The organism is Escherichia whittamii, assembly GCF_014836715.1.
GTDB classification, from domain to species: domain Bacteria; phylum Pseudomonadota; class Gammaproteobacteria; order Enterobacterales; family Enterobacteriaceae; genus Escherichia; species Escherichia whittamii.
This window is the reverse complement of sequence record NZ_JACSQI010000002.1, coordinates 344,813-402,483: the sequence shown is the minus strand read 5'-3', so window position 1 is coordinate 402,483 and position 57,671 is coordinate 344,813. Positions and strand designations below refer to the sequence as shown.

At 49.9% G+C, this 57,671-nt stretch carries 58 protein-coding genes and 1 tRNA gene (2 of these 59 running past the window's edge); 42 read left to right on the top strand and 17 right to left on the bottom strand.

The annotated features are described in order from the left end of the window. From H9644_RS04735 to yecA, 4 genes are all read left to right on the top strand, one after another. Positions 1–695, top strand: the 3' portion of a protein-coding gene (locus H9644_RS04735; protein ID WP_191773486.1) for a late control protein. 349 nt of this gene lie to the left of the window's left edge; 695 of the gene's 1,044 nt are visible here — the last part of the coding sequence; its start codon lies beyond the left edge, outside the window; it ends in the stop codon at positions 693–695. A gap of 166 nt (positions 696–861) precedes the next feature. Further along, positions 862–1,281 (top strand): hypothetical protein, encoded by a 420-nt coding sequence (locus H9644_RS04730; protein ID WP_088170490.1) that lies wholly within the window; start codon positions 862–864, stop codon positions 1,279–1,281. A gap of 172 nt (positions 1,282–1,453) precedes the next feature. Beyond that, positions 1,454–1,558, top strand: a tRNA-OTHER gene (locus H9644_RS04725). Positions 1,559–1,753: 195 nt separating this feature from the next. Then, positions 1,754–2,419 (top strand): UPF0149 family protein YecA, encoded by a 666-nt coding sequence (yecA, locus tag H9644_RS04720; protein WP_064529314.1) that lies wholly within the window; start codon positions 1,754–1,756, stop codon positions 2,417–2,419. Between the two features lie 60 nt (positions 2,420–2,479). Here the strand turns inward: yecA and tyrP are convergent, their stop codons facing one another. Continuing rightward, positions 2,480–3,691 (bottom strand): tyrosine transporter TyrP, encoded by a 1,212-nt coding sequence (tyrP, locus tag H9644_RS04715; protein ID WP_064529313.1) that lies wholly within the window; start codon positions 3,689–3,691, stop codon positions 2,480–2,482. 189 nt (positions 3,692–3,880) lie between these two features. Between tyrP and H9644_RS04710 the strand changes: the two genes are divergently transcribed. Next, on the top strand, positions 3,881–4,120 hold the full coding sequence (locus H9644_RS04710) for a YecH family metal-binding protein (protein WP_064529312.1): 240 nt from the start codon (positions 3,881–3,883) through the stop codon (positions 4,118–4,120). 37 nt (positions 4,121–4,157) lie between these two features. Here H9644_RS04710 and ftnA read toward each other — a convergent pair whose 3' ends face one another. Together ftnA and yecR are read right to left on the bottom strand one after the other, a co-directional pair. Beyond that, entirely contained in the window at positions 4,158–4,655 is a 498-nt protein-coding gene (gene ftnA / locus H9644_RS04705; protein ID WP_000917207.1) for a non-heme ferritin, read from the bottom strand. Between the two features lie 178 nt (positions 4,656–4,833). Beyond that, entirely contained in the window at positions 4,834–5,157 is a 324-nt protein-coding gene (gene yecR / locus H9644_RS04700; protein WP_105289034.1) for a YecR family lipoprotein, read from the bottom strand. Positions 5,158–5,410: 253 nt separating this feature from the next. On the opposite strand from yecR, the gene azuC reads away from it, so the two are divergent. Together azuC and yecJ are read left to right on the top strand one after the other, a co-directional pair. After that, positions 5,411–5,497, top strand: a complete 87-nt coding sequence (azuC, locus tag H9644_RS04695; RefSeq protein WP_010723106.1) for a stress response protein AzuC — start codon at positions 5,411–5,413, stop codon at positions 5,495–5,497. Positions 5,498–5,602: 105 nt separating this feature from the next. After that, positions 5,603–5,854 (top strand): DUF2766 family protein YecJ, encoded by a 252-nt coding sequence (gene yecJ, locus H9644_RS04690; RefSeq protein ID WP_064529310.1) that lies wholly within the window; start codon positions 5,603–5,605, stop codon positions 5,852–5,854. Positions 5,855–5,935: 81 nt separating this feature from the next. On the opposite strand, the gene H9644_RS04685 is transcribed toward yecJ, so the two are convergent. Next, a complete protein-coding gene (locus H9644_RS04685; RefSeq protein WP_064529309.1) occupies positions 5,936–6,439 on the bottom strand; it encodes a non-heme ferritin-like protein in 504 nt (167 codons plus the stop codon). A 792-nt stretch (positions 6,440–7,231) separates the two neighbouring features. On the opposite strand from H9644_RS04685, the gene araF reads away from it, so the two are divergent. The 5 genes from araF to otsA all read left to right on the top strand — a co-directional run bounded on the left by araF (position 7,232) and on the right by otsA (position 13,172). After that, the gene (gene araF / locus H9644_RS04680) at positions 7,232–8,221 is read left to right on the top strand and encodes an arabinose ABC transporter substrate-binding protein AraF (protein ID WP_191773484.1); all 990 of its coding nucleotides are present in this window, start codon (positions 7,232–7,234) and stop codon (positions 8,219–8,221) included. Positions 8,222–8,291: 70 nt separating this feature from the next. Then, positions 8,292–9,806, top strand: a complete 1,515-nt coding sequence (araG, locus tag H9644_RS04675) for an arabinose ABC transporter ATP-binding protein AraG (protein ID WP_191773482.1) — start codon at positions 8,292–8,294, stop codon at positions 9,804–9,806. 14 nt (positions 9,807–9,820) lie between these two features. Next, entirely contained in the window at positions 9,821–10,807 is a 987-nt protein-coding gene (gene araH / locus H9644_RS04670; RefSeq protein ID WP_064529306.1) for an arabinose ABC transporter permease AraH, read from the top strand. 162 nt (positions 10,808–10,969) lie between these two features. Then, entirely contained in the window at positions 10,970–11,773 is an 804-nt protein-coding gene (gene otsB / locus H9644_RS04665; protein ID WP_191773480.1) for a trehalose-phosphatase, read from the top strand. Further along, positions 11,748–13,172, top strand: a complete 1,425-nt coding sequence (otsA, locus tag H9644_RS04660; protein ID WP_191773478.1) for an alpha,alpha-trehalose-phosphate synthase — start codon at positions 11,748–11,750, stop codon at positions 13,170–13,172. Before otsB ends, otsA begins: the two co-directional genes overlap by 26 nt. A gap of 6 nt (positions 13,173–13,178) precedes the next feature. Here the strand turns inward: otsA and uspC are convergent, their stop codons facing one another. Continuing rightward, complete coding sequence (gene uspC, locus H9644_RS04655) at positions 13,179–13,607, bottom strand: universal stress protein UspC (RefSeq protein WP_191773476.1); 429 nt, start codon at positions 13,605–13,607, stop codon at positions 13,179–13,181. 777 nt (positions 13,608–14,384) lie between these two features. Here uspC and flhD point away from each other — a divergent pair. The 14 genes from flhD to flhE all read left to right on the top strand — a co-directional run bounded on the left by flhD (position 14,385) and on the right by flhE (position 28,500). Next, positions 14,385–14,735, top strand: a complete 351-nt coding sequence (flhD, locus tag H9644_RS04650) for a flagellar transcriptional regulator FlhD (RefSeq protein WP_064529302.1) — start codon at positions 14,385–14,387, stop codon at positions 14,733–14,735. Positions 14,736–14,737: 2 nt separating this feature from the next. Next, entirely contained in the window at positions 14,738–15,316 is a 579-nt protein-coding gene (gene flhC / locus H9644_RS04645; RefSeq protein WP_064529301.1) for a flagellar transcriptional regulator FlhC, read from the top strand. A gap of 125 nt (positions 15,317–15,441) precedes the next feature. Then, complete coding sequence (motA, locus tag H9644_RS04640; RefSeq protein ID WP_191773474.1) at positions 15,442–16,329, top strand: flagellar motor stator protein MotA; 888 nt, start codon at positions 15,442–15,444, stop codon at positions 16,327–16,329. Further along, positions 16,326–17,252: a flagellar motor protein MotB gene (gene motB / locus H9644_RS04635; RefSeq protein ID WP_064529299.1), complete on the top strand. Its 927-nt coding sequence runs from the start codon at positions 16,326–16,328 to the stop codon at positions 17,250–17,252. The genes motA and motB overlap by 4 nt, the downstream gene beginning before the upstream one ends. A gap of 4 nt (positions 17,253–17,256) precedes the next feature. Then, the gene (gene cheA, locus H9644_RS04630) at positions 17,257–19,221 is read left to right on the top strand and encodes a chemotaxis protein CheA (RefSeq protein WP_191773471.1); all 1,965 of its coding nucleotides are present in this window, start codon (positions 17,257–17,259) and stop codon (positions 19,219–19,221) included. A gap of 21 nt (positions 19,222–19,242) precedes the next feature. Next, a complete protein-coding gene (gene cheW / locus H9644_RS04625; RefSeq protein ID WP_064529297.1) occupies positions 19,243–19,746 on the top strand; it encodes a chemotaxis protein CheW in 504 nt (167 codons plus the stop codon). 145 nt (positions 19,747–19,891) lie between these two features. Continuing rightward, complete coding sequence (gene tar / locus H9644_RS04620) at positions 19,892–21,547, top strand: methyl-accepting chemotaxis protein II (protein WP_191773469.1); 1,656 nt, start codon at positions 19,892–19,894, stop codon at positions 21,545–21,547. Positions 21,548–21,708: 161 nt separating this feature from the next. Then, positions 21,709–22,569, top strand: coding sequence for a protein-glutamate O-methyltransferase CheR (cheR, locus tag H9644_RS04615; RefSeq protein ID WP_191773467.1), 861 nt, complete (start codon positions 21,709–21,711; stop codon positions 22,567–22,569). Between the two features lie 2 nt (positions 22,570–22,571). Then, positions 22,572–23,621, top strand: a complete 1,050-nt coding sequence (cheB, locus tag H9644_RS04610) for a protein-glutamate methylesterase/protein glutamine deamidase (RefSeq protein WP_064529294.1) — start codon at positions 22,572–22,574, stop codon at positions 23,619–23,621. 14 nt (positions 23,622–23,635) lie between these two features. Continuing rightward, entirely contained in the window at positions 23,636–24,025 is a 390-nt protein-coding gene (gene cheY, locus H9644_RS04605) for a chemotaxis response regulator CheY (protein WP_064529293.1), read from the top strand. A 10-nt stretch (positions 24,026–24,035) separates the two neighbouring features. Then, positions 24,036–24,680: a protein phosphatase CheZ gene (gene cheZ / locus H9644_RS04600; protein WP_191773465.1), complete on the top strand. Its 645-nt coding sequence runs from the start codon at positions 24,036–24,038 to the stop codon at positions 24,678–24,680. A 208-nt stretch (positions 24,681–24,888) separates the two neighbouring features. After that, entirely contained in the window at positions 24,889–26,037 is a 1,149-nt protein-coding gene (gene flhB, locus H9644_RS04595) for a flagellar biosynthesis protein FlhB (RefSeq protein ID WP_105289036.1), read from the top strand. After that, positions 26,030–28,108, top strand: a complete 2,079-nt coding sequence (gene flhA / locus H9644_RS04590) for a flagellar biosynthesis protein FlhA (RefSeq protein WP_064529290.1) — start codon at positions 26,030–26,032, stop codon at positions 28,106–28,108. Before flhB ends, flhA begins: the two co-directional genes overlap by 8 nt. Then, positions 28,108–28,500 (top strand): flagellar protein FlhE, encoded by a 393-nt coding sequence (flhE, locus tag H9644_RS04585; RefSeq protein ID WP_064529367.1) that lies wholly within the window; start codon positions 28,108–28,110, stop codon positions 28,498–28,500. The genes flhA and flhE overlap by 1 nt, the downstream gene beginning before the upstream one ends. Before the next feature lie 106 nt (positions 28,501–28,606). Here the strand turns inward: flhE and H9644_RS04580 are convergent, their stop codons facing one another. After that, on the bottom strand, positions 28,607–29,095 hold the full coding sequence (locus H9644_RS04580) for a lysozyme inhibitor LprI family protein (RefSeq protein ID WP_191773462.1): 489 nt from the start codon (positions 29,093–29,095) through the stop codon (positions 28,607–28,609). Between the two features lie 90 nt (positions 29,096–29,185). Here H9644_RS04580 and H9644_RS21510 point away from each other — a divergent pair, with 90 nt between their 5' ends. After that, complete coding sequence (locus H9644_RS21510; RefSeq protein ID WP_214676922.1) at positions 29,186–29,230, top strand: hypothetical protein; 45 nt, start codon at positions 29,186–29,188, stop codon at positions 29,228–29,230. Between the two features lie 41 nt (positions 29,231–29,271). Here the strand turns inward: H9644_RS21510 and argS are convergent, their stop codons facing one another. Then, a complete protein-coding gene (gene argS / locus H9644_RS04575) occupies positions 29,272–31,005 on the bottom strand; it encodes an arginine--tRNA ligase (protein ID WP_191773460.1) in 1,734 nt (577 codons plus the stop codon). Between the two features lie 215 nt (positions 31,006–31,220). Here argS and H9644_RS04570 point away from each other — a divergent pair, with 215 nt between their 5' ends. The 4 genes from H9644_RS04570 (at position 31,221) to torZ (ending at position 36,475) form a co-directional block, all read left to right on the top strand. Next, a complete protein-coding gene (locus H9644_RS04570; protein WP_191773458.1) occupies positions 31,221–31,787 on the top strand; it encodes a VOC family protein in 567 nt (188 codons plus the stop codon). A gap of 13 nt (positions 31,788–31,800) precedes the next feature. Further along, positions 31,801–32,547, top strand: a complete 747-nt coding sequence (gene cutC, locus H9644_RS04565; protein ID WP_191773456.1) for a copper homeostasis protein CutC — start codon at positions 31,801–31,803, stop codon at positions 32,545–32,547. Positions 32,548–32,920: 373 nt separating this feature from the next. Next, positions 32,921–34,021 carry a NapC/NirT family cytochrome c gene (locus H9644_RS04560; protein ID WP_191773454.1) on the top strand — a complete coding sequence of 367 codons (1,101 nt, stop codon included), beginning with the start codon at positions 32,921–32,923 and terminating at the stop codon, positions 34,019–34,021. Positions 34,022–34,045: 24 nt separating this feature from the next. Further along, positions 34,046–36,475, top strand: coding sequence for a trimethylamine N-oxide reductase TorZ (torZ, locus tag H9644_RS04555; protein ID WP_191773452.1), 2,430 nt, complete (start codon positions 34,046–34,048; stop codon positions 36,473–36,475). A 206-nt stretch (positions 36,476–36,681) separates the two neighbouring features. On the opposite strand, the gene cmoB is transcribed toward torZ, so the two are convergent. Genes cmoB through H9644_RS04530 form a run of 5 tightly spaced genes read right to left on the bottom strand, consistent with a single transcriptional unit; the run spans position 36,682 to position 40,263 of the window. Next, positions 36,682–37,653 carry a tRNA 5-methoxyuridine(34)/uridine 5-oxyacetic acid(34) synthase CmoB gene (cmoB, locus tag H9644_RS04550; protein WP_064529283.1) on the bottom strand — a complete coding sequence of 324 codons (972 nt, stop codon included), beginning with the start codon at positions 37,651–37,653 and terminating at the stop codon, positions 36,682–36,684. Further along, entirely contained in the window at positions 37,650–38,393 is a 744-nt protein-coding gene (gene cmoA, locus H9644_RS04545; RefSeq protein ID WP_064529282.1) for a carboxy-S-adenosyl-L-methionine synthase CmoA, read from the bottom strand. Before cmoA ends, cmoB begins: the two co-directional genes overlap by 4 nt. A gap of 40 nt (positions 38,394–38,433) precedes the next feature. Beyond that, positions 38,434–38,829 carry an MAPEG family protein gene (locus H9644_RS04540; RefSeq protein WP_000252971.1) on the bottom strand — a complete coding sequence of 132 codons (396 nt, stop codon included), beginning with the start codon at positions 38,827–38,829 and terminating at the stop codon, positions 38,434–38,436. Positions 38,830–38,881: 52 nt separating this feature from the next. Continuing rightward, on the bottom strand, positions 38,882–39,700 hold the full coding sequence (locus H9644_RS04535) for a DUF72 domain-containing protein (protein WP_191773450.1): 819 nt from the start codon (positions 39,698–39,700) through the stop codon (positions 38,882–38,884). Continuing rightward, complete coding sequence (locus tag H9644_RS04530) at positions 39,697–40,263, bottom strand: hydrolase (protein ID WP_191773448.1); 567 nt, start codon at positions 40,261–40,263, stop codon at positions 39,697–39,699. The genes H9644_RS04535 and H9644_RS04530 overlap by 4 nt, the downstream gene beginning before the upstream one ends. 310 nt (positions 40,264–40,573) lie before the next feature. Here H9644_RS04530 and aspS point away from each other — a divergent pair, with 310 nt between their 5' ends. The 4 genes from aspS (at position 40,574) to ruvC (ending at position 44,241) form a co-directional block, all read left to right on the top strand. Further along, a complete protein-coding gene (aspS, locus tag H9644_RS04525) occupies positions 40,574–42,346 on the top strand; it encodes an aspartate--tRNA ligase (RefSeq protein ID WP_191773446.1) in 1,773 nt (590 codons plus the stop codon). A gap of 117 nt (positions 42,347–42,463) precedes the next feature. Beyond that, the gene (nudB, locus tag H9644_RS04520; RefSeq protein ID WP_191773682.1) at positions 42,464–42,916 is read left to right on the top strand and encodes a dihydroneopterin triphosphate diphosphatase; all 453 of its coding nucleotides are present in this window, start codon (positions 42,464–42,466) and stop codon (positions 42,914–42,916) included. A gap of 28 nt (positions 42,917–42,944) precedes the next feature. Then, the gene (locus H9644_RS04515) at positions 42,945–43,685 is read left to right on the top strand and encodes a YebC/PmpR family DNA-binding transcriptional regulator (RefSeq protein ID WP_000907234.1); all 741 of its coding nucleotides are present in this window, start codon (positions 42,945–42,947) and stop codon (positions 43,683–43,685) included. 34 nt (positions 43,686–43,719) lie between these two features. Next, positions 43,720–44,241 carry a crossover junction endodeoxyribonuclease RuvC gene (ruvC, locus tag H9644_RS04510; RefSeq protein WP_010350951.1) on the top strand — a complete coding sequence of 174 codons (522 nt, stop codon included), beginning with the start codon at positions 43,720–43,722 and terminating at the stop codon, positions 44,239–44,241. A gap of 1 nt (position 44,242) precedes the next feature. Here ruvC and H9644_RS04505 read toward each other — a convergent pair whose 3' ends face one another. Further along, positions 44,243–44,845 (bottom strand): YebB family permuted papain-like enzyme, encoded by a 603-nt coding sequence (locus H9644_RS04505; RefSeq protein ID WP_191773444.1) that lies wholly within the window; start codon positions 44,843–44,845, stop codon positions 44,243–44,245. A 253-nt stretch (positions 44,846–45,098) separates the two neighbouring features. Here H9644_RS04505 and ruvA point away from each other — a divergent pair, with 253 nt between their 5' ends. After that, positions 45,099–45,710, top strand: coding sequence for a Holliday junction branch migration protein RuvA (gene ruvA, locus H9644_RS04500; RefSeq protein ID WP_000580341.1), 612 nt, complete (start codon positions 45,099–45,101; stop codon positions 45,708–45,710). Positions 45,711–45,718: 8 nt separating this feature from the next. Next, positions 45,719–46,729 carry a Holliday junction branch migration DNA helicase RuvB gene (gene ruvB, locus H9644_RS04495; protein ID WP_000568522.1) on the top strand — a complete coding sequence of 337 codons (1,011 nt, stop codon included), beginning with the start codon at positions 45,719–45,721 and terminating at the stop codon, positions 46,727–46,729. Positions 46,730–46,874: 145 nt separating this feature from the next. On the opposite strand, the gene znuB is transcribed toward ruvB, so the two are convergent. Both znuB and znuC read right to left on the bottom strand, forming a co-directional pair. Continuing rightward, positions 46,875–47,660, bottom strand: coding sequence for a zinc ABC transporter permease subunit ZnuB (gene znuB / locus H9644_RS04490; RefSeq protein WP_191773442.1), 786 nt, complete (start codon positions 47,658–47,660; stop codon positions 46,875–46,877). Next, positions 47,657–48,412 (bottom strand): zinc ABC transporter ATP-binding protein ZnuC, encoded by a 756-nt coding sequence (gene znuC, locus H9644_RS04485; protein ID WP_191773440.1) that lies wholly within the window; start codon positions 48,410–48,412, stop codon positions 47,657–47,659. Before znuC ends, znuB begins: the two co-directional genes overlap by 4 nt. Positions 48,413–48,490: 78 nt before the next feature. Here znuC and znuA point away from each other — a divergent pair, with 78 nt between their 5' ends. The 3 genes from znuA to lpxM all read left to right on the top strand — a co-directional run bounded on the left by znuA (position 48,491) and on the right by lpxM (position 51,851). Next, positions 48,491–49,423 (top strand): zinc ABC transporter substrate-binding protein ZnuA, encoded by a 933-nt coding sequence (gene znuA / locus H9644_RS04480; RefSeq protein ID WP_191773680.1) that lies wholly within the window; start codon positions 48,491–48,493, stop codon positions 49,421–49,423. A 15-nt stretch (positions 49,424–49,438) separates the two neighbouring features. Continuing rightward, entirely contained in the window at positions 49,439–50,761 is a 1,323-nt protein-coding gene (gene mepM / locus H9644_RS04475; protein WP_191773437.1) for a murein DD-endopeptidase MepM, read from the top strand. Between the two features lie 118 nt (positions 50,762–50,879). Further along, complete coding sequence (gene lpxM, locus H9644_RS04470; protein WP_064529365.1) at positions 50,880–51,851, top strand: lauroyl-Kdo(2)-lipid IV(A) myristoyltransferase; 972 nt, start codon at positions 50,880–50,882, stop codon at positions 51,849–51,851. A gap of 154 nt (positions 51,852–52,005) precedes the next feature. Here lpxM and pyk read toward each other — a convergent pair whose 3' ends face one another. Together pyk and hexR are read right to left on the bottom strand one after the other, a co-directional pair. Continuing rightward, positions 52,006–53,448: a pyruvate kinase gene (gene pyk, locus H9644_RS04465; protein WP_000091159.1), complete on the bottom strand. Its 1,443-nt coding sequence runs from the start codon at positions 53,446–53,448 to the stop codon at positions 52,006–52,008. A 125-nt stretch (positions 53,449–53,573) separates the two neighbouring features. Further along, positions 53,574–54,443, bottom strand: coding sequence for a DNA-binding transcriptional regulator HexR (hexR, locus tag H9644_RS04460; RefSeq protein WP_105289041.1), 870 nt, complete (start codon positions 54,441–54,443; stop codon positions 53,574–53,576). 346 nt (positions 54,444–54,789) lie between these two features. Between hexR and zwf the strand changes: the two genes are divergently transcribed. Beyond that, entirely contained in the window at positions 54,790–56,265 is a 1,476-nt protein-coding gene (gene zwf, locus H9644_RS04455) for a glucose-6-phosphate dehydrogenase (RefSeq protein WP_064529271.1), read from the top strand. Between the two features lie 234 nt (positions 56,266–56,499). Further along, positions 56,500–57,671: the 5' portion of a phosphogluconate dehydratase gene (edd, locus tag H9644_RS04450; protein WP_064529270.1), read on the top strand. It continues 640 nt past the right edge of the window; only the first 1,172 of its 1,812 coding nucleotides appear in the window; it begins with the start codon at positions 56,500–56,502; its stop codon lies beyond the right edge, outside the window.

The window sequence follows — 57,671 nt, the reverse complement described above, 5'->3', positions numbered from 1 at the left end:
TTCAGAGCAAAAAGACGCGCTCCTGGAGCGACGTCACTGTCAGCGATATCGTTGCGACAATAGCGAGCGATAACGGGCTAAAACCACGCGTATCAAAGCGATTTGCAGACAACATTATCACGCAGCTCGATCAAGTCGGCGAGTCAGATATGCACTTGATGTCGAGGCTCGCAACGAGATTCGACGCGGTGAGTAAACCCGCGGGAGGGTACTGGATATTCCTCCCCCGGGGGCAGGGCGAATCAGTTAGCGGTGCTCCGCTTCAGCACTACACGCTCACGCGTCGTGATAACTCAAGCTGGGGTTATTCGAGAAACGGGCAAAATGGTGATAGTGGTGGCGGTGGCGAAAATCCGGAGCCGACGTATCTGATCAAATACCACGATACGGCAACAGGGCAGATCAAAGAATTGCGTACAGGCAGTGGGGGCGATCCTGTAATTGAATGGCCGGCAGTTGAGCCGTCGCTCGACGCAGCGAAAGAAGCTGCACCAGGGCTCAAGGGCGGTGCAGCTAAAAAAGAGTTCTCTATGACGTACACGACGCCAGCGACGCTAGATTTAGTGTCGCTGACTGCAGAATGCAAAGTCACAACTCAAGGATTCGGGACCGAGGAGGACCGGGACTGGACTATCAACACGCTGAGCCTGACGCTTGCTGAAAACGGCTTTTCGGTTCGGCTGTCTCTGGAGTAAATTGGCTCGGCGAGCCGGTGGCGGGTATTAATTTAGTATTAACGACTGTCGACTGCAAACGGCACCTGCGATATTTTTAGGCGTAAGCCGGAGAACGAAGAGTCTCTGGTGCTGAACGTTGTTATCGTTAGATGCTGACATTTTTTAATATTGGGAGTTTTCAAACATGGTCGTTAAAAATGCTCTTGCCTGTGGGATTATGCTTGCTCTTGTCGGTTGTGCTACAAAACCTGTCTCAAATGAACAAGCCACACCTGTTCCTGAAAAACAAATAATCAGTACCGCGTTACTCGAAAAACGAGACGGTACGGGAGAGGTGATCATCAAGCGTGACTCGGGGTTCTTTGGAAGCGCGTGCTTTTCCCGTGTTTATGTTGATGGTAAAGAGGTGGCAGATTTAGGTACAGCTCAGAAAGTCGTTGTATACCCAACGATTGGTGATCATGTCTTCAGCGCGTGGCCTAAAGGGGTATGTGGCGGTGGTATGAGTGAGCAGGCGGGCAAGGTGACAACAGATCGTACTTTGATGTATCGCATAGGGTATGGATCAAACGGTGAATATGGAATTCACCCAACCGCGTTTTAATTTGTGTTGGGGTATGTGAGTTTTTCTCATACCCCTTTACCTCGCTTTGCTCCTGACAGTTTGGTCACATAAAGGCGCAGAACATCACCATTTTTTGCCAAAAACCTTCAGAAGATGATGAGTAAGACGTGTCATAACTATATGATTATTTGATATTCACACACACCATTATGTCCGGATAATTTACCATAATTATTTGAAATAATTGCACAAAACGAACAATTTAAAATCCCTCGGCGTTCGCGCTGTGCGGGTTCAAGTCCCGCTCCGGGTACCATGGGAAAGATAAGAATAAAATCAAAGCAATAAGCAGTGTCGTGAAACCACCTTCGGGTGGTTTTTTTGTATGTGCAACTTGTCGTTACACCCTCTCTGATTTTTAATCTCTGGGTAATCCACTCGAAAAGTATCTCTATGCCAGACCGACATGTAAGATAGGCGCTGGCGAGTCGAGATCCACAAGGAAAAGCGTATGAAAACTGGACCGTTAAACGAAAGTGAGTTGGAATGGCTGGATGATATCTTGACCAAATACAACACAGAGCACGCCATCCTTGATGTGGCAGAGCTGGACGGTTTGTTGACGGCGGTGTTGAGTTCTCCGCAAGAAATTGAACCCGAACAGTGGCTGGTTGCTGTGTGGGGTGGGGCGGATTATGTGCCGCGCTGGGCGTCAGAGAAAGAGATGACGCGCTTTATGAACCTGGCGTTTCAGCATATGGCCGATACGGCAGAGCGCCTCAACGAGTTCCCGGAACAGTTTGAACCGTTGTTTGGTCTGCGAGAAGTTGACGGTAGCGAGCTGACAATTGTCGAAGAGTGGTGCTTTGGCTATATGCGTGGCGTTGCGCTTTCTGACTGGTCAGCATTGCCTGACTCATTAAAACCGGCGCTTGAAGCGATTGCGCTGCACGGTACTGAGGAAAACTTCGAGCGGGTAGAGAAGATGTCGCCAGAAGCGTTTGAAGAAAGCGTGGATGCCATTCGACTGGCGGCGCTTGATTTGCATGCTTACTGGATGACGCATCTTCAGGAAAAAGCGGTTCAGCAACCGATTAAAGCTGAAGAAAAACCAGGTCGTAACGATCCTTGCCCATGTGGTAGTGGCAAGAAATATAAGCAGTGCTGCCTGCATTAAGAGGTCACATTGGGGGCCAGAGTTAATTCTGGCCCCCAATAAGGATATGTGGGGCTATTTTCACCCCACTTCTGGCAACACCCCTGCCGCAATCAAAAATTGCACGCAAATCACGCTAATGCCACAGATAAATACCAACACCAGAGCTGGACGTCCACCTTTCACCCGATAACTTGCTTGTGGATTATGCTTCCTGCTCTGCCAGGTCAGCAATGAAGGAATTATCAACGCCAGTACTGCCAGCGCCACGCCAGCATACCCGAGCGCCATTACAAAACCACGTGGATAAAACAGCGCAAACGCCAGTGGTGGCAGAAAGGTAATTGCGCCGGTTTGCAGTCTTCCACTAACGGTATTGGAACGCTGAAACAAATCTGCCAGATAATCAAATAAGCCTAACGCTACGCCAAGGAAAGATGTGGCGAGGGCTAAATCAGCGAATAAATGCACAGCCAACTCGACATGCGGCGAGGCCACCACTTCGCGTAATGCCTGTAGCAATCCATTTAATCCAGCATGATTCGCCAGCAGTCCCATAAAGGTTGTTGAATTAATGCTGCCCAGCGTCGCCAGTTGCCAGAAAATATATGCCACCAGAGGGATCGCGCTACCGGTAATAAACACCCAGCGCAATTTACGAATGTTGCCATCCATATAGCTGACGATGCTCGGCACGCTACCGTGAAAACCAAACGAGGTAAAAATCACCGGAATTGCTGATAATGCCAGCCCCTGTTGCAGCGGCAGCGTTAGCAGATTGATTTTATGAATATGTGGTAGCAGCAATACGAGCATCAGCACCAGGAAAATAATCTTGGCGCTGAACAGAAAACGGTTAAACAAATCGACCAGCGACGTCCCAACACAAACCACACCACCGGCAACAAAAGTAAACAACAACACACCAGCGGTTGTAGTCATTGAAATGCCTGTCCAGTCGCTGATGCTGGAGGCCAGCAACTCACCGGCACCGCTGATATATGCTGCGGTCAGGGCGTACATTAAAAACATCATACTGAAACCGGTCAGCCACTGACCGTAGCGACCCAGATAGCGTTTTGCCAGCGTGCCTAAACCAGTATCCGCAGGGACATGCTGATACACTTCCAGCAGTAACAGTGCGGTGTAACACATCAGGGCCCACAGGCCAATTAACAATGTCAGAGTGACGGTAAAACCGACGCCAGCCGCTGCCAGCGGCATTGCCAGCATACCTGCGCCAATTGTGGTTCCCGCCACGATAAAAACACTTCCCAGAGTTCTGTTTTTCACGCTTTCTTCTGTCCTGACGATCTTTATGAGTGATATCTGCGGCGCAGGTTAAGGCATTATCCATACTTCGTCAAATCGGCGTTACATCTGGTGTAAACAAAAACATACAATAAATGCATTCAGAACTGCGCTGGCGCAAAGCCTTAAGACGCTGGGATCGTTACGCTATGCCTTTTTTGAGGAGGAACGATGGAATCTATTCACGGTCATGAAGTGTTAAATATGATGATTGAATCAGGTGAGCAATATACGCACGCCAGTCTGGAAGCGGCGATCAAAGCACGTTTTGGTGACCAGACACGTTTTCATACTTGCTCGGCTGAAGGGATGACTGCGGGAGAGTTGGTGGCTTTTCTGGCGGCAAAAGGCAAATTTATTCCCTGCGAAGAAGGGTTCTCAACCGATAAAAGTAAGATTTGCCGTCACTGATATGAAACGGCGGCAGAAAATCTGCCGCCGGAGAAGATTAGTTTTGTGCGTCGAGGGTAGAGAGTTCTTTATCGATGAAATAAAGTCCTTCGCCGCTTTTCCCCGCCAGACTCAATTTATCAATAATAGATTTGAACAATTTCTCTTCTTCGTGTTGCTCAGACACATACCATTGCAGGAAATTGAACGTTGGGTAGTCCTGATTAGTCATGGCAGCGTGAGCCAGTTCGTTAATTTTTTGCGTAATTAATTGTTCGTGTTTATAGGTTTCCTGGAATAATTCATCAAGTGAAGAATATTCAGCAAACGGTGATTCAACGGTATTAATTCGCGGTAAATTTCCGGTATCGGTCAGGTAATCAAACAGACGCTGCATATGCGTCATCTCTTCCTGGGCGTGGCGACGCAGAAACGCGGCAGCACCTTCGAAGGTGTGATAGCTGCACCATGCGCTCATTTGCTGATAAAGCAGTGAAGAGTAGAGTTCCAGGTTCATCTGCTCATTAAGTTTTTCAATCATTTCTGGTTTCAGCATGATAGTGCTCCACAAAGGTTATATTTGTTGCTGTGGCGCCACTATAATTTGTTATTTTATTATTTGCAAAAGGTAAAATATTAAAGTTAATTATTAAAAATGCGAATGTGAATAAAACGCATTAACGCTATTTGAGATGGTAATTAACCAGCGAAGTATTCCTCGCTGATTAAAATCTTTATTGATAAGCCGAGGGGGTTAAGTATGGGCACTGATACGACAGCGTAAATTGCGTATTCAGACATAATGATCCTGCAAACAAACTACAGTTACTTACAGGTTGCCCAAACGCAAAGGCGCGGGTAAATCCAACCTGCTGACATGCGCGGTTCGCTATTCCCTGATCGAGATAGTTGTCAGTGCGGGCGTGTTGTAAAAAAGCCTGATTATAAACGAGGCGTACAATGCCACTCGTGGCGTCAACATCGCTGAGGTGAGCCTGACGAGTTACGGTACAGCCCGCTACTGTTAAAAGTGAAAAAACAATTATCAGATGTTTCATGTCACAGCCTGAAGAGGGAGAAGAAACAGGTATTGTACTTGTGGACACAGCCAGGTTATGGACAGAAAAGACGACGGATTAGCGCTATTCCTTGCTTTCTTCAGAACGCACACATCTTATGGTTATCATTTACGTAACATTAAAGGAGTATTTATGTGATTTGCATCACATAAAGATTGATTTTTGTGATGAGTGTCATATTATAAGCAGCAAGAACAATAACACCTGCATAACAAATAATCGGAGTGGCGCGATGAAACTGCGTAAAATCCTGAAAAGCATGTTTAATAATTATTGCAAGACGTTCAAAGACGTACCGCCTGGCAATATGTTCAGATAATAAAAAAACCTGCTCCGGCAGGTTTTTTTGTACCCTGATGTGACTATCGTTGAGGAAGGGAAGCCGCTACTATAACGGCTTTCAAAATGCTATCAGGAGTTTAGGATGTCCCAGCCGCTGAATGCCGATCAGGAACTGGTTTCTGATGTTGTTGCTTGCCAGTTGGTGATCAAACAAATTCTCGATGTGCTCGATGTGATCGCGCCTGTTGAGGTTCGTGAAAAAATGTCCAGCCAGCTGAAGAATATTGATTTCACTCACCATCCGGCTGCTGCTGACCCAGTCACTATGCGGGCTATTCAAAAAGCCATCGCGTTGATTGAGCTAAAGTTTACCCCACAAAACGAATCCCATTAAAAAACCGCTGCTTCAGTGATGTGAGGCAGCGGTTTTCACCATTTTTTTGTATTCGGCGCATCTTTTTATGCGCCGATTTTATTAATGTATCTGATGAGATACGACATTCAGAACATGCTGGTCGGTCTGGACAGGACACATACCGGCCAGTTTCGCACTGCGCACTTCGTCAAGAATGGTTTGCAGCAGGAGGCCATCGTGCTGCTGTTCTTTTTCCAGATCGCGCAGGAAATCGACAGTAGAATCATCATTCAATTCTTTAGCTTCATTTGCTAATTGCGCCAGCGTGCTTGAACGCTGCTCATATTCTTCCAACGTTTTTTGGAAGAGTTCTTCCAGAGAGCTCAGTTTTTCGCCAGGTACATCAACGGCTTTAACGATGGGTGTCGCCCCGACGCTTTTCATGAAGTTAAACATGCGCATCATTTGAGTCACGTTACTTTGTGCCTGGGAGCGAAGAAAAGTCGCGGTGCCATTCAGACTTTGTTCAGAACACCAGTTGCTCAGGTGAAGGTAGAGATTGGATGCATAAAACTCGCGGTTCATTTGGGTGTTGAGTTTGAGAAGCATTCCAGTGGTTGCCATACCTAATATCCTTATATCCAGAAGACGAGAGGTGCAAGATAAATCAAAACACCGTAATTACTGTTTGCAGAATAATTCCTTTCTGCGGGTCCGAAATGTGATCCTGGAGTCAATTCTGACGATGATCTGAAATAAGCATAACGCCTGAAGGATTATAAGAAAATCCTTAAATCACAAAGTTTATATTTTTTTACATTTCATTGATTAGAGTTATTGATTTGCAATAATTATCAACGTTGCTTATCAATATATCTTATTGATATTAAACTGATTTATTAATATCATGATGATGTTATTATATTTTCTGGTATTTTTTCAGTTTTGCGATGGTGCTCGCATTATGGATTTAATTATTAATTAATGAAGGTGGTGATAATTAACAGCGAAAGGAATTTTGTGTGGAGTTTTGATACTTCTTACCTGATTCACCATTCACCTGTAATGAGCAGCTTCTGGCCCGATAAAATTAGATTAAAAAGAAGACACGCCAGAGCTATCAAATGATGCTACAAGGATTTCCAGGCTAATCTTATGGATTAATCTGCTAGGCCACTTCTCATTTGTCATACAATTAACGTCTTCTGTATGTCTTTTATTGCTAAATTTATGCACGTTCTCACTGTAATTCTGCGGTGTGATATTGCTCTCCTATGGAGAATTAATTTCTCGCTAAAACTATGCCAACACAGTCACTTATCTTTTCGCCAAAGGTAATGCTTTGTTTTCCGATTGAATTAACGAAAGTTCTTAGGTTTTGCCCTACACAAAATGATGCTAAAGCTGGAGATAACCATGCACAAATTTACTAAAGCTCTTGCAGCCATCGGTCTGGCTGCCGTTATGTCACAATCCGCTATGGCGGAAAATCTGAAACTCGGTTTCCTGGTGAAGCAACCAGAAGAACCGTGGTTTCAGACCGAATGGAAGTTTGCCGATAAAGCCGGGAAAGATTTAGGCTTTGAAGTTATTAAGATAGCCGTACCTGATGGCGAAAAAACACTGAACGCTATTGATAGCCTGGCAGCCAGTGGCGCGAAAGGCTTTGTTATCTGTACTCCGGACCCGAAACTGGGTGCAGCCATCGTGGCGAAAGCGCGTGGCTACGATATGAAAGTTATTGCCGTGGATGATCAGTTTGTTAATGCCAAAGGTAAGCCGGTTGATACCGTTCCGTTGGTGATGATGGCGGCGACGAAAATTGGCGAACGTCAGGGCCAGGAACTGTATAAAGAGATGCAGAAACGTGGTTGGGATGTGAAAGAAAGCGCCGTAATGGCGATTACTGCCAACGAACTGGATACCGCCCGTCGTCGTACTACCGGTTCTATGGACGCGCTGAAAGCCGCTGGATTCCCGGAAAAACAAATTTATCAGGTTCCTACCAAATCTAACGACATTCCGGGGGCGTTTGACGCCGCCAACTCCATGTTGGTTCAGCATCCTGAAGTTAAACACTGGTTGATCGTCGGTATGAACGACAGCACCGTGTTGGGTGGCGTACGCGCGACGGAAGGTCAGGGCTTTAAAGCAGCAGATATTATCGGTATCGGTATTAACGGTGTGGATGCGGTGAGCGAACTGTCAAAGGCACAGGCTACAGGTTTCTATGGTTCACTGCTGCCAAGCCCGGACGTTCATGGCTATAAATCGAGCGAAATGCTTTACAACTGGGTAGCAAAAGACATTGAACCGCCAAAATTCACCGAAGTTACCGACGTGGTGCTGATCACGCGTGACAACTTTAAACAAGAACTGGAGAAAAAAGGTTTAGGCGGTAAGTAATCTGCCAGAAAAATTCCCCTCTGCGTTATGCAGAGGGGGTGTAAAACGACCAGTGATTCACGGAGACGTTATGCAACAGTCTACCCCGTATCTCTCATTTCGCGGCATTGGTAAAACCTTTCCAGGCGTCAAGGCGCTTACGGATATCAGTTTTGACTGTTATGCCGGTCAGGTCCATGCGTTGATGGGTGAAAATGGCGCCGGAAAATCAACACTCTTAAAAATCCTTAGTGGAAACTATGCGCCAACCACGGGTTCTGTAGTGATTAATGGGCAGGAAATGTCCTTTTCCGACACGACCGCAGCACTGAGTGCGGGTGTCGCGATTATTTACCAGGAACTGCATCTCGTGCCGGAAATGACCGTCGCGGAAAATATCTATCTCGGCCAGCTTCCTCATAAAGGCGGTATCGTGAATCGTTCACTGCTGAATTATGAAGCTGGGATACAGCTCAAACATCTGGGTATGGATATTGACCCGGATACGCCGCTGAAATATCTCTCCATTGGGCAATGGCAGATGGTTGAAATTGCCAAAGCTCTGGCACGTAACGCTAAAATTATCGCTTTTGATGAACCAACCAGCTCCTTATCTGCGCGTGAAATAGACAACCTGTTTCGCGTTATTCGTGAACTGCGAAAAGAGGGACGGGTGATCTTATACGTTTCTCACCGTATGGAAGAAATTTTTGCCCTCAGCGATGCCATCACTGTCTTTAAAGATGGTCGTTACGTCAAAACCTTTACCGACATGCAGCAGGTAGATCATGACTCGCTGGTACAGGCAATGGTCGGCCGCGACATCGGCGATATCTACGGCTGGCAACCGCGCAGCTATGGCGAGGAGCGCTTGCGTCTGGATGCTGTAAAGGCACCTGGCGTGCGTACGCCAATAAGTCTGGCCGTTCGCAGTGGCGAAATCGTCGGTCTGTTTGGCCTGGTGGGGGCAGGGCGCAGCGAATTAATGAAAGGCATGTTTGGCGGGACGCAAATCACCGCCGGTCAGGTTTATATCGACCAACAGCCGATCGATATTCGTAAACCGGGCCACGCCATTGCCGCAGGCATGATGCTCTGTCCGGAAGATCGCAAAGCGGAAGGCATTATTCCAGTGCACTCCGTTCGCGACAATATCAACATCAGCGCTCGTCGCAAACATTTGCACGGCGGTTGCGTGATCAACAACGGCTGGGAAGCCAATAATGCCGATCACCATATTCGTTCTCTCAACATCAAAACGCCAGGGGCAGAGCAATTGATCATGAATCTCTCCGGGGGTAATCAGCAAAAAGCCATTTTGGGGCGCTGGTTATCCGAAGAGATGAAGGTCATTTTGCTGGATGAACCTACGCGCGGCATTGATGTGGGCGCCAAACATGAAATTTATAACGTGATTTATGCGCTGGCTGCGCAGGGTGTGGCGGTACTGTTTGCCTCCAGCGACTTACCCGAAGTCCTCGGCGTTGCCGACCGGATAGTGGTGATGCGGGAAGGCGAAATCGCCGGTGAATTGTTACATGAGCAGGCAGATGAGCGTCAGGCACTGAGCCTTGCGATGCCTAAAGTCAGCCAGGCAGTTGCCTGAGTAAGGAGAATAAGATGTCTTCTGTTTCTACATCGGGTTCTGGCGCACCTAAGTCGTCATTCAGCTTCGGGCGTATCTGGGATCAGTACGGGATGCTGGTGGTGTTTGCGGTGCTTTTTATCGCCTGTGCCATCTTCGTACCGAACTTTGCCACCTTCATTAATATGAAAGGGCTGGGCCTGGCAATCTCCATGTCGGGGATGGTGGCTTGCGGTATGTTGTTTTGCCTGGCCTCCGGTGACTTTGACCTTTCTGTCGCCTCGGTTATTGCCTGCGCAGGGGTAACCACTGCGGTGGTTATTAACCTGACCGAAAGTCTGTGGATTGGCGTGGCGGCAGGTTTACTGCTGGGCGTTCTCTGCGGCCTGGTGAACGGCTTTGTTATCGCTAAATTGAAAATCAACGCCCTGATTACCACGCTGGCGACGATGCAGATTGTCCGTGGTCTGGCGTATATTATCTCTGACGGTAAAGCGGTCGGCATCGAAGATGAAAGCTTCTTTGCACTCGGTTATGCCAACTGGTTTGGCCTGCCAGCGCCAATCTGGCTCACTGTGGCTTGCCTGGTCGTCTTTGGTTTGCTGCTGAACAAAACCACTTTTGGTCGTAATACGCTGGCAATTGGCGGTAACGAAGAGGCGGCGCGTCTCGCGGGTGTACCGGTGGTCCGTACCAAAATTATTATCTTCGTTCTCTCTGGCCTGGTATCGGCAATTGCCGGGATTATTCTGGCTTCTCGTATGACCAGTGGCCAGCCAATGACGTCTATTGGTTATGAGTTGATTGTTATCTCTGCCTGCGTTTTAGGTGGCGTTTCTCTGAAAGGCGGCATCGGAAAAATCTCATATGTAGTGGCGGGTATCTTAATTTTAGGCACCGTGGAAAACGCCATGAACCTGCTGAATATTTCTCCGTTTGCACAGTATGTTGTCCGTGGCTTAATCCTGCTGGCTGCGGTGATCTTCGACCGTTATAAGCAAAAAGCGAAACGCACTGTTTGATGCTTTATCCGATAATTATTTAGTTCAAAAATCCTCCACAGCCAACCGCCACAACGGTTGGCTGTTCTTTTTGCCAATGGCGAGCCTCGTCACACTGTCTATACTTACATGTCTGTACAGCGCGTTCTGCGCGAACAATAAAAAGATAAGGAGGAGTACCGGGTGACAGAACCGTTAACCGAACCCCCTGAACTATCCGCGAATTATGCCTGGTTTTTTGATCTCGATGGAACGCTGGCGGAAATCAAACCGCATCCCGATCAGGTCGTCGTACCTGAAAATATTCTGCAAGGACTTCAGCTGCTGGCAACCGCAAGTGATGGTGCATTGGCATTGATATCAGGGCGCTCAATGGTAGAGCTTGACGCGCTGGCGAAACCTTATCGCTTCCCGTTAGCGGGCGTGCATGGGGCAGAGCGCCGTGACATCAATGGTAAAACGCATATTGTTCATTTGCCGGAGGCGATTGCCCGGGATATTAGCGTTCAACTGCATACGGCTATCGCCAGGCTTCCCGGGGTGGAGGTTGAGGCTAAAGGGATGGCGTTTGCGTTGCATTATCGTCAGGCACCGCAGCATGAGGACGCCTTATTGACATTAGCGCAACGCATTACCCAGATTTGGCCGCAAATGGCGTTACAACAGGGAAAGTGTGTCGTTGAGATAAAACCGAGAGGCACCAGCAAAGGGGACGCGATTGCCGCATTTATGCAGGAAGTTCCCTTTATTGGCCGCAAGCCCGTTTTTCTGGGCGATGACTTAACCGATGAGTCTGGTTTCTCGGTCGTTAACAGGCAGGGCGGAATGTCAGTGAAAATTGGCACAGGCGCAACTCAGGCATCATGGCGGCTGGCGGGCGTGCCGGATGTCTGGAGCTGGCTTGAAATGATAACCAACGCATTACAACAACTAAAAAAAGACAATAACAGGAGTGATGACTATGAGTCGTTTAGTCGTAGTATCTAACCGGATTGCACCACCAGACGAGCACGCCGCCAGTGCCGGTGGCCTTGCTGTCGGCATACTGGGGGCGCTGAAAGCCGCAGGTGGACTGTGGTTTGGCTGGAGTGGCGAAACAGGGAATGAGGATCAGCCGCTAAAAAAGGTGAAAAAAGGAAATATCACCTGGGCCTCTTTTAACCTCAGTGAAAAGGATCTCGACGAATACTACAACCAATTCTCCAATGCCGTTCTCTGGCCCGCATTTCATTATCGACTCGATCTGGTGCAATTTCAGCGTTCCGCCTGGGAAGGCTATTTACGCGTGAATGCATTGTTGGCGGATAAATTACTGCCATTGCTGGAAGACGATGACATTATTTGGATCCACGATTATCACCTGTTGCCATTTGCGCATGAACTCCGTAAACGTGGCGTGAATAATCGCATTGGTTTCTTCCTGCATATTCCTTTTCCAACACCGGAAATCTTCAACGCGCTGCCGACTTATAACACGTTGCTTGAACAGCTTTGTGATTATGATTTGCTGGGGTTTCAGACAGAAAACGATCGCCTGGCGTTTCTGGATTGTCTTTCCAGCCTGACGCGCGTCACGACGCGTAGCTCGCGCAATCATACGGCCTTGGGCAAGGCATTTCGTACCGAAGTTTACCCCATTGGTATTGAACCGGATGAAATAGCCAAACAGGCTGCCGGACCGCTGCCGGCAAAACTGGCGCAATTAAAAGCAGAGCTGAAAAACGTACAAAACATCTTTTCTGTCGAACGGCTGGATTATTCCAAAGGTCTGCCTGAGCGTTTTCTCGCCTATGAAGCCTTGCTGGAAAAATATCCGCAACATCACGGCAAAATACGTTATACCCAGATAGCGCCAACCTCGCGTGGTGATGTGCAGGCGTATCAGGATATTCGTCATCAGTTGGAAAATGAAGCCGGGAGAATTAACGGAAAATATGGGCAATTAGGCTGGACACCGCTTTATTATCTGAACCAGCATTTCGATCGTAAATTACTGATGAAAATCTTCCGCTATTCTGATGTCGGATTAGTGACTCCGCTGCGTGACGGGATGAATCTGGTGGCGAAAGAATATGTCGCCGCTCAGGATTCTGCCAATCCCGGCGTACTGGTACTTTCACAATTTGCGGGGGCGGCGAATGAACTGACGTCAGCGTTAATCGTTAACCCATACGATCGTGATGAAGTCGCTGCAGCGTTGAATCGGGCATTGACCATGTCGCTGGCGGAACGTATTTCCCGTCATGCAGAAATGTTGGAAATTATCGTGAAAAACGATATTAACCACTGGCAGGAGTGCTTTATTAGCGACCTAAAGCTGATAGTTCCGCGCAGCGCGGAAAGCCAGCAGCGCGATAAAGTTGCGACCTTTCCAAAGCTGGCGTAATTGTGATTAATCTCCCATAAGCGGAACCAACAGCACATCTACCTCACTTGAGGCAATTACACTTTTCGCCGAGCAGGATGCTCGCGAAAAGAAACTGTGATTATGATTACCGCAAATCACCAAATCGAAATTATGTTTACGGCATACCGCCAGAATATGTTCGCTCAACTCACCATAAGCTATAAACGTTTCTTCTACGGGATATCCAGCATCCTGAATTAATTTGTCCAGAAAGTTTTGTGTTTCTTCATGCATCACACTGCGTAAATCCTCAAGCATCGGCGCGGCTAATTGATTGTACATTTCTGGATCGGAAGCGAGAGTGATTAAACTGATACGCCCATTAACGGGACGGGCGATAGATACCGCTTTTGCTAACAGTTGCTGGCTTTCTGGTGAGACAGCAACGGCAACAAGAATATTGGCATATCCCATAACCTGCTCCTTATTCTGTGAACTTCAGGTGAGAACAGCTTTACTCTGAAAGAGGTACAGATGCAATAACAACTTGGTCAAAAAGGCAAATATTAGCATGATTATTAATAAATATAATTAATTAATTACGTAGTGTTACTATATGGTCATGCGGGGGATGATGAGGAGGTCGGGAAAATTATTTTCCTTATCAAACAAATGGGTAATATTAATGAAACACATTATTAACATTACGGTTGTTGGCAGTCTTATTTTTCCTTTAATGGCGTTGTATTATTTAATTAACTGTTTTTAAATGATTTATAGAGATCAAAGATATTTATACCATGCCAGACATATGGTTATTCACGGTGATTTATATTAACGGTGCGCAATATCTCAATTTTATCCATCCACATCATTTTTGCTGACAGATAAGCTGAAAAACTTTTTAACAGAATGAAATATGCGCAAAACAAAAGTATGACTTATACATTAATGTTAAGTAATTGAGTGTTTTGTGTGACCTGCGTCACACATTGTCGAAAATCGCAGCTCCGCTCCGTTGTATGTCAGAGTGGTGACGAGTACAGTTGCGTCGAATTAGGAAAAATCTTAGATAAGTGTAAAAAGCATCACTCTGTGTAAGAAGTGTTTCACCTCTTATGATGTCTGTGTGTTTTTTCGTTGATCGCAACTATTCCATTTTTATTTACTTTTTACCGGGATTTCCCGGCGACATCACGGGGTGCGGTGATACCGCATAAAAAATAAAGTTAGTTATTCTGGGTGGGAATAATGCATACCTCCGAGTTGCTGAAACATATTTATGACATCAATTTGTCATATTTACTTCTTGCACAGCGTCTGATCGTTCAGGACAAAGCGTCCGCCATGTTTCGTCTCGGTATTAATGAAGAAATGGCAACAACGCTGGCGACGCTGACTCTTCAACAAATGGTTAAACTGGCCGAAACCAATCAACTGATTTGTCAATTCCGCTTTGACAGCCCCCAGACTATTAACCAACTGACGCAGGATTCCCGTGTTGACGATCTCCAGCAAATTCATACCGGTATTATGCTCTCCACGCGTTTGTTGAATGATGTTAATCAGCCCGAAGAAGTACAACGAAATAAAAGGGCCTGATCATGAGTGAAAAAAGCATTGTTCAGGAAGCCCGTGATATTCAACTTGCAATGGAGTTGATAACACTGGGCGCTCGTTTGCAGATGCTGGAAAGCGAAACACAATTAAGTCGCGGACGCCTGATCAAGCTCTATAAAGAGCTACGCGGAAGCCCGCCGCCGAAAGGTATGTTGCCGTTCTCCACCGACTGGTTTATGACCTGGGAACAAAATGTCCATGCGTCGATGTTCTGTAATGCATGGCAGTTTTTACTAAAAACCGGGTTATGTAATGGCGTCGATGCGGTAATCAAAGCCTATCGGTTATACCTCGAACAGTGTCCACAAGCAGAAAACGGACCGCTGCTGGCGCTAACGCGTGCCTGGACTTTGGTACGATTTGTCGAAAGTGATTTACTACAACTTTCCAGCTGCAACTGCTGTGGTGGTAATTTTATCACCCATGCTCATCAACCTGTTGGCAGTTTTGCCTGCAGCTTATGTCAACCGCCATCGCGCGCCGTAAAAAGACGTAAACTTTCTCAGAACCCTGCCGATATTATCCCTCAACTGCTGGATGAACAGAGAATACAGGCTGTTTAACCCATACGGTATGGCGAAACACTCCAGCAGCGGTAAGTAATTGCCGCTGCTTATTTTTCTCCAGCCGTAAGGTAACGTCTGCCGACTGAACATCCTGTCATGGTCAACAGTGGAAGGATGATGTCGTGCTTATCTTATTAGGTTACCTGGTTGTTCTCGGTACAGTTTTCGGCGGTTATTTGATGACCGGTGGAAGCCTTGGAGCACTCTATCAACCCGCTGAACTGGTGATTATTGCCGGTGCAGGCATTGGGTCGTTTATCGTCGGTAATAATGGCAAATCAATCAAAGGTACGCTGAGGGCGCTGCCATTGTTGTTTCGTCGCTCTAAATATACCAAAGCAATGTATATGGATTTGCTGGCGCTGCTTTACCGCCTGATGGCGAAATCGCGGCAAATGGGTATGTTCTCGCTGGAACGCGATATTGAAAATCCGCGAGAGAGCGAGATCTTCGCCAGTTATCCGCGCATCCTCGCGGATGCCGTTATGCTGGATTTTATCGTCGATTATCTGCGCCTGATTATCAGCGGCCACATGAATACCTTCGAAATCGAAGCCCTGATGGACGAAGAGATAGAAACGCACGAAAACGAGGCGGAAGTCCCGGCGAACAGCCTGGCATTGGTCGGAGACTCTCTTCCTGCGTTTGGCATTGTTGCGGCCGTAATGGGGGTGGTGCATGCATTAGGATCAGCCGACCGTCCTGCCGCCGAGCTGGGGGCGCTTATCGCACATGCGATGGTGGGGACTTTCCTTGGCATTCTTTTAGCTTATGGCTTTATATCACCGCTGGCCTCGGTATTACGCCAGAAAAGCGCCGAAACCAGCAAAATGATGCAGTGCGTAAAAGTCACCCTGCTTTCTAATCTTAACGGTTACGCACCGCCCATCGCCGTTGAGTTTGGTCGCAAAACGCTCTATTCCAGCGAACGTCCGTCATTTGTTGAACTGGAAGAGCATGTGCGCGCGGTGAAAAATCCGCAACAGCAGACGACAACCGAGGAAGCATGAAGAATCACGCGCATCCGATTATTGTCGTCAAACGACGCAAAGCGAAAAGCCACGGGGCAGCACATGGATCATGGAAGATTGCTTATGCTGACTTTATGACCGCGATGATGGCTTTTTTTCTGGTGATGTGGCTTATCTCCATCTCCAGCCCAAAAGAGCTGATTCAGATTGCGGAATACTTCCGTACGCCGCTGGCGACCGCGGTAACGGGCGGCGATCGAATTTCTAATAGCGAAAGCCCAATTCCCGGCGGTGGTGATGATTTCACCCAAAGCCAGGGGGAAGTGAATAAGCAGCCGAATATTGAAGAGCTGAAAAAACGCATGGAGCAAAGTCGGCTGCGGAAGTTGCGTGGCGATCTCGACCAGCTTATTGAATCAGACCCGAAACTACGGGCGATGCGTCCGCATCTCAAAATCGATCTGGTACAGGAAGGTTTACGTATCCAGATAATTGATAGCCAGAATCGCCCGATGTTTAAAACTGGCAGTGCAGACGTCGAGCCCTATATGCGCGACATTCTGCGCGCCATTGCGCCGGTGCTGAACGGTATTCCTAACCGTATAAGCCTTTCAGGTCATACCGATGATTTCCCTTACGCCAATGGTGAGAAAGGTTACAGCAACTGGGAGCTTTCCACTGAACGCGCCAATGCGTCGCGCCGTGAGCTAATGGTGGGGAGCCTGGCTGACGGCAAAATTTTACGCGTTGTCGGCATGGCGGCGACCATGCGCTTAAGCGATCGCGGTCCGGATGATGCCGTTAATCGTCGAATCAGTCTGTTGGTACTGAATAAACAAGCCGAACAGGCCATTTTGCATGAAAACGCCGAAAGCCAGAATGAGCCGGTAAGCGTTCTGGAAAAACCTGGGATAACACCGCAGGTCAGTAGTCCCACAATGCCATCAGCCGAACCGAGGTGACAGCGTGAGCATGGATATAAGCGATTTTTATCAGACATTTTTTGATGAAGCGGACGAACTGTTGGCCGATATGGAGCAGCATCTGCTGAATTTACAGCCAGAAGCGCCAGATGCCGAACAATTGAATGCCATCTTTCGTGCTGCCCACTCCATCAAAGGAGGGGCAGGAACCTTTGGCTTTAGCATATTGCAGGAAACCACGCATTTGATGGAAAACCTGCTCGATGAAGCCAGACGCGGTGAAATGCTGCTTAACACCGACATTATCAATCTGTTTTTGGAAACGAAGGACACCATGCAGGAACAGCTCGACGCTTATAAACAGTCGCAAGAGCCGGATGCCGCCAGCTTTGACTATATCTGCCAGGCTTTACGTCAACTGGCAATAGAAGCGAAAGGCGAAACGGCACCCGCCATGACCCGGTTAAGTGTGGTTGCCAAAAGTGAACGGCAAGATGAGCAGAGTAACAGTGAGTCGCCGCGACGGATTCTACTTTCGTGCCTGAAGGCGGGAGAAGTCGATCTGCTGGAAGAAGAGCTGGGCTATCTGACAACGTTAACTGATGTGGTGAAAGCCGCTGATTCTCTTTCGGCAATATTACCGGGCGACATCGCGGAAGATGATATCAAAGCGGTGCTCTGTTTTGTGATTGAGGCCGGTCAGATTGCGTTTGAAACAGTAGAATCCGCGCCAAAAATATCCACGCCACCGGTACTTAAACTGGCAGCCGAACAAGCGCCAGCAGGACGTGTGGAACGGGAAAAACCGACGCGCGGTAGCGAATCTACCAGCATCCGCGTGGCGGTTGAAAAGGTTGATCAGCTGATTAACCTCGTTGGCGAACTGGTGATTACTCAGTCGATGCTGGCCCAGCGCTCCAGTGAACTGGACCCGGTGAATCATGGGGATTTGATTACCAGCATGGGGCAGTTACAACGTAACGCCCGCGATTTGCAGGAATCAGTGATGTCGATTCGCATGATGCCGATGGAATATGTCTTTAGCCGCTATCCCCGGCTGGTGCGCGACCTGGCGGGTAAACTCGGCAAACAGGTGGAACTGACGCTGGTGGGCAGTTCCACCGAACTCGACAAGAGTCTGATAGAACGCATTATCGATCCTCTGACCCACCTGGTACGCAATAGCCTCGACCACGGTATTGAACTGCCGGAAAAACGACTTGCTACGGGCAAAGATAGCGTTGGAAATTTAATTCTGTCTGCGGAACACCAGGGCGGCAACATCTGCATCGAAGTGACCGACGATGGTGCTGGGCTTAATCGTGAGCGGATTCTGGCAAAAGCCGCCTCGCAAGGTCTGAGCGTTAGCGACAACATGACTGACGACGAAGTGGCGATGTTGATATTCGCGCCTGGTTTTTCCACGGCGGAGCAGGTCACCGATGTCTCCGGGCGCGGCGTCGGCATGGATGTCGTCAAGCGTAACATCCAGGAGATGGGCGGCCACGTTGAAATCCAGTCGAAGCAGGGCGTTGGCACCACAATCCGCATTTTACTGCCGCTAACGCTGGCGATCCTCGATGGCATGTCCGTACGCGTTGCTGATGAAGTTTTCATTCTGCCGTTGAACGCCGTCATGGAATCACTACAACCTCGTGAAGCCGATCTCCATCCACTGGCAGGCGGCGAGCGAGTACTGGAAGTGCGTGGTGAATATCTGCCCATCGTCGAACTGTGGAAAGTGTTCAACGTCGCAGGCGCGAAAACCGAAGCTACACAGGGGATTGTTGTCATTCTGCAAAGTGGCGGTCGCCGCTATGCCTTGCTGGTGGATCAGTTAATTGGTCAACATCAGGTGGTGGTTAAAAACCTTGAAAGTAACTATCGCAAAGTCCCTGGAATTTCAGCTGCAACCATTCTTGGCGACGGCAGCGTGGCACTGATTGTTGATGTCTCCGCCTTGCAGGCAATAAACCGCGAACAACGTATGGCGAATACCGCCGCCTGATTGAGTAAAAAGGGAATAAATATGACCGGTATGACAAATGTAACAAAGCTGGCCAGCGAACCGTCAGGCCAGGAGTTTCTGGTATTTACCCTCGGTGACGAAGAGTACGGCATAGATATTTTGAAAGTGCAGGAGATCCGTGGCTACGATCAGGTCACGCGGATTGCCAATACGCCAGCGTTTATCAAAGGCGTCACTAATCTGCGCGGCGTGATTGTGCCGATTATCGACTTGCGTATTAAGTTCAGCCAGGTCGATGTGGAGTACAACGATAACACGGTGGTTATCGTTCTGAATCTTGGGCAGCGGGTGGTCGGCATTGTGGTAGATGGCGTTTCAGATGTTCTTTCGTTGACGGCGGAACAAATTCGCCCGGCGCCGGAATTTGCGGTGACGCTTTCCACAGAATACCTCACTGGCCTGGGCGCGCTGGGCGATCGCATGCTAATTCTGGTTAATATCGAAAAGCTGCTGAATAGCGAAGAGATGGCGCTGTTGGATAACGCTGCGTCAGAAGTCGCATAATTTATCCCGCTGTGTTCAAATAAAATGAGCCCGATGCCCTGCATATCGGGTTTTTTATTTTAATTTCGCCATGACTGGCATCAGAAATAAAGTTTCCCACCTTCCTGCCGATAACGAAATCAACTTGTTTTCAGGAAGGTGCCTTATGATTAACCGTATCCGCGTAGTCACGCTGTTGGTAATGGTGCTGGGGGTATTCGCACTGTTACAGCTTATTTCCGGAAGTCTGTTTTTTTCTTCTCTTCACCATAGCCAGAAAAGTTTTGTCGTTTCCAATCAATTACGGGAACAGCAGAGCGAGCTGACCTCAACCTGGGATTTAATGCTGCAAACGCGCATTAACCTGAGTCGTTCAGCCGTGCGGATGATGATGGATTCATCCAATCAACAAAGTAACGCCAAAGCTGAATTGCTTGATAGCGCCAGGAAAACATTGGCTCAGGCTGCAATCCATTATAAAAAATTCAAAATCATGGCGCCGTTACCTGAAATGGTCGCTACCAGTCGTAATATCGATGAAAAATATAAAAACTATCACACAGCATTAACAGAGCTGATTGATTATCTGGATTATGGCAATACCGGAGCCTATTTCACTCAGCCAACCCAGGGAATGCAAAATGCGATGGGCGAAGCCTTTGCCCAGTACGCCCTCAGTAGTGAAAAACTGTATCGCGATATCGTTACTGCCAACGCGGATGATTACCGATTTGCCCAGTGGCAACTTGCGGTAATCGCGTTGGTGGTGGTATTGATTCTGCTGGTGGCATGGTATGGCATCCGTCGCATGCTACTTAACCCGTTAGCGAAGATCATTTCCCACATCCGAGAAATTGCTGGTGGCAATCTGGCAAATACCCTCAGCATTGCCGGACGAAGTGAAATGGGCGACCTGGCACAGAGCGTTTCACATATGCAGCGCTCTCTGACTGACACGGTCAACCATGTGCGCGAAGGTTCTGACGCTATCTATGCTGGTACACGTGAAATTGCTACGGGTAATACCGATCTTTCCTCTCGTACTGAACAGCAGGCATCGGCGCTGGAAGAAACGGCCGCCAGCATGGAGCAGCTCACCGCGACGGTGAAACAGAACGCCGATAACGCTCGTCAAGCCTCACAACTGGCGCAAAGTGCCTCCGATACTGCCCAGCATGGTGGCAAAGTCGTGGACGGCGTGGTGAAAACCATGCACGAAATTGCCGACAGTTCACAGAAAATTGCCGACATTATTAGCGTTATTGACGGCATTGCTTTCCAGACCAATATCCTCGCGCTGAACGCTGCTGTTGAAGCCGCCCGAGCAGGGGAACAGGGGCGTGGTTTTGCCGTGGTGGCGGGCGAAGTGCGTAATCTCGCCAGTCGCAGCGCCCAGGCGGCAAAAGAGATCAAAACGCTGATTGAAGACTCCGTCTCCCGCGTTGATACCGGTTCGGTGCTGGTAGAAAGTGCCGGGGAAACCATGACGAATATTGTTAATGCCGTCACCCGAGTTACCGACATTATGGGCGAGATTGCATCGGCATCGGATGAACAAAGTCGCGGCATTGATCAAGTGGCGCTGGCGGTGTCGGAAATGGATCGCGTCACCCAACAAAACGCATCGCTGGTGCAGGAATCTGCTTCCGCGGCGGCGGCCCTTGAAGAGCAGGCCAGCCGTTTAACGCAAGCCGTTTCCACATTCCGTCTGGCTGCCAATTCGCAAACGAACAAACCGCAATCCCGTCCTGGTACTGAACAACCACCCGCACAGCCGCGACTGCGTATTTCTGAACAAGATCCAAACTGGGAAACATTTTGATGAGTATTTACTCAAGCGCCATTGCCGCCAGATGAGGCGAATGATGCAACTGAACGTTGCGCTTATCGTTTCTGATGGCGCTATTTATAAGTCGTTATACGACACAATCGGCGCAGTTACAGGCTGTGTCCGCGGTTTCCTGAAGTGACTGAGAAGGCGCTATGACATCATCTCTGCCCTGCGGGCAAACGTCTTTATTGTTACAGATGACCGAGCGCCTGGCGCTTTCTGACGCGCATTTTCGACGGATAAGTCAATTGATCTATCAACGTGCGGGGATAGTCCTGGCCGACCATAAACGCGACATGGTCTACAACCGACTGGTTCGTCGTTTGCGTTCGCTGGGGCTTGCAGACTTCGGCCACTATCTGAATTTACTGGAATCTAATCAGCACAGCGGTGAGTGGCAGGCGTTTATTAACTCACTGACCACAAACCTGACGGCATTTTTCCGCGAGGGGCATCATTTCCCATTGCTCGCGGAGCACGCCCGCCGCTGTTCTGGCGAGTATCGCGTATGGAGTGCGGCGGCATCGACAGGTGAAGAACCGTACAGTATTGCCATGACGTTGGCGGACACGCTGGGCACCGCGCCCGGACGCTGGAAAGTGTTCGCCAGCGATATCGACACCGAAGTGCTGGAGAAAGCCAGAAGCGGCATTTATCGCCATGAAGAGCTGAAAAACCTGACGCCGCAGCAACTCCAGCGCTACTTCATGCGCGGCACGGGGCCGCATCAAGGGCTGGTGCGTGTGCGTCAGGCACTGGCGAACTATATCGATTTTTCCCCGCTGAATTTGCTAGCGAAACAGTACGCAGCACCGGGGCCGTTCGATGCGATCTTCTGTCGTAACGTCATGATCTACTTCGATCAAACGACTCAACAGGAGATTTTGCGCCGCTTTGTTCCGCTGCTTAAACCCGACGGATTGTTGTTTGCGGGTCACTCTGAAAACTTTAGCCACCTTGAGCGCAGCTTCATCCTGCGTGGACAGACGGTGTATGCGCTAAGTAAGGATTAACGATGAGCAAAATCAGGGTGTTGTCGGTCGATGATTCTGCGCTGATGCGCCAGATCATGACAGAAATCATTAATAGCCACAGCGACATGGAAATGGTAGCGACCGCTCCCGATCCGCTGGTCGCGCGTGATTTGATTAAGAAATTCAACCCTGATGTGCTGACGCTGGACGTCGAAATGCCGCGTATGGACGGACTGGATTTCCTCGAAAAATTAATGCGTTTGCGACCGATGCCAGTAGTGATGGTTTCTTCTCTGACAGGCAAAGGTTCTGAAGTCACGCTGCGTGCTCTGGAGTTGGGAGCGATAGATTTTGTCACCAAACCGCAACTGGGGATCCGCGAAGGAATGCTGGCGTATAGCGAAATGATTGCCGAAAAGGTGCGTACAGCCGCAAGAGCGAGCCTTACCGCGCATAAACCGTTATCGGCACCGACAACGCTGAAGGCCGGACCGTTGTTGAGTTCAGAAAAGTTGATTGCGATTGGCGCCTCAACAGGCGGCACCGAGGCGATTCGTCACGTATTGCAACCGTTGCCGCTATCCAGCCCGGCACTGTTAATTACCCAACATATGCCGCCCGGTTTTACCCGCTCTTTTGCCGACAGACTTAATAAGCTGTGTCAAATCGGCGTGAAAGAAGCCGAGGACGGAGAACGCGTCTTGCCGGGGCATGCCTATATCGCCCCGGGCGATCGGCATATGGAACTGGCGCGTAGCGGCGCGAATTATCAAATCAAAATTCACGATGGCCCGGCGGTTAATCGCCATCGGCCATCGGTAGATGTGTTGTTCCATTCTGTTGCCAAACAGGCGGGGCGTAATGCTGTTGGGGTGATTCTGACGGGCATGGGCAACGACGGCGCGGCGGGAATGTTAGCAATGCGTCAGGCAGGGGCATGGACTCTTGCGCAAAACGAAGCAAGCAGCGTGGTGTTCGGCATGCCGCGCGAGGCCATCAATATGGGTGGCGTCTGCGAAGTGGTCGATCTTAGCCAGGTAAGCCAGCAAATGCTGGCAAAAATCAGTGCCGGACAGGCGATACGTATTTAAATCAGGAGTGTGAGATGGCGGATAAAGAGCTTAAATTTTTGGTTGTGGATGACTTTTCCACCATGCGACGCATCGTGCGTAACCTGCTGAAAGAGCTTGGATTTAATAATGTTGAGGAAGCGGAGGATGGCGCCGATGCTCTCAATAAGTTGCAGACGGGAGGATATGGTTTTGTTATCTCCGACTGGAACATGCCTAACATGGACGGCCTGGAATTGCTGAAAACGATTCGTGCTGATGGTGCGATGTCGGCATTGCCGGTGTTAATGGTGACTGCGGAAGCGAAGAAAGAAAACATTATTGCCGCAGCACAAGCGGGGGCCAGTGGCTACGTGGTTAAGCCATTTACCGCCGCTACGCTGGAGGAAAAACTCAACAAAATCTTTGAGAAACTGGGCATGTGAGGATGCGACTATGATGCAACCATCAATCAAACCTGCTGACGAGCATTCAGCTGGCGATATCATTGCGCGCATCGGCAGCCTGACGCGTATGCTGCGCGACAGTCTGCGGGAGCTGGGGCTGGACCAGGCCATTGCCGAAGCGGCGGAAGCCATCCCCGATGCCCGCGATCGTTTGTACTACGTTGTGCAGATGACCGCCCAGGCTGCGGAACGGGCGCTGAACAGCGTTGAGGCTTCACAACCGCATCAGGATCACATGGAGAAATCAGCAAAAGCGTTAACCCAACGCTGGGATGACTGGTTTGCCGATCCCATTGACCTTGCCGACGCCCGCGAACTGGTAACCGATACACGGCAATTTCTGGCGGATGTGCCGACGCATACTGGTTTTACCAATGCGCAGTTGCTGGAAATCATGATGGCACAGGATTTTCAGGATCTCACCGGGCAGGTGATTAAGCGGATGATGGATGTCATTCAGGAGATTGAACGCCAGCTGCTAATGGTGTTGCTGGAAAATATCCCGGAACAGGATGCACGTCCGAAGCGTGAAAGCCAGAGCTTGCTGAATGGACCACAGGTTGATACCAGCAAAGCCGGTGTGGTAGCCAGTCAGGATCAGGTGGACGATTTGTTGGATAGCCTTGGGTTTTGATTTGTATTGCCTGATGTGACGCGGCTCCGTCACATCAGCTCTTCAAGGTCGGATAAGGCGTTTACGCCGTACCCGACAAACATGTCACCATGCCTGGTGTGCGGTGGCAAAAGCCATAAATCCCGCCTGTTTTACCCCTTACTCTAACCATTGAACTCTTTTCGCTCTGGCATCATTCACGCTTATTACACTTTCCGGGATTGGCGATGTGTCTGACGAGAGCGACGACAAAACAGAAGCCCCCACACCTCACCGACTTGAAAAAGCGCGGGAAGAGGGGCAAATCCCGCGTTCCCGTGAGTTAACGTCGCTGCTGATTTTGTTGGTGGGCGTGTGTGTTATTTGGTTTGGCGGTGTGTCGCTGGCCCGTCGTTTGTCGGGCATGCTCTCCGCGGGATTGCATTTTGATCACAGTATCATCAAGGACCCGAATCTGATCCTCGGGCAAATTATTCTGCTGATCAGAGAAGCTATGCTGGCACTGCTGCCACTGATTAGCGGCGTGGTGCTGGTGGCGCTCATTTCGCCCGTCATGCTGGGAGGGCTGGTATTTAGTGGCAAATCCTTGCAGCCGAAGTTTTCCAAACTTAACCCGTTACCAGGCATTAAGCGGATGTTTTCGGCACAAACCGGTGCGGAGTTGCTGAAAGCGATACTGAAATCCCTTCTGGTTGGCAGCGTGACTGGTTTTTATCTCTGGCACCACTGGCCGCAAATGATGCGCTTAATGGCGGAGTCCCCCATAACCGCGATGGGAAACGCTATGGATCTGGTCGGGCTATGCGCGCTGCTGGTAGTGCTTGGCGTTATTCCGATGGTGGGATTTGACGTCTTTTTCCAAATCTTCAGCCACCTGAAAAAACTGCGTATGTCACGGCAGGATATTCGTGATGAGTTCAAACAAAGCGAAGGCGACCCCCATGTCAAAGGGCGAATTCGTCAGATGCAGCGGGCTGCAGCGCGGCGGCGGATGATGGCCGATGTGCCGAAAGCGGACGTTATCGTCAATAACCCAACTCACTACTCAGTGGCTTTGCAGTACGACGAAAACAAAATGAGTGCGCCAAAAGTCGTTGCCAAGGGCGCGGGGCTGGTGGCATTACGCATTCGTGAAATAGCCGCTGAAAATAACGTCCCGACTCTCGAAGCGCCGCCGCTGGCGCGTGCGCTGTATCGACATGCCGAAATCGGTCAACAAATACCTGGTCAACTCTATGCCGCTGTGGCGGAAGTGCTGGCCTGGGTCTGGCAACTGAAACGCTGGCGTCTGGCGGGGGGACAACGCCCTGTACAACCTACTCATCTTCCGGTGCCGGAAGCCCTGGATTTTATCAACGAGAAACCGACCCATGAGTAATCTGGCCGCGATGCTGCGCCTGCCCGCAAATCTGAAATCAACACAATGGCAGATCCTTGCCGGACCGATTTTGATCTTGCTGATATTGTCGATGATGGTGCTGCCACTGCCCGCATTCATTCTCGACCTGCTGTTTACCTTTAATATCGCGTTGTCGATCATGGTGTTACTGGTGGCGATGTTTACTCAGCGTACGCTCGAGTTTGCTGCGTTTCCGACAATCCTGCTGTTCACCACGCTGTTACGTCTGGCACTTAACGTGGCTTCAACCCGTATCATTTTGATGGAAGGCCATACCGGCGCGGCGGCGGCAGGGAAGGTTGTCGAAGCATTTGGTCATTTTCTCGTTGGCGGCAACTTTGCTATCGGTATTGTGGTGTTCGTCATCCTCGTGATCATCAACTTTATGGTTATTACCAAAGGTGCCGGGCGTATCGCGGAAGTGGGCGCGCGCTTTGTTCTCGATGGTATGCCAGGTAAGCAGATGGCGATTGACGCCGACCTCAACGCCGGATTGATTGGTGAAGAAGAGGCGAAAAAACGCCGTTCCGAAGTAACACAGGAAGCCGATTTTTATGGCTCAATGGATGGGGCAAGTAAGTTTGTTCGCGGCGATGCCATCGCCGGGATCCTCATCATGGTCATTAACGTTGTCGGTGGATTGTTGGTCGGCGTGCTGCAACATGGTATGAGCATGGGGCATGCGGCGGAAAGTTATACGCTATTGACCATTGGTGACGGCCTGGTGGCACAAATTCCGGCGCTGGTAATTTCTACCGCCGCAGGGGTCATCGTTACGCGTGTCAGCACCGATCAGGACGTTGGTGAGCAGATGGTGAATCAGCTTTTCAGTAACCCAAGCGTTATGTTGTTAAGCGCCGCCGTGCTCGGTTTACTGGGGCTGGTGCCAGGAATGCCGAACCTGGTATTTTTACTGTTCACGGCGGGATTGCTCGGGCTGGCATGGTGGATACGCGGGCGCGAACAAAAAGCGCCTGCCGAACCAAAGCCGGTAAAAATGGCGGAGAATAATGCTGTAGTCGAAGCAACGTGGAATGATGTGCAACTGGAAGATTCCCTGGGAATGGAAGTGGGCTATCGACTGATTCCGATGGTTGATTTCCAACAAGATGGCGAGTTGTTGGGCCGTATTCGTAGTATTCGCAAGAAATTTGCTCAGGAAATGGGCTTCCTGCCGCCGGTGGTGCATATTCGCGACAATATGGATCTGCAACCAGCACGTTATCGTATTTTGATGAAAGGTGTAGAGATTGGCAGTGGTGATGCTTATCCGGGGCGCTGGTTAGCGATTAACCCGGGGACCGCTGCCGGAACGTTACCTGGTGAGGCAACCGTCGATCCGGCATTTGGTCTGAATGCTATCTGGATCGAAAGTGCGCTGAAAGAACAAGCGCAGATTCAGGGGTATACCGTGGTTGAGGCCAGCACGGTGGTGGCAACGCATCTTAACCATCTCATTAGCCAGCATGCCGCAGAGTTGTTTGGTCGCCAGGAGGCGCAACAACTGCTGGATCGCGTCGCCCAGGAGATGCCAAAGCTGACGGAAGATTTAGTTCCAGGCGTCGTCACGCTCACCACGTTGCATAAAGTGCTGCAAAACCTGCTCGATGAAAAAGTAGCGATTCGCGATATGCGCACCATTCTCGAAACGCTGGCGGAGCATGCGCCCATTCAGAGCGATCCGCATGAATTAACCGCCGTCGTCCGCGTGGCGTTGGGGCGAGCGATTACCCAGCAGTGGTTCCCCGGCAAAGATGAAGTTAATGTTATTGGCCTCGACACGCCGCTGGAACGTTTATTATTACAGGCGTTGCAGGGCGGAGGGGGACTGGAACCTGGGCTGGCGGATCGTTTACTGGCGCAAACTCAGGAAGCGCTGTCCCGTCAGGAGATGTTAGGTGCGCCGCCGGTACTGTTAGTGAACCACGCGCTGCGACCATTATTGTCTCGCTTCCTGCGCCGCAGCCTGCCGCAACTGGTGGTGCTGTCGAATCTCGAACTCTCTGATAATCGGCAAATCCGAATGACGGCGACAATTGGCGGTAAATGATGAAAATCTTATTGGCAATGTTATTGTTTCCGCTGATGGCGCAAGCCGCCGGGGAGGGGATGTGGCAGGCAAGTAGCGCGGGCGTGACGTTGAATCATCGTGGTGAGTCGATGTCGTCAGCGCCTCTTTCTTCGCGACAATCTGCTTCAGGATTAATGACGCTGGTGGCATGGCGTTATCAGCTTATCGGCCCGACCCCTGCGGGACTGCGGGTTCGCTTATGTTCGCAATCTCGTTGTGTCGAATTAGACGGGCAGAGCGGGAGTACAGTGGCCTTTTCCGATATACCAGCGGCAGAACCGTTGCGCTTTATCTGGGAAGTGCCAGGTGGTGGGCGGTTAATTCCGCCGCTAAAGGTGCAGCGTAATGAAGTGATTGTGAATTATCGCTGACGTATAAATAAGGTGCATACTTAATAATACGGTTAAACGGCTTCATGTTTTGTTGCAATGATTTATCAGGAATAGCTTGCAACAAAACATGCCAGCAATATGTGAATTATCCTCTTGTTAAAGGGCTTGGATAAAAATCTTCAGAATTACGGTATAGCTGCAACTGACGAGTTCGCGTGTTGGTCTGTATGATCATACATGATAGCCATTCTGATTCAGAATAAGGGTTAGTTAAATCCTGAACGTCCTCATTGGAAAGAATTAATTCACATTCTTTGTCCCGAAAGTCCAGCCACGCTCGCTGTGATTTTTTAAGCAGGTTAAGTTGTTCTGTATCAGGTTTTTTTGCACCTGTGCGTGGCACTTGTTCTATATAACGATAAGCTTCACCATAGGCTTTATTTAATTGCGCATCGACGAGATTGTATTCTTGTCGCAGGCATGATTTGACCACGTTAATGTCAGTATCATCATCTGAATTTTTTTGCCAACAATCTTTTATGGGTGAAATGTCATGGTCGTTTACTATAACTGTATCTTCTGCGTAAGCCTGGCAAGAGATAATGCCCAATGTTAATACAAGAAATTTAAACACTACTGTATTCCTTAAATTCAACCGTTATCGTTTTCCTGGGGCTGGATATTACGCTTCTGACCTCTTACTCAACAGCGAGAAAACAATGGCATGTTCATTTTCAGAATACATTTAGATGGTAATAAAAAAGCCTGATCAGAAATTCCTGACCAGGCTTTATTATCACGAAAAATTTATTACATACGCTCTACAGTCTCAATACCCAGCGTATCCAGACCCAGCTTCAGCGTCTTCGCGGTCAGTTGCGCCAGTTTCAGACGGCTGTTACGCACTTCTTCGTTTTCTGCGCTGAGGATCGGGCAGTGCTCGTAGAAGCCAGAGAACAGACCAGCCAAATCGTACAGGTAAGCACACATCACGTGCGGCGTACCTTCACGGGCAACCACGGTGAGCGTCTCTTCGAACTGCAGCAGACGAGCAGCCAGTTGCGCTTCACGATCTTCACGAATGATTACCGGAGCTGCAGCCAGTTGTTCTTCAGTAATTTCCGCTTTACGGAACACGGACAACACTCGGGTATAGGCATACTGCATGTACGGCGCGGTATTACCCTCAAACGCCAGCATGTTGTCCCAGTCGAAGATGTAGTCGGTGGTGCGGTTTTTGGAGAGATCTGCGTATTTCACCGCGCCGATACCAACCGCGTTGGCCAGTTTTTCCAGCTCGTCGGCTGGCATGTCTGGATTCTTCTCGGCAACCAGACGACGCGCGCGTTCCAGTGCTTCATCAAGCAGATCCGCCAGTTTTACCGTGCCGCCCGCGCGGGTTTTGAACGGTTTGCCATCTTTACCCAGCATCATGCCAAACATGTGGTGTTCCAGCGGTACGGATTCCGGCACGTAGCCTGCTTTACGCACGATTGCCCACGCCTGCATCAGGTGTTGGTGCTGACGGGAGTCGATGTAATACAACACGCGATCGGCATGAAGGGTTTCATAACGATACTTCGCGCAAGCGATATCGGTAGTGGTATAGAGATAGCCGCCATCTTTCTTCTGAATGATAACGCCCATCGGTTCGCCTTCCTTGTTTTTGAACTCATCAAGGAATACAACGGTCGCGCCTTCACTTTCTACTGCCAGACCTTTGGCTTTCAGATCCGCCACGATACCCGGCAGCATCGGGTTGTAGAGGCTTTCGCCCATGACGTCATCGCGCGTCAGCGTCACGTTCAGACGATCGTAGGTGATCTGGTTCTGCGTCATGGTGATGTCGACCAGTTTGCGCCACATCTCGCGGAAGTATTCGTCACCGCTTTGCAGTTTTACCACGTAGTTACGTGCGCGCTCGGCGAACTCTTCATCTTCATCGTAATGTTTTTTCGCGTCGCGGTAGAAACCTTCAAGGTCAGCCAGTTCCATTTCACCTGCGTTTTCCTGCTGCTGTTTTTCCAGCCACGCAATCAGCATACCGAACTGGGTACCCCAGTCACCAACGTGGTTAGCGCGAATCACTTTGTGACCGAGGAACTCCAGAGTACGCACAGCCGCGTCACCAATGATGGTTGAGCGCAGGTGACCGACGTGCATCTCTTTCGCCACGTTTGGCGCAGAGTAGTCAACCACAATGGTCTGTTTTTCTGGCGTAGCAACACCGAGACGATCGGACGCCAGCGCCTGTTGAACATGTTCAGCAAGGAATGCCGAGTCAAGGAAAATATTGATAAAGCCCGGACCAGCAATCTCAACTTTGCTGGCGATACCGCTAAGATCCAGATGAGTCAGCACCTGCTCTGCTAATTGTCGCGGTGCCATACCCAGTTTTTTAGCAACTGCCATCATGCCGTTAGCCTGATAGTCGCCGAACTGAACTTTTGCTGACTGGCGAACCTGCGGTTCGCAATCCGCAGGCGCGCCTGCCGCAATCATGGCCTGACGGACTTTTTCTGAGAGAAGAGCCTGAATATTCACCGGAATACCTTACATTGATGAAGCGAGCAAAAATTGCTCGCACCAGTTAAAGAAATTAGGGCGGGAGTATACTGCAAATGGCTGTTTTCGTCAGCAACGTGCGCGCGGCGCATTGCCGTTTTTACTATTGCATCGGGTACCACGCGAAATCAGCGGTTGGTTGGGGAAGGGCAACAGGGTAAATTAGCGCTTTTACTGAAAGACGAAGAGTGATTATGGCGAACTGGCAATCTATCGACGAGTTGCAGGATATTGCAACAGATTTACCGCGATTTATCCATGCATTAGACGAACTTTCTCGTCGTCTGGGTCTGGATATCACCCCGCTGGCTGCCGATCACATATCCTTGCGCTGCCATCAAAATACCACCGCTGAACGCTGGCGTCGCGGGTTTGAACAGTGCGGCGAACTCCTGTCAGAAAATATGATCAATGGCAGACCAATTTGTCTGTTTAAATTGCACGAATCGGTACAGGTTGCTCACTGGCAGTTTTCCATTGTTGAGTTACCGTGGCCCGGAGAAAAACGTTACCCGCACGAAGGTTGGGAACATATCGAAATCGTTCTGCCGGGCGAGCCAGAAACGCTGAATGCCCGCGCGTTAGCGTTGCTTTCTGATGAAGGACTAAGCCTGCCGGGGATCTCGGTGAAAACAAGTTCACCAAAAGGCGAGCATGAGCGATTACCGAATCCAACGCTGGCGGTCACCGATGGCAGAACAACCATTAAGTTTCATCCGTGGTCCATTGAAGAGATCGTTGCCAGTGAACAGTCGGTGTAATTAAGGAGCAAAAATGGCATTACTGGAAATTTGCTGTTACAGCATGGAATGCGCACTAACGGCGCAGCAAAACGGTGCCGACAGAATAGAGCTTTGTGCGGCACCGAAAGAAGGGGGCTTAACGCCGTCGCTGGGCGTGCTGAAGTCCGTGCGCCAGCAGGTTACTATCCCTGTGCATCCAATCATCCGACCGCGAGGTGGCGATTTTTGCTACAGCGACGGCGAGTTTGCCGCCATTCTTGAGGATATCCGCACAGTACGTGAATTAGGATTTTCAGGGTTGGTGACGGGCGTTCTGGATGTTGACGGTAATGTCGATATGCCACGAATGGAAAAAATAATGTCTGCTGCCGGTCCGTTGGCAGTTACGTTTCATCGCGCCTTCGATATGTGTGCTAACCCATTAAATACACTAAATAATCTTGCGCAATTGGGCATTGCCCGGGTACTGACTTCCGGGCAAAAATCAGATGCTCTACAAGGTTTATCAAAAATTATGGAACTTATTGCCTATGGTGATACTCCAATCATCATGGCCGGAGCAGGAGTCCGTGCAGAAAATCTGCACCACTTCCTCGATGCCGGAGTGCTGGAAGTCCATAGCTCCGCGGGAGCGTGGCAAGCCTCACCGATGCGCTATCGTAATCAAGGATTGTCCATGTCATCAGATGCACACGCGGACGAGTATTCGCGTTATGTCGTAGACGGGGCGGCGGTTGCTGAAATGAAAGGAATCATTGAACGCCATCAGGCCAAATGATTTTTACCGTTGCATCATGTCGCCCAATATGATGCTTGCTCGTACCAGGCCCCTGCAATTTCAACAGGGGCCTTTTTTTATCCTTAAGTAGTATGAAAAACGAACAGTTATCGTGTAATAGCGCGCTAAATCATGCTGCTAAAAATGTTTTATATATTCATATTAATTATGTGATTTAAATTACCAAAACTGGAAAATATATATCAAAATAACCAGTAAGCTCTTCTTTAATAATTAATGATTAAGTTGTAATAAATCATATTTTTTATCGGTTATTTCAGGCAGTGTTGTGCCGAATTTAGTAAGTTATTAATTCGTTGTATATTTAATTATACAATGATTTCGGTGTCCTGGAATTTAATTAGAGGAATCTATGCGAGGGAAAAAACGCATTTGGTTATTTTTTCTGCTGATAGCAGTGGTGGTTGGTGCTGGCGGTTTATTACTGGCACAAAAAGCGTTACACAAAACATCGGAAACAGCATTTTGTCTTTCCTGTCACTCAATGAGCAAACCGTTTGAGGAATATCAGGGAACCGTCCACTTTTCCAATCAAAAAGGTATACGTGCCGAATGTTCTGATTGTCATATACCAAAATCAGGGATGGATTATTTATTTGCTAAATTAAAAGCATCTAAAGATATTTATCATGAATTTGTTAGCGGCAAAATAGACAGTGACGATAAGTTCGAGGCCCACCGTCAGGAAATGGCCGAAACAGTATGGAAGGAATTAAAAGCCTCAGACTCTGCAACGTGCCGTAGTTGCCATTCTTTTGATGCGATGGATATTGCATCGCAAAGTGAATCTGCGCAGAAAATGCATACCAAAGCACAAAAGGACGGTGAAACGTGTATTGATTGTCATAAAGGGATTGCCCATTTCCCGCCAGAAATAAAAATGGATGACAACGCTGCGCATGAACTGGAAAGTCAGGCCGCCACTTCAGTGACCAATGGCGCACATATTTATCCTTTCAAACCTTCCCGCATAGGCGAACTGGCCACTGTGAATCCTGGCACCGATCTCACGGTTGTTGATGCCAGCGGCAAACAACCGATCGTCCTGTTACAGGGTTATCAAATGCAGGGCAGTGAAAACACGCTCTACCTGGCGGCAGGTCAACGCCTGGCATTAGCCACACTAAGTGATGAAGGTATCAAGGCGCTAACGGTAAACGGGGAATGGCAGGCTGATGAATACGGTAATCAATGGCGTCAGGCGTCATTACAGGGCGCGCTAATCGATCCCGTATTAGCGGATCGTAAACCGTTATGGCAATACGCTGAAAAACTCGATGACACCTATTGCGCTGGCTGCCATGCGCCTATTGCCGCTGACCATTACACCGTCAATGCCTGGCCCTCTATCGCCAAAGGAATGGGGGCGCGAACCAGCATGAGCGAAAACGAACTGGACATTTTGACGCGGTACTTCCAGTACAACGCCAAAGATATTACCAAAAAACAGTGATCCTCGTTGATCAGGGAGGAAGTTATGACATTAACAAGACGTGAGTTTATTAAACATAGTGGTATTGCCGCCGGGGCGCTGGTGGTGACATCGGCTACGCCGCTACCCGCATGGGCAGAAGAGAAGGGCGGAAAAATCCTCACCGCGGGTCGTTGGGGAGCGATGAACGTAGAAGTGAAGGACGGTAAGATTGTTTCTTCTACAGGCGCGCTGGCGAAGACTATCCCGAATTCCTTACAGTCTACGGCGGCGGATCAGGTACACACCACGGCGCGTATTCAGCATCCGATGGTGAGAAAAAGTTATCTCGACAATCCACTGCAACCGGCTAAAGGTCGTGGCGAAGATAGTTACGTTCAGGTGAGCTGGGAACAGGCATTAAAACTGATTCATGAGCAACACGATCGCATTCGCAAGGCCAACGGTCCTTCGGCCATTTTTGCCGGGTCTTACGGCTGGCGCTCTTCTGGCGTGTTGCATAAAGCGCAAACCTTACTGCAACGTTATATGAACCTTGCGGGGGGATATTCGGGGCATAGTGGCGATTACTCTACCGGGGCTGCGCAGGTGATCATGCCGCACGTTGTTGGTTCTGTGGAGGTCTATGAACAGCAGACTTCCTGGCCACTGATTCTGGAAAACAGTCAGGTGGTGGTGTTGTGGGGGATGAACCCTCTGAATACCTTAAAAATTGCCTGGAGCAGTACCGATGAACAAGGGCTGGAATACTTCCATCAGCTGAAGAAATCAGGCAAACCGGTTATTGCCATCGACCCTATCCGTTCCGAAACGATCGAGTTCTTTGGCGATAACGCCACCTGGATCGCGCCGAATATGGGGACCGACGTGGCGCTGATGTTAGGCATTGCGCATACCCTGATGACACAAGGTAAGCACGATAAAGCCTTCCTGGAGAAATACACCACTGGTTATCCGCAGTTTGAAGAGTATCTGACCGGCAAGAGCGATAATACGCCGAAGAGTGCGGCCTGGGCGGCAGAAATTACTGGCGTACCGGAAGCGCAGATTGTCAAACTCGCTGAACTGATGGCGGCGAATCGCACGATGCTGATGGCAGGTTGGGGGATCCAACGTCAGCAATACGGCGAACAGAAACACTGGATGCTGGTGACGCTGGCGGCGATGTTAGGGCAAATTGGTACACCGGGCGGCGGTTTTGGTTTCTCTTATCATTACTCCAACGGCGGTAATCCAACGCGTGTTGGCGGCGTACTACCAGAAATGTCTGCGGCTATAGCCGGACAGGCAAGCGAGGAAGCTGATGATGGCGGAATGACGGCGATTCCGGTCGCCCGTATTGTCGATGCGCTGGAAAATCCTGGCGGCAAATATCAGCACAACGGTAAAGAGCAAACGTACCCGAATATCAAAATGATCTGGTGGGCTGGTGGTGGTAACTTTACCCATCACCAGGATACTCATCGCCTGATTAAAGCCTGGCAGAAACCAGAGATGATTGTCGTTTCTGAATGCTACTGGACGGCAGCAGCCAAACACGCAGATATCGTATTACCGATCACCACATCGTTTGAGCGTAATGACCTGACGATGACCGGCGATTACAGCAACCAGCATATTGTGCCGATGAAGCAGGCTGTCGCTCCGCAATTTGAAGCGCGTAACGATTTTGACGTGTTTGCCGACCTTGCGGAATTATTGAAACCTGGCGGAAAAGAGATTTATACCGAAGGTAAAGATGAAATGGCGTGGCTGAAATTTTTCTATGATGCCGCCCAGAAAGGCGCGCGAGCGCAGCGTGTTAGCATGCCGGTGTTTAATACCTTCTGGCAGCAAAATAAACTGCTTGAAATGCGTCGCAGCGAGAAGAACGAGCAATATGTTCGCTATGGCGATTTCCGCGCCGATCCGGTGAAAAATGCGCTGGGTACACCAAGTGGCAAAATTGAAATCTACTCAAAAACGCTGGAAAAATTTGGCTATAAGGATTGCCCCGCACACCCGACCTGGCTGGCTCCTGATGAATGGAAAGGCACCGCAGACGAGAAGCAGTTGCAGCTTCTGACCGCGCATCCGGCACACCGTTTACACAGTCAGCTCAATTACGCTGAATTGCGCAAAAAATATGCGGTTGCCGATCGTGAACCGATTACTATTCACACCGAAGATGCCGCGCGTTTTGGTATTGCAAATGGCGATTTGGTGCGTGTCTGGAATAAGCGTGGTCAGATTCTGACTGGGGCGGTCGTGACTGATGGAATCAAAAAAGGCGTGGTATGTGTGCATGAAGGCGCATGGCCGGATCTGGAAAATGGCTTGTGTAAAAACGGCAGTGCGAACGTGTTAACGGCGGATATCCCCAGCTCGCAACTGGCGAATGCCTGTGCTGGTAACTCTGCGCTGGTGTATATCGAAAAATATACGGGCAATGCGCCGAAGTTAACGGCGTTTGATCAGCCAGCCATTCAGGCGTAAGAAATAAATAGCGCCCGGAAACGGGCGCTAATTTGCTGACAACGTGTGCTTGTTCATGCCGGATGCGGCGTGAACGCCTTATCCGGCCTACAAAATCGTGCAAATTCAATATATTGCAGGAGATGAGTAGACCTGATAAGCGTAGCGTATCAGGCAGTTTTGGCGTTTGTCATCGATCCCAACGCCCGGAAACGGGCGCTAAATTTTTACGGCTTACGCGCAATCAGCACCGCGCGTTTAGGCGCAGGATAACCTTCTACCGTTTTACTCGGATCATGCGAGTCGAGAAAATCAGACAAAGACTCGGTGACCATCCACTCGGTGCGGCGCTGCTCTTCCGTCGTCGTGACGCTGATGTCTGCAATGCGGATATCGACAAACCCGCACTTCTTCAGCCAGTTTTTCAGTGCCAGTGCTGATGGAATAAAATAGACATTACGCATTTGCGCGTAACGGTCGCCCGGCACCAGCACGGTGTTTTCGTCGCCATCAATAACAAGCGTCTCCAGTACCAGTTCACCCTCATTCACCAGTTGATCTTTCAACTGCCACAGATGTTCCAGCGGCGAACGACGATGGTAAAGCACGCCCATCGAAAAGACGGTATCAAAGGCTTTCAGTGCCGGAAGTTGTTCAATCCCCAGCGGCAAAAGATGCGCGCGTTGATCGTTACCCAACAGTTTACGCACTGCTTCAAATTGGCAGAGGAACAGTTGCGTAGGGTCGATTCCCACCGCCAGATGCGCGCCTGCGCCAATCATGCGCCACATGTGATAGCCGCTGCCGCAACCAACATCCAGAATGGTGCGCCCGGTTAAATCAGAAAGATGTGGCAGAACACGATCCCATTTCCAGTCGGAACGCCATTCGGTATCAATGTTGACGCCATATAGCGAGAACGGCCCTTTGCGCCAGGGCATCAGGTTACGCATCAGTGTTTCAATGCGTTTAATCTGCCCGGCACTCAGCGGCTCCTCGCTTTCTGCCGTCACACTATGTAGCAAATCCAGACGATACGGTTTAATTTCAGGCAGAAATTCAACCGCATTGGACCACTGTTTAAACAGGCCGTGCTGCTGTTCGCGCTGCCAGCTGGCAATTTGCGCGGGCAGAGTCTCCAGCCAGTGTGAAAGATGATTTTTGGCAATCAGAGAATAAAAGTTACCAAAGTCGATCATGCAGCGTCCTCTGCTTTTAATGCTACCAGCGAACCAAAGTTAAAGCACTGGAACCATAGCTCGCTATGTTCAAAACCGGCTTGATGCAGGCGTGCTTTATGAGTTTCGACGGAATCGGTCAGCATTACGTTTTCCAGCATGCTGCGCTTCTGGCTGATCTCCAGCTCACTGTAGCCATTGGCACGTTTAAAGTCGTGGTGCATGTTGAACAGCAGCTCTCCGACTTTGGCATCTTCGAAACTGAATTTTTCCGACAGCACCAGTGCACCACCAGGATTCAGCCCTTGATAAATTTTATCCAGTAATGCCTGGCGCTCGGCGGGTTCCAGGAATTGCAGGGTAAAATTCAGTACCACCATCGACGCGTTTTCAATGGCAATATCACGAATATCACCTTCAATAACGTCAACAGGCGTAGGCGCTTTATAGGCGTCGATATGACGGCGGCAGCGTTCAATCATTGCCGGGGAATTGTCGATGGCGATAATTTTACAATTATCATGATGAATGTTACGACGCACAGAGAGCGTCGCCGCGCCCAGAGAACAGCCCAGATCGTAAATCTGCGTACCCGGTTGAACGAAGCGTTCAGCTAACATACCAATCATTGAAATAATATTGGAGTAGCCGGGAACGGAACGTTGGATCATATCCGGGAAGACTTCAGCTACCCGTTCATCAAAGGTCCAGTCGCCCAGTCTGGCGATAGGAGCAGAAAATAGCGTGTCGCGGTGAGACATAACGTAAAAATCCGGGAAAAAGAAAGTGGCGTATTGTGCGCTAACGCAGGGAGAAAACCAACTCCCAGGGCATATACCAAAGATTCGCCAGCACCATCAGCAACAGCGCACACCACGTGGCGCTCATGCCGGAACGTCGCCAGCGAAACAGACGGTGATGGAAACCGTAATAATGCATCAGACGACCTGCAAGCAAAACGATGCCGCAAATATGCACCATCCAGGTTTCAGCACCATTCATTTCCATAAATAGCATCAATACAATCGCGATGGGAATATATTCCACCGCATTGCCATGAATACGAATAGCGCTTTGTAGTTCGCTAAAACCGCCGTCGCCATAGGCAACGCGATACTGCATTCGCAGACGAACAACATCAAAAGAGAACTTCATTAATAACAACGCACCTAAAACGGCATACAGCGCGCTTACCATACAAACTCCCTTTAAAATGGCCGATGGCTCCTGTCTATGATAGGTGGCAATTTCAGAAAAGAGAAGATTGCTGTGGAATAGCCGGGACTGCTCCGATCTCTGGAAGAGTCTTACGTAAGTCTTCCCACAGGGTATGTACCAGTTCTGGTGCATGGGCGATATCTGGCGTATGCAGAAAAAGATAAGGCGTAGTGGTCTGGCGCCACTGCGCTAATTTTTGTAACCAGACCTGAAATAATTCCCGATTGTGCGCCATATCATCGCTGCCGATAAAACGGATTAGCGGGTTTGTCGCCGTTAATACGGCATGAACCGGAACTTTGGGCTTTTTCCGTTGCGCGTCGCGAATGGCTTCATTATGCGGACGCGCTGCATGAACCGGACGACTGTCTAAAATCACCCGATTAACGCCGCGCTGATGCAAGCCGCGATTAAGCGTTTGTTCTTCCTCGCCTTTAGTGAAAAACTGCGGATGGCGGACTTCCACACCATAGGTAAATTCGCCAGGAAGAGAATCGAGAAAGTGCCAAAGAGTTGGCAGATCCCGTGGACCAAACGTGGCGGGCAGTTGCAGCCAGTATTGCCCAATGCGCGGCGCTAACGGTGACATGCGGGTTAAAAATTCCACAACTAAGTCATCGCAATGCCGTAACGCCGCCTGGTGCGAAATGGTTGCCGGAAATTTAAAACAGAAGCGGAAATCATCGCTGGTCTGCTCGCGCCAGCGCAGAACCACTTCTGGCTTTGGCAGAGCATAAAGGGTGGTGTTTCCCTCCACACAATTAAAATGGCGGGCGTACTCTTCCAGGCTGGAGATCCCTAATCGCACCCATTTTGGATGCGACCATTGCGGCAGACCGATGTAAATCATAACGCGTTGAGGATCTCTTCCACGCGACGCACGCGGGCGATGCGCGGGTAGATATGGTTGATGCTGTTGTTGTGCTGTTCGGTAGTGGCAGCGCTACAGGCGTCTTCAGCAATCACCAGATTAAACCCTAACTCCCACGCGTTACGGGCGGTGGACTCAACGCCGATATTGGTTGAGATCCCACATAACACTATTGTATCGATACCCCGGCGGCGTAATTGCAACTCCAGATCCGTACCGTAAAACGCACCCCATTGACGTTTGATGATTTCAATATCGCTGTCAGTTGCACCTAATGCTGCAGGATGTTGCCACCAGTTTTCCGGCAACGTTCTGGCAGGCGCGGGGGCATCAACCGGCTGTTTTAATGCTTCGGCGTAATCGGCAGACCAGCCGACGCGCACGAGAAACACAGGCTGACCGCTCGCGCGAAATTTCGCTGCCAGTTTTCCCGCGCGATTCACGACATCTTCAGCAGTATGCGGACCACCGGCAAAAGGCAAGATGCCTTCCTGTAAATCAATCACTACCAGCGCAGTGGTTTTAGTATTCAGTTCAAGCATGATGACTCCAGATAAAACAAAACCGAGCCTCTCACCTTAATGCGATTAGCCGATGGCAGAACGACAAATTTTGTTAATTTTTATGTGTTGGGGCAACACCTTTATAGCAAACAAGGGTAGAGTCTGATTCCTGGCCTGATATAAAGTGGTAACGAGTCGTTCCAGAGCGGGCCAGACTCTTACGGTGCGGCAGAATTTCCAGTATAATAGCCGCCTTTTTTCATTCAGTTGTGACATACAGCTAACGCTGCGACTTAGGTCACCTGCGCAGCAGGGGACATCCGCCGGCAGCTAAGTTAAGGGATATCTCATGCGTACAGAATATTGTGGACAGCTCCGTTTGTCCCACGTGGGGCAGCAGGTGACTCTGTGTGGTTGGGTCAACCGTCGTCGTGATCTTGGTAGCCTGATCTTTATCGATATGCGCGACCGCGAAGGTATCGTGCAGGTATTTTTCGATCCGGATCGTGCGGACGCGTTAAAGCTGGCCTCTGAACTGCGTAATGAGTTCTGCATTCAGGTCACGGGCACCGTACGTGCGCGTGACGAAAAAAATATCAACCGCGATATGGCGACTGGCGAAATCGAAGTGCTGGCGTCCTCGCTGACCATCATCAACCGTGCAGACGTTCTGCCGCTTGACTCCAACCACGTCAACACTGAAGAAGCGCGTCTGAAATACCGCTATCTTGACCTGCGTCGCCCGGAAATGGCTCAACGCCTGAAAACCCGTGCGAAAATCACCAGCCTGGTGCGCCGTTTTATGGATGACCACGGCTTCCTCGACATCGAAACTCCGATGCTGACTAAAGCCACGCCGGAAGGTGCGCGTGACTACCTGGTGCCTTCTCGTGTGCACAAAGGTAAATTCTACGCGCTGCCGCAGTCTCCGCAGCTGTTCAAACAGTTGCTGATGATGTCTGGTTTTGACCGTTACTATCAGATAGTCAAATGCTTCCGTGACGAAGACCTGCGCGCTGACCGTCAGCCCGAATTTACTCAGATCGATGTGGAAACTTCCTTCATGACCGCGCCGCAAGTGCGTGAAGTCATGGAAGCGCTGGTGCGTCATCTGTGGCTGGAAGTGAAAGGCGTTGATCTGGGCGATTTCCCGGTAATGACCTTTGCGGAAGCTGAACGCCGTTACGGCTCCGACAAACCGGACCTGCGTAACCCGATGGAACTGACTGATGTTGCTGATCTGCTGAAATCCGTTGAATTTGCGGTATTCGCAGGTCCGGCGAACGATCCGAAAGGTCGCGTAGCGGCTCTGCGCGTTCCGGGCGGCGCATCGCTGACCCGTAAACAGATCGACGAATACGGTAACTTCGTTAAGATCTATGGCGCGAAAGGTCTGGCTTACATCAAAGTCAACGAACGCGCGAAAGGTCTGGACGGTATCAACAGCCCGGTCGCAAAATTCCTCAATGCGGAAATCATCGAAGCCATTCTGGATCGTACCGCCGCGCAAGATGGCGATATGATTTTCTTCGGTGCTGACAACAAGAAAATTGTTGCCGACGCGATGGGCGCACTGCGTTTGAAAGTGGGTAAAGATCTCGCGCTGACCGACGAAAGCAAATGGGCACCGCTGTGGGTTATCGACTTCCCGATGTTTGAAGACGACGGTGAAGGCGGCCTGACGGCAATGCACCATCCGTTCACCGCACCGAAAGATATGACTGCAGCCGAACTGAATGCTGCGCCAGAAAATGCGGTGGCGAACGCTTACGATATGGTCATCAATGGTTACGAAGTGGGCGGTGGTTCTGTGCGTATCCATAATGGTGATATGCAGCAGACGGTGTTTGGCATTCTGGGTATCACCGAAGAGGAACAGCGCGAGAAATTTGGCTTCCTGCTCGACGCTCTGAAATACGGTACCCCACCGCACGCAGGTCTGGCATTCGGCCTTGACCGTCTGACTATGTTGCTGACCGGTACCGACAACATCCGTGACGTTATCGCCTTCCCGAAAACAACGGCGGCAGCATGTCTGATGACTGAAGCACCGAGCTTTGCCAACCCGACTGCACTGGCTGAACTGAGCATTCAGGTTGTAAAGAAGGCTGAGAATAATTGATATGAATAAAATACACGAAATCATTTGCGGTGCATCGAGGCGGCAACTGAGTGAACTCCCATGAGCATAGATAACTATGTGAATGGGATGAGCGAAGGCAGTCAACGAAGAGGCAGCGTGAAGGATAAAGTGTATAAGCGTCCCGTTTCTGTACTGGTGGTCATCTATGCACAAGATACGAAACGGGTGCTGATGTTGCAGCGGCGTGATGACCCCGATTTCTGGCAGTCGGTAACCGGCAGTGTGGAAGAAGGGGAAACCGCGTCGCAAGCTGCCATGCGCGAAGTAAAGGAAGAGGTCACCATTGATGTTGTCGCTGAACAACTGACCTTAATTGACTGTCAGCGCACGGTGGAGTTTGAAATTTTTTCACATTTACGTCATCGCTATGCGCCAGGCGTGACGCGTAATACGGAATCATGGTTCTGCCTTGCGCTACCGCACGAGCGCCAGGTAGTCTTCACTGAACATCTGGCTTACAAGTGGCTTGATGCGCCTGCTGCGGCGGCGCTCACCATGTCCTGGAGCAATCGGCAGGCGATTGAAGAGTATGTAATTAACGCTGCCTGAACAGGCAGGGCTATTTGGAGATATTTTTATGGCAGGTCATAGTAAATGGGCCAACACCAGACATCGTAAAGCTGCGCAGGATGCAAAGCGCGGTAAAATCTTCACTAAAATCATTCGTGAGCTGGTGACCGCAGCTAAACTGGGTGGTGGCGATCCGGATGCCAACCCGCGTCTGCGTGCAGCCATTGATAAAGCACTGTCTAACAACATGACCCGTGACACACTGAACCGTGCTATTGCACGTGGCGTGGGCGGTGATGATGATGCGAACATGGAAACCATCATCTACGAAGGTTACGGTCCTGGCGGCACTGCAATCATGATTGAATGTCTGTCCGACAACCGTAACCGTACCGTTGCTGAAGTACGTCACGCATTCAGCAAATGTGGCGGTAACCTGGGTACTGATGGCTCTGTAGCCTATCTGTTCAGCAAAAAAGGTGTGATCTCCTTCGAGAAAGGCGACGAAGACACCATCATGGAAGCTGCGCTGGAAGCAGGTGCAGAAGACGTTGTGACCTATGATGACGGCGCAATCGACGTCTACACTGCATGGGAAGAGATGGGTAAAGTACGTGATGCTCTGGAAGCGGCAGGTCTGAAAGCAGACAGCGCAGAAGTTTCCATGATCCCGTCAACCAAAGCCGATATGGATGCAGAAACTGCACCGAAACTGATGCGTTTAATCGATATGCTGGAAGACTGTGACGACGTGCAGGAAGTTTACCATAACGGTGAGATCTCTGATGAGGTTGCAGCGACCCTCTGATGAGGCCGGCTAAACAACAAAATGGAGACGCGTGATGTCTATTATTCTCGGTATTGACCCGGGTTCGCGCGTTACCGGCTACGGTGTTATCCGTCAGGTGGGCAGGCAACTGTCCTACCTGGGCAGTGGATGCATACGCACCAAAGTGGATGATTTACCGTCTCGTCTGAAGCTCATCTATGCGGGCGTGACGGAAATCATCACCCAGTTCCAGCCCGATTATTTCGCAATCGAACAAGTCTTTATGGCGAAGAACGCCGACTCTGCCCTGAAACTGGGGCAGGCACGCGGCGTGGCGATTGTGGCAGCGGTGAATCAGGAATTGCCGGTGTTTGAATATGCTGCGCGTCAGGTGAAGCAAACTGTGGTGGGCATTGGTAGCGCTGAAAAAAGCCAGGTGCAGCACATGGTCCGCACCTTGCTGAAACTGCCCGCTAATCCACAGGCGGATGCCGCCGATGCGCTGGCGATTGCCATCACCCACTGCCACGTTAGTCAGAATGCGATGCAGATGAGCGAATCGCGACTAAACCTGGCGAGAGGGCGACTGCGTTAAGTTATACCGCCTCGGTCAGTTCGGGCTGAGGCGTTTCTACTCCCTCCGCATGAATCAACACCAGACCCGGATGATGCCACAAACTGGCTGGCGTGACGGTTTTACGCTCCCACGGAATCGAACCTAAGAACCAGAATTTCCAGAAAGTGAGTTTTGCATTCGGATTGCTGTTGAGCAGTTCTCCAAACGTCTCTATTTCACCCACCGGAATACATAGCGCCTCTTTATAAATATCAAAAACGAATTTTGAACAGAACTGGTGGGAAGATTCGTATTTAAAACCGGTGTGGTAGAGTTTGCGTAGCCGGGAGGGAACCTGTTCAACCAGACGTTGTTTTTGCTGTTCTGTTAATCCGGCGCCTAATCTTTTTACGGCGTAGCGTTGGTTTGACGAACGTTTAATAAAGTGGGAGAGGGTGGTTATGGTCGAAAGAGGAACTCGGCTTTCTGCGACCAGAAAATCCTCGCCGTCGTGACCAATAATGATCCCGACGTGATTACTCCAGCAATTTGATGCAGCTGATATTTGACCAAATAAGGCAGCACCTATACATGTAAAGACGATATCTCCAACTTCATATTCAGCAAGGTAATTAATATTCACTTTGTCATTCCATTGAAATAAATATGAATATACTTAATACCACAAATTTTTTTGCAGGAGCGGAGAAATTCATTTTTTTATGGTTTTATACACTAAATATCTATTTTAAATATAACCTGGCGAATGAATTATACTGCGCCATTTTTCAGTTAATCGAGACGCCTCGCAAGTTTTCTTCATCCTTCGCTGGATATCTATCCAGCATTTTTTTATCATACAGCATTATGTTTGATTCATTGCGCAGGAGCGTCATGTGATAGGCAGACTCAGAGGCATTATTCTGGAAAAACAACCCCCGCTGGTGTTACTTGAAGTAGGCGGCGTAGGCTATGAAGTGCATATGCCGATGACCTGTTTTTATGAACTCCCGGAAGCAGGGCAGGAAGCGATTGTTTTCACACACTTTGTGGTGCGTGAAGATGCGCAACTACTGTACGGTTTTAACAATAAGCAAGAGCGTACGCTGTTTAAAGAGTTGATCAAAACTAACGGTGTTGGGCCAAAACTGGCATTGGCTATCTTGTCTGGAATGTCGGCGCAGCAGTTTGTTAATGCGGTTGAGCGTGAAGAACTGGGGGCACTGGTGAAACTGCCGGGCATTGGCAAAAAAACCGCCGAGCGTTTGATTGTCGAAATGAAAGACCGATTTAAAGGTTTGCACGGCGATCTCTTTACGCCAGCCGCCGATCTGGTACTCACGTCGCCTGCCAGCCCGGCGACCGACGATGCTGAACAGGAAGCGGTTGCTGCGCTGGTGGCGCTGGGCTATAAACCACAAGAAGCCAGCCGCATGGTGAGCAAAATTGCTCGTCCTGATGCCAGCAGTGAAACATTAATTCGCGAAGCCCTGCGCGCCGCGTTATGAGGTAAAGGATGATTGAAGCAGACCGTCTGATTTCTGCCGGTACGACTTTGCCGGAAGATGTAGCAGATCGCGCCATTCGCCCCAAATTACTGGAAGAGTATGTTGGTCAGCCGCAGGTCCGTTCGCAGATGGAGATTTTCATCAAAGCGGCGAAACTGCGCGGCGATGCCCTCGATCATCTGTTGATTTTTGGCCCTCCGGGTTTAGGTAAAACTACGCTTGCCAACATTGTCGCCAATGAAATGGGCGTTAATTTACGCACGACTTCCGGTCCGGTGCTGGAAAAGGCGGGCGATCTGGCGGCGATGCTCACTAACCTTGAACCGCACGATGTGTTGTTTATTGATGAGATCCACCGTCTTTCGCCTGTGGTGGAAGAGGTGTTGTATCCGGCAATGGAAGACTACCAGCTGGATATTATGATCGGTGAAGGTCCGGCGGCGCGTTCGATTAAAATCGATCTGCCACCGTTCACTCTTATTGGCGCGACCACGCGTGCTGGCTCGCTGACGTCCCCCCTACGTGATCGTTTCGGTATTGTGCAGCGTCTTGAGTTTTATCAAGTGCCGGATCTGCAATATATTGTCAGTCGTAGCGCGCGCTTTATGGGGCTTGAGATGAGTGACGATGGCGCGCTGGAAGTGGCGCGTCGGGCGCGCGGTACACCACGTATTGCTAACCGTTTGCTGCGTCGCGTACGCGATTTTGCCGAAGTGAAGCATGATGGCACCATCTCGGCAGACATCGCCGCTCAGGCGCTGGATATGCTGAATGTCGATGCCGAAGGTTTCGATTATATGGACCGCAAGTTATTGCTGGCGGTGATTGACAAGTTCTTCGGCGGGCCTGTAGGTCTGGATAACCTGGCGGCGGCTATTGGCGAAGAACGTGAAACCATTGAGGATGTGCTGGAGCCTTATTTGATTCAGCAAGGCTTTTTGCAGCGAACACCACGCGGGCGTATGGCGACAGTGCGGGCGTGGAACCACTTTGGCATCACGCCGCCAGAAATGCCGTAGATCAGTTAAGGCGCTCGCGCCGCATCCGACACAGGCAATGTGCCTGATGCGACGCTGCTCGCGTCTTATCAGGCCTGGCATGTATAACGAACCGTAGGTCGGATAAGGCGCTTGCGCCGCATCCGACAAATGTGTTCAGGCGAAATTAGCTGGCCTGTTTTTTCATCATACTCAAAATAAACAACAGTGCAGCACACAGCACCACGGACGGACCCGCAGGCGTATCGTAAAACGCTGAAAAAGTTAAACCACCGGTTACAGCAATCATCCCCACCAAAACAGCGACACCTGCCATCTGTTCCGGTGTACGGGCGAAACGACGTGCGGTAGCCGCCGGAATGATCAGCAGCGAGGTAATAATCAACGCCCCGACAAATTTCATTGCCACACCAATCGTCAATGCTGTTACCAGCATCAACAGCAATTTCACGCGCTGTAATTTCACGCCATCGACAAATGCCAGATCCGGGCTAATGGTCATCGACAGCAAATTGCGCCATTGCCAGAACAGGATCGCCACCACAATGACCACGCCAACCGCAATGGAGATGAGATCTTCCGGCGTCACTGCCAGCAAATCGCCGAACAGATATGCCATCAAGTCAACGCGAATGTTAGACATCAGACTGACAACGACCAGCCCCAGCGACAAGGCACTGTGCGCCATAATTCCTAATAACGTGTCGATCGCCAGCTGTGGACGCTTCTCCAGCCACACCAGACCGCCCGCCAGCAGCAGCGTAACGGCAATCACTGCATAGAAGGGATTTACGTCCAGCAACAGACCAAACGCCACGCCAAGTAAAGACGCATGAGCCAGCGTATCGCCGAAATAAGACATACGACGCCAGACAACAAACGAACCCAGCGGACCTGCGGAACAGGCCAGCATAATCCCGGCTAACCAACCGGGAAATAATAATTCAATCATGCGCGATCACTTCCCCGACGCAGAACAATTCGCCCCTGTAAATCGTGGCGGTGATTATGATGATGGCGATAAATACCCAGCTGTTCAGCCCCGTGAGGCCCGAACATCGAAATAAATTCCGGATGCAGGGAAACGACTTCTGGTGTGCCAGAACAACAGATGTGATGGTTCAGGCAAAGTACTTCATCGGTTTTTGCCATCACCAGATGCAGATCGTGAGACACCATTAAAACGCCACAATCCAGTTCGCGACGTAACTGGTCAATAAGGTCATATAACGCCACCTGGCCATTCACGTCCACGCCCTGGGTGGGTTCATCCAGAACTAATAACTGTGGCTGATTTAACAATGCGCGCGCCAGCAGTACACGCTGCGTTTCACCGCCAGAGAGCTTTTGCATTGGTGCGTCAATAAGATGCCCTGCCTGAACGCGTTTTAGTGCAGGCAGAATATCTTCCTTATGTGTTCTGGGACGTAAACGTAAAAAACGGTTTACGGTGAGTGGCAACGTGGTGTCGAGATACAGCTTCTGCGGCACATAACCAACGCGCAGTTTTCCGTGGCGCTTGATAACACCTTCATCTGGTGTTACCAGCCCGAGTACAACACGAACCAGTGTCGACTTACCTGCGCCGTTCGGCCCAAGTAAGGTCAAAATTTTACCAGGCTTGAGTTCCAGCGACACATCAGAGAGGACGCGGCGTTGGCCAAATGAAACCGAGACATTTTCCAGGGAAACCAGACTTGTCATGTTAATTTTAGTCTTGCAGTAGTCATGAAATGTTATAATATCACACTTCTTATATTCATTACGATGATTGGTCGCATTATGTTACATAAAAAAACGCTTCTTTTCGCAGCATTATCTGCTGCTCTCTGGGGCAGTGCAACACAGGTAGCAGAAGCTGCCGTTGTCGCTTCGCTTAAACCTGTTGGATTCATCGCTTCCGCTATTGCTGATGGGGTAACAGAGACGGAGGTATTGCTTCCTGATGGGGCCTCTGAGCATGATTATTCACTGCGTCCATCTGATGTAAAGCGCTTACAGAACGCGGACTTAGTTGTCTGGGTTGGACCGGAAATGGAAGCGTTTATGCAAAAGCCCGTGAGTAAATTACCCGAAGCGAAACAGGTAACCATTGCGCAGCTTGAGAGTGTAAAACCGCTGCTGATGAAAAGTATTCACGACGCTGATGATGATCACGACCACGCGGAAAAAAGTGACGAAGATCACCATCACGGCGATTTCAACATGCATGTTTGGCTTTCCCCAGAGATAGCGCGGGCTACAGCGGTTGCAATCCATGGAAAATTAGTGGAACTTATGCCGCAAAGTCGAGCCAAACTTGACGCCAACCTGATGGAATTTGAGGCACAATTAGCTTCAAGTAGGAAACAGATTGGTAACGAGCTCGCGCCGCTTAAGGGAAAAGGTTATTTCGTTTTTCATGATGCTTACGGCTACTTCGAAAAACAATTCGGACTGACACCGCTTGGTCACTTTACCGTAAACCCAGAGATTCAACCTGGCGCGCAGCGTTTACATCAAATAAGAACACAGTTGGTTGAGCAAAAAGCAACCTGCGTTTTTGCTGAGCCACAGTTCAGGCCTGCGGTCGTCGAAAGCGTCGCACGAGGGATATCCGTTCGTATGGGAACGTTGGATCCCCTTGGGACGAATATCAAACTGGGCAAAACGAGCTATTCAGAATTCCTGAATCAATTAGCTAACCAGTACGCGAGCTGCCTGAAAGGAGATTAATGAGGAAGTGATTACGTGCAACAGATAGCCCGCTCTGTCGCCCTGGCGTTTAATAATTTACCGCGACCACACCGCGTTATGTTGGGGTCGCTCACCGTTCTTACACTGGCCGTCGCTGTCTGGCGGCCTTATGTTTACCACCGAGACGCCTCGCCGATTGTCAAAACCATTGAGCTTGAACAGAACGAAATTCGTTCTCTCTTACCTGAGGCCAGTGAGCCGATTGATCAAGCCGCGCAAGAAGATGAAGCCATTCCGCAGGACGAACTCGACGACAAAATCGCTGGTGAAGCCGGTGTTCATGAATATGTCGTTTCTACCGGCGATACGTTAAGTAGCATCCTAAATCAATATGGTATTGAGATGGGTGATATCACCCAACTTGCTGCTGCTGATAAAGATCTGCGTAACCTGAAAATTGGTCAACAACTCTCCTGGACATTAACCACTGATGGCGAATTACAGCGTCTGACCTGGGAAGTGTCTCGCCGCGAAACTCGTACCTATGACCGCACCGCCGCTAATGGTTTTAAAATGACCAGCGAAATACAGCAAGGGGAGTGGGTTAACAATCTGTTGAAAGGAACCGTTGGGACAAGTTTTGTTGCCAGCGCCAAAAATGCAGGTTTAACCAGTGCTGAAGTGAGCGCGGTGATTAAAGCGATGCAGTGGCAGATGGACTTCCGCAAAGTGAAAAAAGGTGACGAATTTGCGGTGTTAATGTCACGTGAGATGCTTGATGGTAAACGTGAACAAAGCCAACTTTTGGGCGTGCGTTTGCGTTCAGAAGGCAAAGATTACTATGCTATTCGCGCTGAAGATGGCAAATTCTACGACCGTAACGGTACTGGCCTGGCGAAGGGGTTCTTACGATTCCCGACGGCAAAACAGTTCCGCATTTCGTCTAACTTTAACCCGCGTCGTCTGAACCCGGTAACCGCTCGCGTTGCGCCGCACAGAGGCGTTGATTTCGCCATGCCGCAGGGTACGCCGGTGCTTTCGGTGGGTGACGGGGAAGTGGTAGTGGCTAAACGCAGTGGCGCAGCAGGTTATTATGTCGCGATTCGTCATGGTCGTAGCTATACCACGCGTTATATGCATCTGCGTAAGATTCTGGTTAAACCGGGGCAGAAAGTGAAGCGTGGCGATCGTATCGCGCTTTCCGGTAACACCGGGCGTTCAACTGGGCCACATCTGCATTATGAAGTATGGATTAACCAGCAGGCCGTGAACCCGTTGACAGCGAAACTGCCGCGTACTGAAGGGCTGACCGGTGCCGATCGTACCGAATTCCTGGCGAAGGCCAAAGAGATTGTACCGCAGCTACAATTTGATTAATTAATACCCGTTGGCAGCCGGTACACAGTTAGTGCCGGCTTTTTTATTTGGTGCGGGGCAAGTTGCGCCGTTACACTACCACCAGATTGATTATTGCCTTATCCGAAATTGGAAAAGCATGGAAACGAAAAAAAATAATAGCGAATACATTCCTGAGTTTGATAAATCCTTTCGTCACCCTCGTTACTGGGGAGCCTGGTTGGGCGTGGCGGCAATGGCCGGTATTGCCTTAACACCAGCGAAATTCCGCGATCCCATCCTTGCGCGGTTGGGGCGTTTGGCCGGAAGACTGGGCAAAAGCTCACGTCGTCGGGCGTTGATCAATCTGTCTCTCTGCTTTCCAGAACGTAGCGAAGCCGAACGCGAAGCGATTGTTGATGAGATGTTTGCCACCGCGCCTCAGGCGATGGCAATGATGGCTGAACTGGCGATACGTGGGCCGGAGAAAATCCAACCTCGCGTCGACTGGCAGGGGCTGGAGATCATCGAAGAGATGCGGCGTAACAACGAGAAAGTTATCTTTCTGGTGCCGCACGGCTGGGCAGTTGATATCCCCGCCATGTTGATGGCCTCACAAGGGCAGAAAATGGCAGCGATGTTCCATAATCAGGGTAATCCGGTTTTTGATTATGTCTGGAACACCGTGCGCCGTCGTTTCGGCGGTCGTTTGCATGCACGAAATGATGGCATTAAGCCATTTATCCAGTCGGTTCGTCAGGGCTACTGGGGCTATTATTTACCGGATCAGGATCATGGCCCTGAACACAGCGAATTTGTTGATTTCTTCGCAACGTATAAAGCGACGCTGCCAGCAATTGGTCGTCTGATGAAAGTGTGTCGCGCGCGTGTCGTTCCGTTGTTCCCAATCTATGATGGCAAGACCCATCGTCTGACGATTCAGGTACGCCCACCGATGGATGACCTGTTAGAGGCGGATGACGCTACCATTGCTCGGCGTATGAATGAAGAAGTTGAGATTTTTGTTGGTCCGCGACCAGAGCAGTACACCTGGATTTTAAAATTGCTGAAAACTCGCAAACCGGGTGAAATCCAGCCGTATAAGCGTAAAGATCTTTATCCCATCAAATAAAAAAAGCCTCTCGCGAGGAGAGGCTCTCGTCTAACGTAAAGTGCGCATTTATTCTATGCGCATGCTTATCGGGCCTACAGGTTGATCGTAATTTATTGAATAATTACGGCATTGTAGGCCGGATATGGCATTTACGCCGCATCCGGCAACTAACTTACTCTACCGTTAAAATACGCGTGGTATTAGTAGAACCCACGGTACTCATCACGTCGCCCTGGGTGACAATCACCAGATCACCAGACATCAGGTAGCCTTTATCGCGCAGCAGATTTACTGCTTCGTTGGCAGCAACCACGCCATCATTTGCACTATCAAAATAGACCGGCGTAACACCACGATAAAGCGCAGTCAGGTTCAGAGTGCGTTCATGACGAGACATGGCGAAAATCGGCAAACCGGAGCTGATACGGGAAGTCATCAGAGCGGTACGACCGGACTCGGTCATGGTAATGATCGCGGTAACGCCTTTCAGGTGGTTAGCTGCGTACATTGCGGACATCGCGATAGCTTCTTCCACATTGTCGAACTGAACGTCCAGGCGGTGTTTAGATACATTGATGCTCGGGATTTTTTCGGCGCCAAGGCAAACACGCGCCATTGCAGCAACGGTTTCAGATGGATACTGACCAGCGGCGGTTTCCGCAGACAACATTACGGCGTCGGTACCATCCAGAACGGCGTTCGCCACGTCCATGACTTCTGCACGCGTCGGCATCGGGTTGGTAATCATCGATTCCATCATCTGGGTCGCAGTAATGACTGCGCGGTTCAGCTGACGCGCGCGACGAATCAACGCTTTCTGAATCCCAACCAGTTCCGGATCGCCAATCTCTACGCCGAGGTCGCCACGTGCGACCATCACCACGTCAGAAGCGAGGATAATGTCGTCCATTGCATCCTGGCTGCAAACGGCTTCCGCACGTTCAACTTTGGCGACAATTTTCGCATCACAACCTGCATCGCGCGCCAGACGACGAGCATAATTCAGATCTTCGCCGCAGCGTGGGAAAGAGACAGCCAGATAATCTACGCCAATCAATGCCGCAGTTTGAATGTCTGCTTTGTCTTTCTCGGTCAGCGCTTCAGCCGACAGGCCGCCGCCGAGTTTGTTGATCCCTTTATTGTTGGAAAGAGGGCCGCCGACGGTCACTTCGGTGAACACTTTCATGCCCTGAACTTCCAACACTTTTAACTGCACTCGACCGTCGTCCAGCAGCAGAATGTCGCCAGGCACGACGTCAGCAGGTAGACCTTTATAGTCGATACCGACTTTTTCTTTATCGCCTTCACCTTTGCCCAGGTTGGCATCCAGCAGGAATTTATCCCCAATATTGAGGAAAACCTTACCTTCTTTAAAAGTTGATACGCGAATCTTTGGCCCCTGAAGGTCACCGAGAATAGCCACATGACGCCCCAGTTTTGCGGCAATTTCACGAACTTTATCCGCGCGCATTTTATGGTCTTCAGGCGAGCCATGAGAAAAGTTCATTCGTACGACGTTTGCGCCCGCTGCGATGACCTTTTCAAGGTTATTATCGCGATCGGTAGCCGGGCCTAACGTGGTAACGATTTTGGTTCTGCGAAGCCTTCTGGACATGTAATACTCCGTTGACTGAAACAACCAGGTGTTGCTTGAACATGAATTCGCATAAATTAAAACCATTGTGGTTGTAATTTAAACACATGCGAATATCGTATAAGGATAGAACAGTGATAATCGATTTACCGATCGTCACTCAATTTAAGTAATTGCTTATCAAAGCGCGATTCCTTGAGCGCTTCCTTGACCCGCTTCAAGTTATCTCTGAATTTTGTGCCGCGTCGCAAAGTAAATCCTGTTGCCAGCACATCTATCACGGTCAACTGCGCAAGTCGAGAAACCATGGGCATATAAATGTCAGTATCTTCCGGTACGTCGAGAGTAATTGCCAGCGTTGCCTCCCGGGCGAGTGGTGTACCGGCGGAGGTAAGGGCTATCACCATCGCGTCGTTTTCCCGTGCTAACTGCGCCAGTTCAACCAGATTTTTGGTTCTTCCGGTGTGAGAAATCAGCACAACCACGTCTCCGTCGCTACAATTCATACAACTCATGCGCTGCAGCACGATATCGTCGGAGTAAACCACCGGAACATTAAAGCGAAAAAACTTATTCATCGCATCGTGGGCGACGGCAGCCGAAGAGCCCAGACCGAAAAAGGCGATTTTCTTGGCCTGAGTCAGGAGATCGACAGCACGGTTGACGGCAGATTTGTCCAGCGAGTGACGGACGTGATCGAGCGTGGCCATTGCCGACTCAAATATTTTCCCCGTGTATGATTCAACGCTGTCATCTTCATTAACGTTGCGATTAACATAGGGCGTGCCATTTGCCAGGCTTTGCGCCAGATGGAGTTTAAAATCAGGAAAACCGCGGGTGTCCATGCTGCGACAGAAACGATTCACCGTTGGTTCGCTAACATTGGCCTCAAGCGCCAGAGCAGCAATACTCGAATGGATCGCGTTGTCAGGCGAAGCAAGAATGACCTCGGCGACTTTTCGTTCTGATTTGCTCAAATGTTCCAGTTGAGACTGGATTTTTTCCAGCATATTCATGATGTAAAGAGACTCACGGTAATGACGATTTCCGCATTGAAAGAAATCGAAATGCAGTTTGGTCTGATATTACGCCTGTGTGTCGTATTAATGACAAAAGCGGATAAAAAAGTTGTCATTTTTTTTCATTACATGATCGGTGTCAGATTTTTTTCGAATGAAAAAACATCATTAACGATGATTTTTTTATCAGTTTTGCTGCACTTTACGCGGTTTAATCGTAATCGCACGAGTGGATAAGCGTTTACAGTTTTCGCAAGCTCGTAAAAGCAGTACAGTGCACCGTAAGAAAATTACAAGTATACCCAGGCTTAAGTACCGGGTTAGTTAACTTAAGGAGAATGACATGGCGGTAACGCAAACAGCCCAGGCTTGTGACCTGGTCATTTTCGGCGCGAAAGGCGACCTTGCGCGTCGTAAACTGCTGCCTTCCCTGTATCAACTGGAAAAAGCCGGTCAGCTCAACCCGGATACCCGTATTATCGGCGTAGGGCGTGCTGACTGGGATAAAGCGGCATATACAAAAGTTGTTCGCGAGGCGCTCGAAACTTTCATGAAAGAAACCATTGATGAAGGTTTATGGGACACACTGAGTGCGCGTCTGGATTTTTGTAATCTTGACGTCAATGATACGGCTGCATTCGGTCGTCTCGGCGCGATGCTGGATCAAAAAAATCGTATCACCATTAACTATTTTGCCATGCCACCAAGCACCTTTGGCGCGATCTGCAAAGGGCTGGGCGAGGCAAAACTGAACGCCAAACCAGCGCGCGTAGTCATGGAGAAACCGCTGGGGACGTCGCTGGCGACCTCGCGTGAAATCAACGATCAGGTAGGCGAATACTTCGAGGAGTGTCAGGTTTACCGTATCGACCACTATCTGGGTAAAGAAACGGTACTGAACCTGCTGGCGCTACGTTTTGCTAACTCCCTGTTTGTGAACAACTGGGACAATCGCACTATTGATCATGTTGAGATCACGGTGGCAGAAGAGGTTGGGATCGAAGGGCGCTGGGGCTATTTTGATAAAGCCGGTCAGATGCGCGATATGATCCAGAACCACCTGCTACAAATTCTCTGCATGATTGCGATGTCTCCGCCGTCTGACCTGAGCGCCGACAGCATCCGTGATGAAAAAGTGAAAGTACTGAAGTCATTGCGCCGAATTGACCGCACCAATGTGCGTGAAAAAACAGTACGCGGGCAATACACCGCAGGCTTCGCCCAGGGCAAAAAAGTGCCGGGCTATCTGGAAGAAGAGGGCGCGAACAAAAGCAGTAACACTGAAACCTTCGTGGCGATCCGTGTCGACATTGATAACTGGCGCTGGGCTGGCGTACCGTTCTACCTGCGTACCGGTAAACGTCTGCCGACTAAATGCTCTGAAGTGGTGGTCTATTTCAAAACGCCTGAACTGAATCTGTTTAAAGAGTCGTGGCAGGATCTGCCGCAGAACAAACTGACTATCCGTCTGCAACCCGATGAGGGCGTGGATATCCAGGTACTTAATAAAGTCCCGGGTCTTGACCACAAACATAACCTGCAAATCACTAAGCTGGATCTGAGCTATTCAGAAACATTTAATCAGACGCATCTGGCTGATGCTTACGAACGTCTGCTGCTGGAAACGATGCGCGGTATTCAGGCGTTGTTTGTGCGTCGTGATGAAGTGGAAGAAGCGTGGAAATGGGTGGATTCTATTACTGAAGCCTGGGCGATGGACAACGATGCACCGAAACCGTATCAGGCCGGAACCTGGGGACCGGTTGCTTCGGTGGCGATGATTACCCGTGATGGCCGCTCCTGGAATGAGTTTGAGTAAGATCTCGACTTATCCTTACGGATTATTTTACCGGTAACATGATCTTGCACAGATTGTAGAACAATTTTTACACTTTCAGGCCTCGCGTGGATTCACCCGCGGGGCTTTTTTTATTACACTGACTGAAACGTTTCTGCCCTATGAGCTCCGGTTACAGGCGTTTCACTCATAAATCTTCTGAATGAAACGCGTTGTGAATCACCCTGCTCTGACAACTCAATTTCAGGAGCCTTTATGAATCCACAATTGTTACGCGTAACAAATCGAATCATTGAACGTTCGCGCGAAAGTCGTTCTGCTTACCTCGCCCGGATAGAACAAGCGAAAACCTCGACCGTTCATCGTTCGCAGTTGGCATGTGGTAACCTGGCACACGGTTTCGCCGCTTGCCAGCCAGAAGACAAAGCCTCCCTGAAAAGCATGTTGCGTAACAATATCGCTATCATCACCTCCTACAACGACATGCTCTCTGCCCACCAGCCTTATGAACACTATCCGGAGATTATTCGTAAAGCACTGCATGAAGCCAACGCGGTTGGTCAGGTTGCGGGTGGTGTTCCGGCGATGTGTGATGGTGTAACTCAGGGGCAGGACGGTATGGAACTGTCGCTGTTAAGCCGCGAAGTCATTGCGATGTCTGCGGCGGTGGGGCTGTCCCATAACATGTTTGATGGCGCGCTGTTCCTCGGTGTGTGCGACAAGATTGTCCCAGGGCTGACGATGGCAGCACTGTCGTTCGGTCATCTGCCAGCGGTGTTTGTGCCGTCTGGTCCGATGGCAAGCGGGTTGCCAAATAAAGAAAAAGTGCGTATTCGCCAGCTTTATGCCGAAGGGAAGGTGGATCGTATGGCGCTGCTGGAGTCAGAAGCGGCGTCTTATCATGCCCCAGGCACATGTACTTTCTACGGTACTGCCAACACCAACCAGATGGTGGTGGAGTTTATGGGAATGCAACTGCCGGGATCTTCTTTTGTTCATCCGGATTCCCCGTTGCGTGATGCACTCACTGCAGCCGCTGCGCGCCAGGTTACACGCATGACCGGCAACGGTAATGAATGGATGCCGATCGGTAAAATGATCGACGAGAAAGTGGTAGTGAATGGCATTGTTGCGTTGCTGGCGACCGGTGGCTCAACTAACCACACAATGCACCTGGTAGCGATGGCACGTGCGGCGGGTATTCAGATTAACTGGGATGACTTCTCTGATCTTTCTGATGTCGTACCTCTGATGGCGCGTTTGTATCCAAATGGTCCGGCCGATATTAACCACTTCCAGGCGGCGGGGGGCGTACCGGTTCTGGTGCGTGAACTGCTCAAGGCGGGTCTGTTGCATGAAGATGTCAATACAGTGGCAGGCTTTGGTCTTTCGCGCTATACCCTCGAACCGTGGCTGAATAACGGCGA

What these genes read in the sequence shown, in the direction of transcription:
- otsA (WP_191773478.1), top strand. Translation starts at nt 11,748, where the DNA reads ATGAGTCGTTTAGTCGTAGTATCTAACCGGATTGCACCACCAGACGAG.
- flhC (WP_064529301.1), top strand. Translation starts at nt 14,738, where the DNA reads ATGAGTGAAAAAAGCATTGTTCAGGAAGCCCGTGATATTCAACTTGCA.
- yecR (WP_105289034.1), bottom strand. Translation starts at nt 5,157, where the DNA reads ATGAAACATCTGATAATTGTTTTTTCACTTTTAACAGTAGCGGGCTGT.
- lpxM (WP_064529365.1), top strand. Translation starts at nt 50,880, where the DNA reads ATGGAAACGAAAAAAAATAATAGCGAATACATTCCTGAGTTTGATAAA.
- H9644_RS04560 (WP_191773454.1), top strand. Translation starts at nt 32,921, where the DNA reads ATGCGAGGGAAAAAACGCATTTGGTTATTTTTTCTGCTGATAGCAGTG.
- cheY (WP_064529293.1), top strand. Translation starts at nt 23,636, where the DNA reads ATGGCGGATAAAGAGCTTAAATTTTTGGTTGTGGATGACTTTTCCACC.
- araH (WP_064529306.1), top strand. Translation starts at nt 9,821, where the DNA reads ATGTCTTCTGTTTCTACATCGGGTTCTGGCGCACCTAAGTCGTCATTC.
- torZ (WP_191773452.1), top strand. Translation starts at nt 34,046, where the DNA reads ATGACATTAACAAGACGTGAGTTTATTAAACATAGTGGTATTGCCGCC.
- yecA (WP_064529314.1), top strand. Translation starts at nt 1,754, where the DNA reads ATGAAAACTGGACCGTTAAACGAAAGTGAGTTGGAATGGCTGGATGAT.
- H9644_RS04540 (WP_000252971.1), bottom strand. Translation starts at nt 38,829, where the DNA reads ATGGTAAGCGCGCTGTATGCCGTTTTAGGTGCGTTGTTATTAATGAAG.
- H9644_RS04685 (WP_064529309.1), bottom strand. Translation starts at nt 6,439, where the DNA reads ATGGCAACCACTGGAATGCTTCTCAAACTCAACACCCAAATGAACCGC.
- ruvC (WP_010350951.1), top strand. Translation starts at nt 43,720, where the DNA reads ATGTCTATTATTCTCGGTATTGACCCGGGTTCGCGCGTTACCGGCTAC.
- cheB (WP_064529294.1), top strand. Translation starts at nt 22,572, where the DNA reads ATGAGCAAAATCAGGGTGTTGTCGGTCGATGATTCTGCGCTGATGCGC.
- araG (WP_191773482.1), top strand. Translation starts at nt 8,292, where the DNA reads ATGCAACAGTCTACCCCGTATCTCTCATTTCGCGGCATTGGTAAAACC.
- znuC (WP_191773440.1), bottom strand. Translation starts at nt 48,412, where the DNA reads ATGACAAGTCTGGTTTCCCTGGAAAATGTCTCGGTTTCATTTGGCCAA.
- ftnA (WP_000917207.1), bottom strand. Translation starts at nt 4,655, where the DNA reads ATGCTGAAACCAGAAATGATTGAAAAACTTAATGAGCAGATGAACCTG.
- cmoB (WP_064529283.1), bottom strand. Translation starts at nt 37,653, where the DNA reads ATGATCGACTTTGGTAACTTTTATTCTCTGATTGCCAAAAATCATCTT.
- araF (WP_191773484.1), top strand. Translation starts at nt 7,232, where the DNA reads ATGCACAAATTTACTAAAGCTCTTGCAGCCATCGGTCTGGCTGCCGTT.
- pyk (WP_000091159.1), bottom strand. Translation starts at nt 53,448, where the DNA reads ATGTCCAGAAGGCTTCGCAGAACCAAAATCGTTACCACGTTAGGCCCG.
- zwf (WP_064529271.1), top strand. Translation starts at nt 54,790, where the DNA reads ATGGCGGTAACGCAAACAGCCCAGGCTTGTGACCTGGTCATTTTCGGC.
- motB (WP_064529299.1), top strand. Translation starts at nt 16,326, where the DNA reads ATGAAGAATCACGCGCATCCGATTATTGTCGTCAAACGACGCAAAGCG.
- flhD (WP_064529302.1), top strand. Translation starts at nt 14,385, where the DNA reads ATGCATACCTCCGAGTTGCTGAAACATATTTATGACATCAATTTGTCA.
- cheR (WP_191773467.1), top strand. Translation starts at nt 21,709, where the DNA reads ATGACATCATCTCTGCCCTGCGGGCAAACGTCTTTATTGTTACAGATG.
- H9644_RS04570 (WP_191773458.1), top strand. Translation starts at nt 31,221, where the DNA reads ATGGCGAACTGGCAATCTATCGACGAGTTGCAGGATATTGCAACAGAT.
- znuB (WP_191773442.1), bottom strand. Translation starts at nt 47,660, where the DNA reads ATGATTGAATTATTATTTCCCGGTTGGTTAGCCGGGATTATGCTGGCC.
- azuC (WP_010723106.1), top strand. Translation starts at nt 5,411, where the DNA reads ATGAAACTGCGTAAAATCCTGAAAAGCATGTTTAATAATTATTGCAAG.
- cheZ (WP_191773465.1), top strand. Translation starts at nt 24,036, where the DNA reads ATGATGCAACCATCAATCAAACCTGCTGACGAGCATTCAGCTGGCGAT.
- H9644_RS04730 (WP_088170490.1), top strand. Translation starts at nt 862, where the DNA reads ATGGTCGTTAAAAATGCTCTTGCCTGTGGGATTATGCTTGCTCTTGTC.
- yecJ (WP_064529310.1), top strand. Translation starts at nt 5,603, where the DNA reads ATGTCCCAGCCGCTGAATGCCGATCAGGAACTGGTTTCTGATGTTGTT.
- flhE (WP_064529367.1), top strand. Translation starts at nt 28,108, where the DNA reads ATGAAAATCTTATTGGCAATGTTATTGTTTCCGCTGATGGCGCAAGCC.
- uspC (WP_191773476.1), bottom strand. Translation starts at nt 13,607, where the DNA reads ATGGGATATGCCAATATTCTTGTTGCCGTTGCTGTCTCACCAGAAAGC.
- znuA (WP_191773680.1), top strand. Translation starts at nt 48,491, where the DNA reads ATGTTACATAAAAAAACGCTTCTTTTCGCAGCATTATCTGCTGCTCTC.
- H9644_RS04530 (WP_191773448.1), bottom strand. Translation starts at nt 40,263, where the DNA reads ATGCTTGAACTGAATACTAAAACCACTGCGCTGGTAGTGATTGATTTA.
- aspS (WP_191773446.1), top strand. Translation starts at nt 40,574, where the DNA reads ATGCGTACAGAATATTGTGGACAGCTCCGTTTGTCCCACGTGGGGCAG.
- ruvB (WP_000568522.1), top strand. Translation starts at nt 45,719, where the DNA reads ATGATTGAAGCAGACCGTCTGATTTCTGCCGGTACGACTTTGCCGGAA.
- cheW (WP_064529297.1), top strand. Translation starts at nt 19,243, where the DNA reads ATGACCGGTATGACAAATGTAACAAAGCTGGCCAGCGAACCGTCAGGC.
- cutC (WP_191773456.1), top strand. Translation starts at nt 31,801, where the DNA reads ATGGCATTACTGGAAATTTGCTGTTACAGCATGGAATGCGCACTAACG.
- tar (WP_191773469.1), top strand. Translation starts at nt 19,892, where the DNA reads ATGATTAACCGTATCCGCGTAGTCACGCTGTTGGTAATGGTGCTGGGG.
- H9644_RS04535 (WP_191773450.1), bottom strand. Translation starts at nt 39,700, where the DNA reads ATGATTTACATCGGTCTGCCGCAATGGTCGCATCCAAAATGGGTGCGA.
- H9644_RS04515 (WP_000907234.1), top strand. Translation starts at nt 42,945, where the DNA reads ATGGCAGGTCATAGTAAATGGGCCAACACCAGACATCGTAAAGCTGCG.
- H9644_RS04710 (WP_064529312.1), top strand. Translation starts at nt 3,881, where the DNA reads ATGGAATCTATTCACGGTCATGAAGTGTTAAATATGATGATTGAATCA.
- flhA (WP_064529290.1), top strand. Translation starts at nt 26,030, where the DNA reads ATGAGTAATCTGGCCGCGATGCTGCGCCTGCCCGCAAATCTGAAATCA.
- cmoA (WP_064529282.1), bottom strand. Translation starts at nt 38,393, where the DNA reads ATGTCTCACCGCGACACGCTATTTTCTGCTCCTATCGCCAGACTGGGC.
- hexR (WP_105289041.1), bottom strand. Translation starts at nt 54,443, where the DNA reads ATGAATATGCTGGAAAAAATCCAGTCTCAACTGGAACATTTGAGCAAA.